Source organism: Thermoactinomyces daqus, assembly GCF_000763315.1.
Taxonomy (GTDB): domain Bacteria; phylum Bacillota; class Bacilli; order Thermoactinomycetales; family Thermoactinomycetaceae; genus Thermoactinomyces_A; species Thermoactinomyces_A daqus.
In genome coordinates this window covers 1-57,671 of sequence record NZ_JPST01000022.1, presented here as the reverse complement: position 1 = coordinate 57,671, position 57,671 = coordinate 1, and the positions used below count along the sequence as shown (strand labels likewise).

The window sequence follows — 57,671 nt, the reverse complement described above, 5'->3', positions numbered from 1 at the left end:
TCCAACGAATCATTGCCGATCACTTCCACGCGATCCAATTTGCCCTCATAAAATTTGTTTTTCTTGGGCCATTCGTTTACCGCGATCGGGGTGATTCCCAGCTTCAGCAGATTCCCGGTGTAGGATGCGGCCAACACGGCTATTCTCTTCGGATGGGCAGGCACTTTTACATCTCCCGTATCCGAATGGTAAATTTTCATATCTGAATCGGCTTGGTTCGTCTGGCCTGCTCCACCGGAACACGCCGTCAACAACCCCAACAGAATAACAAGCAAACTGAATAAAATATGTTTTTTATAAATCCACATCCTGCTCATCCCTCACAAAAGATAATAAAAATCATTCTCAACAGCATATAAAAAATGATGCATGATTCCACAAACTGCCCGTGAGCTGCCAACACAACCCAGGGCTGAAAATCCGGAAGACGCGGGGAGGTCAGAAAGGACACACGCCCCGGCCAACAAATCCATTTTGAAAAATCCTCAGATCATCATTTCTTCCTTTGAATGAAACCTCTTGATCAAATCATAAGTAAGGCACATCGGCTTTTTAGTTCTCGGGTCCAGTCCGATCTCAACATCAATGTTAAAGACACTCCTGATAACCTCCGAAGTCATCACCTCTTGCGCAGTCCCTTCCTTTATGATCCGACCCTTTTTCATGGCCACGAGATGATCAGCGAAACGGGCTGCCTGATTCAGATCATGGATCACCATCACAATGGTGCGTTTTTCTTTTTCATTCAAATATTTCAGCAACTCCAGGATCTCCAGCTGATGTGACAAATCAAGATAGGTTGTTGGTTCATCAAGGAGTATAATCTCCGTTTCCTGAGCCAACGCCACAGCGATCCAAACTCTTTGCCTCTGCCCTCCCGAAAGGGCATCGACTTGCCTGTCCCTGAAGTCGGCAATACCCGTGACCTGAAGTGCCCAATCAATTACCTCCCGGTCTGTATCCTTCAGCCTCCCCATCCCCTTTTGATACGGAAACCTGCCATAGGAAACCAATTCCGCAACCGTAATTCCCTCCGGTGCAACAAGGGTCTGAGGCAAGATGGCCATTTTTTGCGCAATCTTCTTTGTCGATTGCTTCATCATTTCTTTTCCATCCAGAAATACAGCACCCGACCGCGGAGAAAGGATTCGGGCCATCGCCTTCAGCAGGGTTGATTTCCCGCAACCATTCGGTCCGATGATCGCGGTAATTTTCTGATCAGGGATGTTCAGGTTTAACGTTTTGACGATCTCAACATCGCCATAGGCTATGCTTAAATTCTCGGTATAAAGCCTGGACATCGGTTAGCCTCCCGTTTCTCTTTCCCGAACAATCGAAGAGACAGCGGCCCACTCTGTGTTCATATCCGGGCCATTTCCTTCGTCAGCACTGAATTGATAGCGATTCTCAATTTCATCTGTATTTTATTTAAAACAGGGGGTTATGTCAATTACTGAGAAAAAGTTATTCACATTCCCACTGCACCTGTACGGTATTGCAAGCTCGGGAAAAAGAAATGCAAGGCTGATCCGAGTCCCCTTAAAAAGCACCAAATATCGAGCAACGCCTCTACATCCTCTGTTTTTTCCCGAATTATCCAGCTTTTTCAAACAGGAGATCCTTCATCTGTTCAAACACCATTTGAGCATCCGGTCCGGAAATGAGCAAGGTCACCTGACTGTTGACCAAACCGGTGGCCAATATGCACATGCCGAGCAAACTTCTTCCGTTGATCGTGGTATGCTGTGATTGGATTAAAATGACACTGTCAAATTGATCAATCTTCTGCACAAATTGAATCATTTTTTCCAACGGAATGCGGGATGGAATTTTGCACTGGAAGCGAAGTTCTTTCATGTAAGTCATCCCCTTTAAAAAGATTCGCAAAATGAAAAAGGAGACGCGTAAAAACCGTCAGCAACAAGGCGGGCAAGTTGATCCCATCGCTGCCCATGGCCCTTCGAGCCCCCCTTCCAAGTATTTCATACTTCCACCTGCATCCGCCACAATTACGCGACATTTTATGACAAGATTTCTCCCGACTCCCTCAAATTTTACGTAAGATAATCTGACAACCATTTAGAAAAATGTCAAAAAAGCTGCTAAAATCATGACATAAAGGGGGCGGATACCGTGTCATTAAAAGACCGAAAAGTGATCAATATCGGAACCGTCAGTGAATTAACCGGGTTATCCATCCGGCAAATCCGTTACTATGAGGAACGACAGCTGATTTTTCCGGAGAGAACCAAAGGCGGCACACGTAAATACTCCTTTTCCGACGTCGAAAAATTAATGGATATCGCAAATAAAATGGAAGACGGCTGGCAATCTCATGAGATCAGAAAAATGGAAGAAAAAAAGTTAAAAGATCCCAAACTCCGGCACAAAATGATCGAGGGACAGCTAAATGCCGCCTTTGGCATGAAAAACTACAATTACTCCAAGTGAAGGCCTGCTTCATAGGCCCGAACATTCCCGCAGCGGCAGGGATGCCTCAAGCAATCCCTTCGTCCGCTTTCCGTTTGAATAGAAAATCCCCCAGGGCCATCTGCGCCTGGGGGCTCCTTTTTCTTTGATTCAGAACAGTTTCATGATCTGGCTGAGGATGAGACCGACCACGCCGAAATCGGCATCGCCAAATGTGGTTCCCTGAAAGCCGAGTTCCCCGAGAGCCGGAAGCAGCAGGGCAGGCAAGAAGCTGATAATGAGACCATTGGCAAAGGCGCCGAAAATCGCCCCGCGGCGTCCGCCCGTCGCATTGCCGAACACACCGGCAGTCGCTCCGGTAAAGAAATGGGGCACCAACCCCGGCACGATCACTTTCAGTCCAACCAGCGGCAAGAGGAACATGCTGATCAGTCCGGCCACAAAGCTGGATAAAAATCCGATGATCACCGCATTGGGCGCAAACGGGAACACCGTCGGACAATCAAGGGCAGGCTTGGCATCCGGCACCAGTTTGTCGGCAATCCCCTTGAACGCCGGGACAATCTCCGCGATGAGCATCCGCACCCCGGCCAGAACCACATAAACACCAGCGGCAAACGTAATCGCCTGAATAATGGAATAGACGAGATAATTTTGTCCTCCGGAAAGCTCTTTTTGAATATAAGCAGGCCCGGCAAAGAGGGCGACAATCAGAAACAAAACCGTCATCGTCAAGGATACGGCAACAGAGGTATCCCGCAAAAAGCTGAGCTGTTTGGGCACTTTGATCGATTCGGTGGACTTCTCTTTGTTACCCGTCAGTTGCCCCACCAGACCGGCGACAAAATAGCCAAAAGAACCGAAATGGCCGATTGCAAAATCATCCGTGCCCGTAATTTTCCGCACATAAGGATGAAGGATCGCCGGGGAAACCACCATCAAAATCCCCAGGATCACGGACCCGACGGTGACCAGTAAAGCTCCGTGCAAGCCCCCGGTGGATAAAATGACGGCAAGCAAGCAGGCCATGAACAAGGTGTGATGCCCGGTCAGGAATACGAATTTCAAGCGCGTAAAACGGGCGAGAATGAGGTTGACCACCATCCCGAACACCATGATCAAAGCGGTGGAGGTGCCGAATGTGCTTTGCGCCACAGCCACAATCGCCTCGTTGTTGGGAATCACGCCCGAGATGGAAAATCCGCGGTTCAGCATCTTTCCAAAAACATCGAGGGAGCCGATAATCACATTGGCACCGGCACCGATCAGAATAAACCCGAGAACGGTCTTCAGCGTTCCCGAAATGATTTGCGCCAGCCCTTTCTTCTGCAGGAGCAGGCCGATCAGAGCAAAAATCCCTACCAGAATTGAAGGGGTTCCCAGGATATCAACGATCACTTGCAAAAACTTCATTTTCATCCCCAACTTCCTTTATTTGGATCGGACAGCTCTACTCATAGGTGCGAGGCGAGCTTCTCTTTGATCTCCTCGAGATTCATCACATTTTCCAACGCCACAATCGTGCGCGTGCCGTCGTCCAACTGGGAGATGATGTCCTGCGCCCCAAGATAGATATCCGCCTTTTCGGTGCGGGCGGTCGCCAAATCGGTGTGCTCCACCTCCGCCTCCTTACCCAGTTCACCCAACGCCTTCTTCACGTTTAATTCCATAATAAAGCTGCTGCCAAGTCCATTACCGCATACGACCAAGATTCTCATCTTTGCATATCCCCTTTTGAGTAATGATTGATCATATTCATCACTTCTTCCGTCGTCTCCGCCTGAATGAGGCGTTCAATTTCCTCTTCTTTTGCCAGCAGCTCCGACAGCTGGGCCAGTGCCAGCAAATGCGATTCATTGTCGGCAGCGGCCAGCACAAAGATCAAATGAACGGCTTTATTTTGCGGAAAAAGAACCGCTTCTCTCAACCGCAAAAAACTCATCGACAACTGGTTTACCCCATGTTCGGGACGAGCGTGCGGAATCGCCACTTTGGGCGCAAGCACCACATACGGCCCCAACTGGTTAATCGACTCAATCATGGCTGTCACATAACGCTCTTCAATCGAACCGCTGTCGATGAGAGGCTTAGCCGCCAGGCGGATCGCCTCTTTCCAATCAGCTGCCCGCGTGCGCAACTGAATGGTCTGTTCTGTGATTAACTCGTTCAACATCGGTTTCTTACTCTCCTTTTTAAATGGAGGAGTGAAATGGTTTGGCGCAAAAAGCGAGGCCAACGCTTTGGACAAACCGGCCCGGTCATGGATATCGGCATACTGCTCTATCACATCCATAACCTTAACCAATTGCTCCCGGTTTGCAGGAAAGCCATAAATTTCTCTCGATACTTCGCTACGCAACCGGGCCTTCTCTTCCCAGCTCAAAATCGGTTTCACAATAAACAACTTGCAATCAGTTCGCAAATAGACGGTGGAAAAAACGATGTCACACTTGATTCGTCCGGAAAAAAACTGCCTTACAGTCAGGACATCGAGAAACAGAATATCCGGAAAGAGTTCACGCAGCACATGCGTCAGCAAATTGGAAATAGCAATACCGTTGGGACACACCACCACCGCTTTGGGCCTGCTGGTCAGTTCAAGCCCCTGTCGCCTCAGCCATCCGCCAAAATGCATGGTAAAATAAGCCATTTCTCCTTCGGGAACGGGCTTGCCCACCCGGTTTTGAAAAGGAATCACGCATTTTTTCACCAAATAGTGCAATGCTTCGTTTTCGCGCAAAATCACATCAAGCAGGGGATTTTGCATTTCGAGATCGTATTTGATCCGGTAATAAGCCGAATACAGATGCATCGCGATCAGCGAAGCCAGGTGATCTTTCTCGGCCAGACTGATACATGCGATACGTTCAAATTCCCCGACCATGGCTGCGGCGATCTCTTGCATCGGTTTTTCCTTTTGGGAAAAAACATTGGTCACGAGCAATTGGAGGGCGATATAGGCTTGTTCGGTTCGGAAGGCTTCTTCCGACAGCCCGTCCGGTGCCAATTCACCGAGAAGATGCCGGCTCACCCGGTATTCTTCAGTCCGGGCAATTTCCTCCCATTCCGCCTCATCCCAGCAGATCAGGCATTTCCGTTCCAGCCGCTTCCCCAAAAACTGAAGCACATAGGTGAGTTGCAGCAAATGCTCATCCGTATAGCGAACTTGCAGATCGCGTTCCACTCTCTCCAAACAGGATCGCACACCGGAATACGGAACTTCCCGGTCTTGCTCCAACACTTTTGTCAGCAAAACTTCTCCATTTTTTTGCTCCAATGCATGTAAAACCAGCCATCGCATCAGTTTGCGCTGCTGCCACTCCGGTCCGGTCAGAAGGTAGCCCTCCATCCTTGAATAGATCAGATCGACACCCGCCTGAGCGGCGATCCGTTTTGCTTCTTTGATATCGGACAAAGCCGTGTTGCGGCTCACTTGCAGAAAACTGCTGGCATGAATCAGCGACCAAGTTTCCTTGGTGGTGAGAAGCGACAACAGGATCAACCGGGCTCTCTCCCTGCTTGACCAAACATACTCTTCTCTCTGAACCGGTGAAAGCATGCTTTGCACTTTTTCCTTCAACACCGGTGGAAACACGAATCCCTCCCGGCGTCGGTATTCGATTTCCGGCAGCTTTTCACAGGTCAGCCAGGCATTGATCTTGTCCAGAGCATAAGCGAGTTGTCTGCGCGACAGACGAAGATTCTGTTGCAATTGATTCCATGAACTGTCCGGTCTCGTCACGATCTCCTGAAGCAGTTTCAGGCAGCGTTCATCCAGTAGCATGACCCATCCCCTTCTTTCCTTTAGTATAAACAGAGAATTTTCGTTTTTGTAACCGTTTCCATCACAAATATTGTAAATCGCTTTGTACAAATGTGGGATGATCGACAAAAAAAGACACCGCAGACTGAAGCAAGCGGTGTCTTTTCTTTACCCTTTGAGCGATCCGGCCAACAAACCGCGGATAAAGTATTTGCCGAGAAAAATATAAACGAGCAGCGTCGGGAGCGCGGCCATCAGCGCCCCGGCCATCTGGATATTCCACTGGACGATCTGGCTTCCGGAAAGATTTTGCAACGCCACCATGATCGGCTGCTGTGAAGTGTTGGTGATGGTGATCGCAAACAGGAATTCGTTCCAAATCTGCGTAAATTGCCAGATGCCGACAACCACGAATCCGGAAATGGACAACGGGAGAATGATCCGCCGGTAAATGCCCCAAATGCCGTTTCCGTCAAGTTGGGCCGCTTCGACCACCTCCCTTGGGATATTGGCATAGAAATTGCGAAAAATAAGCGTCGTGATGGGGATGCCGTATACGACATGGACAAGGATCAATCCCGGAATGGTATTGTAAAGCTGGATTTTCTGCAAAAATTGGATCAAGGGGATCAAAATGCTTTGATAAGGAATAAACATTCCGAACAAGATGAGCGCAAACAGCGTGTTGGAACCGGTAAACTGCCATTTGGACAGGATATATCCGTTGAGCGATCCGAGCAGTGCCGACAAGATCGTGGCCGGAATGACCAGGTAAAGCGTGTTGAGCAAATGGGGCTCCAATTTTTCAAACGCGATCCCGTAACTGGTCAGGTCGATTCTCGAGGGCAGTTCCCACATCTGAGCCAGCGTCGCTTCACTGACCGGCTTGAGACTGGTCGTCACCATCACATAGACAGGCAGCAGAAAAAAGACTGAGAGCAAAATGAGAATACCGTTGCTGAAAAATGGGGCGATGCGGTTTCGGATCACAAGCTCTCCTCCTTCCGAAAGGTAAGAACCAGATAGGGAATAATCAGAAGGGAAACGAGAACCAGCATGATTACGGCGATCGCCGCTCCTTGCGCATAATGACTTCCTTTGAATGTCGTCTCCACCATATATAGCCCGGGCATGTCAGTGACAAAGGCGGCACCAGGTCCCGTCATGGCATAAACCAGATCGAAAATTTTCAGGGATATGTGCCCCAGAATAATGATGGCACTGAAAGTGATTGGTTTTAAAGCCGGTAACAGGATATAGCGGAAAACCTGCCATTCCGTTGCTCCGTCCACTCGCGCAGCCTCTTTCAGTTCATCAGAAATCGAGCGCAATCCAGATAAAAACATCGCCATGGTAAACCCGGACAATTGCCAGGCCGCCGCAATAATGACTGCGATCAGCGCCAGGGGCAGACCGACGTGAAGCTGGCCGAGATGCAGATCGGGGATCACTTTTGTCTGCACGTACCAAAGCGGCGGATCATCGACGCCCAACTGTTTCAAAATCAGGTTGATGCCGGTGCTGGGGTTGAAAATCCATTGCCATACAACCCCTGTCACGATAAAAGACAAGGCCATCGGAAACAGAAAGATATTGCGAAACAGGGTTTCCCCTTTTCGCTTGCGATCAAGCAATACCGCCAAAAACAGGCCCAGGCAAATGCAGACGGCCATAAACAGAAGGGTAAACACAACCGTATTCCGCAGATCAGACTGAAAGCGAAAATCGGCAAACAGAAAGCGGTAATTGGCTAAGCCGGCAAAACTGAGATCCTTGAGGAACGTATTCCATTTCGTAAGGGAAATATAACCGGTCCACGCGATAAATCCATAGACAAAGACAAAAATCGCGATCAGCGAAGGGAGCACAAACAAAAAGGAAATCCATTTCTCCCTGTGCCGCCCTTTCTTCACTGTCGAAACCGTTTGTGCTTCGGCCAAAGCGATCGCCTCCTTTGAAAAAGATCAGGCGGCAGAACCAACTGCCACCTGAAACGATCTTGTTATTTTGTCGCCAGATTTGCCGTTGCATCTTGTTTCATCATCTGGATCGCCTGATCGACATTCCCTTGGGTGACAAATGTATTGATGATTTGGTTAAACTGCGTCACAAAGCCTTCCGGAGCGGCCGAACCGTGGGCGAGACTCGGAACCAGAGTGGACGAGCGAAAATCCTGCATTGTTTGTTTTCCGTAGACATCATACTTGCCCGGGTCCGCATCCAGCCGGGCGGGAATCGATCCTTTCAGCGGATTAAAGGCATCCTGCCCTTCAACCGAACCCAGCACGGCCAAAAATTTCCTTGTCGCCTCGGGATGTTTGATCCCTTTGGGCAATCCAAACGTGTCCGTTATAACGACGAACGTTTTATCCGTACCCGGGAACGGAGCCCAGGCGAAATCCTGGTTTGGCTTCAATTTCAGGTCATTCGTCAGGTAGCCTTTGGCCCAATCCCCCATCACATTCATCGCTGCTTCGCCTTTGCCCACCAATTGCGTGGCATCCTGCCAGTTTCTGGCCGCATGATCCTGATTGGTATACGAAAGCATCTTTTTAAAGGTAACGAGGGAATCTTTTACACGCGGGTCATCAAAAGATACCTGCCCTTTCCACAACTTGTCGTAATCGTCAGGCCCCAGTTTCCCCAGCAGAATATTTTCAAAAAGCTGCGTTGCTGTCCACGGTTCCTTATCCCCGAGAGAAAGCGGAGTCACTCCCTTGGATTTCAGCGTATCCGCCACCTTGAAGAACTCATCAAACGTCGCCGGCGGTTTCAGACCGTATTGGTCAAAGATCTTCTTGTTGTACCAGAGGACATTTCCCCGGTGAATATCGACCGGAACCGAATAAATCTTTCCGTCTTTGCTCACCAGATCAATCAACGCCTTGGGGAATTTGTCCTTCCAACCTTGCTCTGCATAAAAATCGTTAAGCGGTTCCATTTTGTCCGCTGCCACCCAGCTGTCGTTCAGCTCAGCACCGCCGTGAACCTGGAAAGTATCTGGCGGGTCGTTTCCCTGCATCCGCGTCGCCAGCACGGTTTTGGCATTGGTTCCCGCCCCGCCGGCGACCGCGGCATTAATGACCTCAATTTCGGGATTCTTCTTTTTGAAAAGGGCGATCAGTGCCTTCAAACCGTCTTCTTCACCGGCTCCTGTCCACCAACTGAAGATTTCCACCTGATTTTTATTGGCGGCATTGGATCCCGAAGAAGCCGAATCGGAACTGCATCCCGTCATGAGAACGAGCAACATGCCTGCCATCAGACAAGAGAACAAGGCGCGACCATTTAATTTCAAGCCCAAGCCCCCCTCTGGATCCAGAGTTGTATTAACATACTGAAACTAAATAAAATTAAGAAACCATCTGCTATTTGTAGTATAGCAATGAAAAGACCGTTTGAATAGACTAATATTTCAGATTAAAATATTTTGTCCTGTTCTTCATTTTTAATGTGTAACCGGATGAAATCATTTTTCCCGGTCTCCCCCCCATATCGGGTCGTGCGTTCTCCGATCGCAACTCATCAATACTCTTATGTGTTATTCACAAAAAATCAATCATTTATTAACTAAATATTGACATAAAGTTAAATAAAGTTATATAATTAATTTGTTAGTTAGTGCTCACTAACATCCAGGCTTTGTCAAGGAGGATGTTACAAACACCGATGACGACGACGGAAGAGAAAATCCTGACAGCGGCCATTGAGCTGATGGCGGAAAAAGACTATCAAGCGGTCACCACCAAAGAAATTGCCAAGGCAGCAAATGTCAGTGAAATGACATTGTTCCGTCATTTCGGCTCCAAAATGAACCTCTTGGAGGCGGCCGTTGAGCGCTTTTCCATTATCGTGCCCCTTTGGCAAACGGTGGAGAAACAGATCTCCTGGAATCTCGAAGCCGATCTTCTTCTGATCGCACAACTGTACCAGTCACTCATCAGGCAAAACAAAAAGGCATTTACCGTCTTGTACAAAGAAAGCAAACATTTTCCCCATCTCAAGGAAAAAGTGATGTATAAAAACCCCGTTAGCCTGAAAAATCATCTCGTTGAATATTTCCGGGAAATGCAAGCGCGCGGACAAATGATCGACGTCAACCCGGAAGTGCCCGCGGTCGGGTTTCTCTATATGAATTTGAACGCTGTTTTGGGAATCAATGATCTACTCAGCCAACTGGATGAAAGTGAGTTCATCTTGCAGGCCGTGCGCATTTTCGCCCGTGGCCTGAAAGCTTAGGGACCTGAACGTAAACCACAGAGAGAAAAAAGGGGAGATGTGTTGATGTTCACCATCCCGTTTGAAACTGCACTCCAATATGAGGGCGCAACAGGGGCAAAAGCGAAAAACCTGTCCATCCTGGCAAACCACCAGTTGCCGGTTCCCGATGGTTTCGTGGTCACTGCAGAGGCACTTTCGCGTACGCTCGCCGCCAACCGAATCAGCCTGGATGATGCGCAGGGTCTGTCAGAGAAGCTGACGACAGCCGTGATTCCCGATGAAGTAAAAGAGGAGATCAAAGCCCGGTTTGAGCATTTGCGGAAATCGTTTGCCGCAGTGGCCGTGCGTTCCTCTTCCGCGGCAGAGGATCTGGAAGATGCCTCATTTGCCGGACAGTACGAAACCTTTCTCAATGTAACGGCATTTGAAGACCTACTGAACAAATTGCGGCATTGCTGGGCATCCATGTTTTCAGAACAGGTTCTTTCCTATCTGAAGAAAATGAACATCTCCCTCTCCGATCTGGCGATGGGCGTCGTGGTACAGGGTCTGGTGTATTCTGATGTCTCCGGTGTCATCTTCACAGCCAATCCCATCAGCAAGAATCCGCATGAAGTGGTGATCAACGCCAGCTACGGTCTGGGTGAGGCGATCGTGTCCGGAATGGCGACCCCCGATCAGTTCGTGATCGATAAAAAAAGCGGCAACCTGAAAAAAGAGCCGGGGTTGAAAGAAGTGAAAATTCTCGCCGGCCCCTCAGGAACCCGGACGGTGGAGACAACGGAAACGGAACGGCAGCAGTTTTGCCTGACCGATGCCCAAGTACGGTCACTGGCTGACATCGCCCGGAGGGTGGAAGAAATTTATCAGCACCCGGTCGATTTGGAATTTGGCATCGAACAGGGCAAGATTTACCTGCTCCAGGCCCGGCCGATCACCACGGCCATCTCCGATTTCCAATGGTCGATTCTGCTGAACGAAGAGGACAAAAAAGATCAGTTCTGGTTTTATGATGAAACCCACTTTGATGGCCCAAAAAGCCCGCTTTTCACTTCTTTCATGGTTCCCGCCTTTGTCCACGGATTTCATGCCGGCTTTAGCAAGTTTAAGTTTCCGGTCGGCAAAAGCCGCATCAAATCGCATCTGAGTCACATCTACATGTCGATTGAACCGTTCCGCGGCAACATAAAAGAACGTTTGGCTCAACATCAGGAAATCGTCCGTCCGTTGCTCCCCAATGTCAAACAGTATCTGGCTGACCGGGTCAATCAGGTACTGATGCCGATTTACCGTCAATTGGATCAGGACAGCCACAGAGAGCTGGAACTGGATGAAGCACGGGAAAAAGTGGCCGATCTGTTCCGCTTTTACCAAAAAGCCTGGGAAGTGCACTTTGAAGTGGTCGCACCACCCTCAGCTGTAAACAGGATGTTGGAGAACCTTTATCAACAATTGACCGGGAAAAAGGATCCCATTTTCCTTCAAGAATTACTGGTTGGTGTCATGAACAAATCGCTGGAAACCGACCGGGAGCTTTGGAAACTGGCAGAGCAGGCAAAACAGGATCCAGAAGTGTTGGTAGCTTTGCAGGAAGAGACAGCAGACCGGGTTACGGAACGACTCGCCAGAAGCGATGCCGGCCAACGCTTTTTGCGCGAACTGCAACGGATGCTGGAAACATACGGATACCGCAAAGACAATACCCATGAATTCCTGGGGAAAACCTGGATTGAAGACCTGTCACTCCCACTGAGCCGTATTCAAACCTATTTGCAAAACGGATATCATTTTGCAGATGAGCATGCCCGGATCGTGAAGTCACGCACTCAAAAATACGAAGCATTTCTCGACTCTTTGCCGGAGAGCGAGCTGAAAAGCCGGTTTATGGAGGTCTACCAATGGGCGCTGGACGCGGCGACGATCCGCGATGACCACCACTTTTACATCGATGCCATGCTCTCCGCCAAATCACGCCTGTTCCTGCTGAACGTGGGCAATACCCTCACCAGGCACGGAGTGATAAACGAAAAAGAAGATATTTTCTTCCTCTACTATGATGAATTGCTGAAATTAATGGAAAAACCGCAGGATTCTTCCGGATTGATTGCAGAGCGCAAAGCGGAATTTGCAAGGAACCAAAATCGGATCATTCCGACCCATTTCGGCAAACCTTCGCCTGAATTGTTGTCCAATCCGCAAATTGCCCAAGTCCATGGTTTGCGCAATGTGGAAGAAAAAGATGAAGACCGGGAACTCAAAGGGTTTGCCGCATCTCCGGGCACTTTTACCGGCAAGGTGAGGGTGATCCGCAGTGAAGCAGAGTTTGGCAGACTGAAAAAAGGGGAAATCCTTGTCTGCAAAACGACAACGCCGACATGGACCATCCTCTTTACGGTGGCGGCGGCTGTTGTCACCGATGCAGGGGGCATCCTCTCCCATTCGGGAATCATTGCCCGTGAATACAACCTGCCTGCTGTCGTCGGTACCCGGAACGCGACCTCAAAGCTGAAAGACGGCGATACGGTCACCGTTGACGGAAGCAGCGGGACGGTGACGATCCATGACTAAGGGCAAGGAACTCCTTTTAATTGTATCGTTGTTGGTGGGGACGATTTTGGTCCCCATCAATTCCACCATGATCGCCGTCGGTTTGTCGGCCATCTCCGCCTTTTTTCATGAGAGTTTAACCTCCATCTCCTGGGTGGTCACCATTTACCTGATCGTTATGGCCGTGACCCAGCCGATCGCCGGGAAGCTGGGTGATCTCTACGGTAACCGCCGCATCTACATGTGGGGACTCGCCCTGTTGTTCTTCGGTTCCATCGCCTGTGCCTTTTCGTTCAACCTGCCCTGGCTGATCGCTTTCCGATCGATTCAGGCAATCGGTGGCGCACTGGCCACTCCAAATGCCAGCGCCATCATTCGCCATGCCGTATCCAAAGAGCGCATGGCCAAAGTGTTCGGGCTGTTTGGAATGGGCATGGGGCTGGGGGCGGCGATCGGACCGTTGCTGGGTTCCACCCTGATCAGCTTGTGGGGGTGGAAGTCGATTTTCTGGGTCAATGTGCCTTTTCTCATCTTCGCCATCGCCACCACATGGTTCGTTCTGCCGAAAAGCGAGGTGCGCAAAAAAGCAGAACTCGACTGGCCCGGTTCCCTTTATCTGGCCGTCAGTTTTGCCATGTTGATTTTGCTGACTCATCCGCAAACGGTTCCGGGCTATATCGTGCTGGGGGTTCTGTTCGCCATCTTCGCCGCTTTATTCGTATATCGGGAGCTGCATGCCCCCTATCCTTTGATTCAGTTTTCACTGTTTAAAGACAGCACGTTCACCAGTGCCAATCTTTCCATTTTGCTCAGCAATTTTGTGATGTACGCCACTTTATTGGCCATGCCCCTCATTCTGGAATCCCACTACCACCTCTCAACCCAGAAGGTGGGACTGGTCATGTTTGTTTTCTCCATTTCCATGTCTGCCGCGGGATGGATCGGCGGACAGCTGACAGCCCGGTGGGGGAACCGCAAGATGATCGCACTGACCTTTGCAATCTCCGTGTTTGCCAGCGCGCTTTATTGGTTCCTTCATCTATCAACGTCAATCCCTTATCTCCTCTTCGCCTTGATCGCGGGGGGATTGGCCGGCGGACTCGGCAACTCCGCCATGCAGACGGCATCTCTGCAATCGGTGAGCAAAGAATTGTCGGGGACGGCCTCAGGCATTTTTTCCACGTTCCGTTATTTTGGCAGTATGATATCATCGACTCTGGTCAGTCTGTTGGTGGGCCAAGCATCATTGTTCGTCATTTTGCTGGCAGTATCGGCAGCAGGGATTTTCATTTCCAGAGGCATCAAGTTGGAATGGGAATCCAAACCGGCAACCCGGCTGGAGGCAAAATAACGGGAATTTCCCTGAATTACACTTAAGAAAGGGTGAAGCAGGTTGCCTGACTTTCGTCAATCATCAACAAGGCAGAAAACGCTGCTTCGCCCCACCACACGCGATAATTGAAAAAAACAAACTTTCACGGAAAGGAGCAAAAGATGGAAGCTGTAGCCAAACAATTGGAACCTGCAAAAAAAGAGCATAAAAAACTGCCCTTTGCCAACATGGTAAAGCGGATTATCTTGATTTTGGCAGGCGCTGCTCTTGTCTCTGTCGGATTGGAAATTTTTCTGGTGCCCAACCACGTCATTGACGGCGGGATTACCGGCATCTCGATTATTCTGTCACACCTCACCGGACTTAATTTGGGTGTTTTGCTCTTCACTCTCAATCTTCCGTTTTTCTTTCTCGGCTATAAACAAATCGGAAAAACGTTTGCCATTTCCACGTTAATCGGTGTCGTCGCAATGTCAGTCGGAACCAACCTGCTTCATCCCGTTCCCGGACTGACCAAAGATCCGTTGCTGGCCGCGGTATTCGGAGGAATCATCCTCGGAGCCGGTGTGGGCATGGTGATCCGCTATGGCGGCTCTTTGGACGGGACGGAAATTCTGGCTATTTTATTCAACAAGCGAATTCCACTGTCTGTCGGCCAAACAGTGATGTTCTTCAACCTGTTCATTCTCGGGAGCGCCGGATTCGTCTTCGGGTGGGACCGGGCGATGTACTCCTTGATGGCTTATTTTATCGCCTTCAAAACGATTGACATTACCATTGAAGGCTTTAATGAAACCAAATCGGTCTGGATTATCAGCGACTATCCGGAAGAGCTGGGAAAAGTGATTTTATACCGGCTGGGGAGGGGGGTCACTTATTTGAGCGGCGAGGGAGCCTATACAGGCGATGCGAAAAAAGTGATCTTCTGTGTGATCTCCCGTCTGGAAGAGGCGAAACTGAAATCGATTGTGGAAGAAATTGATCCCCAGGCATTCCTGGCGATCGGCAATATCCACGACATCCAGGGCGGTCGCTTCAAGAAACGGGATATTCACTGAGGTTACCGCCATCGCCTCTTCTTCCCGGGGGCTCTGCATCCATTTGCATGCCGGACATTCTCTGATCTCCAAGGAGTTGATTTCCCATGAAACGATCCGCTTATCTCGAACGGATCGGGATCAAAGCCGTAAAACATCCTGACCGGGCATTCCTGTCGCTTCTTCAGGAGAATCATCTGCTACACGTTCCCTTTGAAAACCTGGACATCCCGCTGAACCGACCCATTCGCATATCTTTGCCCGCTTTTTACAAAAAGATCGTGGAACAACGTCGCGGCGGTTTTTGCTATGAACTGAACGGCTTGTTTGACTGGCTGCTGCGGGAGTGCGGATTTGTCACCTCACGGATCTCTGCGCGCGTGCGGAATCCGGACGGTTCTTATGGCCGGGAATTCGATCATTTGACTCTGCTGGTTCATCTGGATCAGCCCTATTTAGTCGATGTCGGCTTCGGGAACAGCTGCCGGCTTCCGCTCCCGCTCACTGGTGAGGAAGTGGAAGACATCAGCGGCCGGTACCGCATCATTCCCGACCAAATCCGGGATCACTATCTCCTGCAAAGACAGGAGAATGGCGATTGGTCCACACAGTTCCGGTTTACGACCCAGTCGTATGAGCTGGACGCATTCACCGAGATGTGCGAATACCATCAAACTTCGCCCTCTTCCAATTTCACACAGAGAGCGATGTGCACCATTGCCACCAGGGACGGACGAATCACCCTCACTTCCAACTTTTTGACGATCACCCGGAACGGACAGCAACAAAAGTTTCCCATCTCGTCCCGGCAACAGTTTGATGAAGAGCTCCTGCGTTATTTCGGCATCCGGGTATGAGTCTCATATCTGACCACATACCCGGATCATGATCGATTTCCTTCCCGGCGCAACTCTTCCCTGACTTCCATCAAAATCTGCCCGAGCATATTTTTGCCGCTTCCGTCTGCTCCGCAACCCCAATAATAATCAACGGGTGAATTTTCCACAATCTCCCGGTTGCCGGTGGAGAGCAAAATCGCCCGAATGTCATGATGGCTTTTAAACTTTTGCAACACCGCTTTTCGCATCACTTCATCTTTCACCAATTCCCAATCTTGGCGCAGGGGCAGACGGCGATCCCGGCCCATGGTCGCAGCGTCCTTCGGGCTTTTTATCAGGCGAATCTTCTCTTCATAGGGGGTTCCCGCAAACTTTTGCGCTTGAAAATAATGTTCACTGGTGGGCCACCATTTTCCGTCCAGCATGAAACCATGCGCCGAAAAATTGGAGAAACAACCATATGGTTCATTCACTCTATAAAAATAAATGGTCACCGAGGTTCACCTTCCTGCCCGTAAATATTCCCAATCAATAAAAATCTAGAATTATATCATAACATAATTTTTTAAATAGATATACACTTCCATCTCCTCTTTCCCATCGCCTGTCAACCAAAAAACACCCCCTTCAATCAGTTTTCCAGGGCGTGTCCGGTGAATGACGATCCGTCCGAATTCATCGGCTCTGCTGTCCAAATATGACTTATCCTCCTCCGGTTCAACTACGCTCAAAAAGGGACGGACTTCTCCCCTGGGGTGTTATCTCAAACCTTATGAATCACGCAATCATAAATTATGGTAAAACCACTCGAAAGGGGAGAGAAAATGGCTACTTTTTATGAAGCACTGATACACAAAAACAGACTTGCCCCCATGATCATGAAACGGCCCGAAGTAATAGGAATCGGAGTAGGATACGCCAATCCGAAGGTTCCCTCCCAAGGTGCTTGTCTCAATCTATATACCTGCAAAAACTTATCCGCCTCCATTCACTCTTCGTTGCAATCAGCAATAATGAAAGCGATCAGAAAAAATTCCGCCGTGCCTGTGCGAATCATTCAAAGAGGACGCTGCACCACACATCATCCACGATTTCGCAAATCATCCGCCCTCCCGAGTTGGCAAAGCCGCCTTCGTCCCGTGCCCGGGGGAGCCAGTATTGGCAATGCCAATGGGACAGGGACAGCCGGAGTGATAGTATCCGCGTTTTCCAAATACCCCCAACTGTATATTTTGAGTAATAATCATGTTCTCACTCACTACAATACCAATCAGTTCAGTGAAACGATTCAGCCGGGACCTTCCGATGGCGGGAAGCTCAGAAGGGATCGGATCGGACGAGCATTTTTATATGTTCCTTTCAATCGAAACGGGGTAAATTATATCGATGCTGCCCTCTCCATTCCGGATCGCAATGATCTCCTGGACCCCAGATACCTTTCGGGAGAATCAGGTCAGCGAATGGCATTGCCGGGCCATCTGATCAGTTATAAAGTGGGGGAACGCTTTAAAAAAACAGGGAGAACGTCGGGGATGGTCAGGGGAATCGTTGAGTCGATCCATACCGATATCAAAGTGCTCTACTATCTGCCTGAGGAAACCACATTTTATTACCGCAACCAAACGATTGTTACCGGGAGCAAACCCAGCGCTCTTCCGGGTGATTCCGGTTCTGTCTGGCTGCGGGATCGGGACAACTTTGCTGCCGCGGTCCTTTTGGCCGGAACGGACGATGGAATCATGTCCGTCAATTACCCAATTCACTGGGCTGTCCAGGCTTTAAAAATCAGAATCGCCCGTCCTTCAGGCCTGGGGAAAGCAACAAGCCCCCCTCCCAATCATAACTTTGCCTACGTTCAACCTCTCAACCCCGTGGAATTGGAGCAGATTCGTGTGCTGAAAGTAAAAGATCGGGGCATTCCATCGTCTCTACCAATCCGGAGAGCCTAAAAAAATAGAATTGGTTTTTGGCACAAACTATCATCCTCTTTTCTTCATATCATAGAGAGTAAATTTCAAAAGGAGTGATGAGATGTTGAAAAAATTATCCGCAGAAAGCAAAGCTGTTCCGAAGAGAAAATTGAGAGCGGCACAAGGGACGGTTGCGAATCCGACGGGTGTCTACACCTCTGATGACGGCGGCCGTTATTATGTCCGGCAAATCGGGAACACCATTTGGTGGGCTGGACTGGGGAACGGAGGAACTGGAGATAACTTTACGAATGTCTTTCGCGGAACCCGAACCGGAAACGTCGTCAGCGGAACCTGGGTCGATGTTCCGCGGGGAACAAACACCGGGTCTGGTACCTTAAGTTTCCAAATCAGCTTGGATCCGACTACACAGAGAGTCACCTTTACCAGAAGATCTGCAACGGGCGGATTCGGCGCAACCTTCTGGCAATTTGACATTCCGCAGGGATTAAGACGACCGGCAAGAAGAAGAGTCAAAAGAAAAAGATAAACGGCTTTCTCAGAAAGATGCCCGTGTACTGCGGGCATCTTTTCCGTTTTCAAGCAAGACTTCCACACCAGGAAATCAGCAGAGTTATTCATTTATTCGTTCATATTTGTGCCAAAAAACAGAAATGGTCGTTTGGTACAAACCATCATTCTCTTTTTTCATACGATAAATTGACTTTGAAAAAAGGGAGTGATTCCATGTCCACAAGCAGTTTGATTGCCGGAAACAAACTGATTCCCAAGAAAAAAGTGAGAGCAGCACAAGGGACCATCTCCAATCCGACGGGTGTGTACGATTGTGATGATGGCGGCCGTTATTATGTCCGGCAAATCGGGAACACCATTTGGTGGACTGGACTGGGAAATGCCGGAGATGGGGATAACTTTACGAATGTGTTTCGCGGAATCCGAAGCGGCAACGTCGTAAGAGGAACCTGGGTCGATGTCCCACGGGGGGTGACCAGAGGGTCCGGCAACTTAAGTTTCCAAATCAGTGTGGATCCCACCACGCAGAGAGTCACCTTTACCAGAAGATCGGCAACGGGCGGATTCGGCGGCACTTTTTGGCAGTTTGACATTCCGCGGGGATTGCGAAAACCGGCGAGAAAAGGGGTCAAGAAGAAAAAATAACCGGCAGAAAAAAGCAAGACCCGTCATCAAACGGGTCTGCTTCTTTGCTAACTCCTAAAACAGGAATATGTCGGGTGCTGATACTTCTCTTCCGCTCCAGGAACCCCCGGCCAAAAGTTACCGCAGAAAGCACCCATCCCCTTCTGTTTCGGTTCCTGCCGGCTTTTTCAAAGCGCTCCCCGATTTGCCGGCAGCTTTCCCATCTGATCAGCGGGCATTTTTTATGCCGACGGATTCAGCTGATCACATACAGGTCTGAGGAAGACGGCCTGCAATCTTCTTCAATTCTCCCAAGGATGTTTTCGTTTGTGATCCAATTGTGCATCTGGCTTCGCTCCGAGATATTGCCGGGGAATGGCATCTTCTTTTCCGTCCTTTCCGGTCACCCAGTTGGATTTTGGGTTTTCCGGCTTCAGATCCTGATTGCTCTGTTTCCACCAGTCCTCCATTTTCACCCCTCCAACTGCGATGTATGCTTTAAAAATAATTTCTTTTTCCAGTCCATTGTTTCCTTCCGCAAAGGTCACCGCAGAAAAACACTCATCCCTTTCATTCACTCCGCGACCTGCTCATCCCAGACCGGCCCGGAATCGGCCGCTTCGCCCAAGTCCGATTCTTCCGCAACAGCTTCGGTTTTGGAGTTTTCCAGGAAAATCTTCATGCTCTTCAAATTGACGTAAAGGGTATCATCCACTTGAATGTCCAATTCCCGGTACCGTTCGTCACTTACTTCCACCTCAAACAATTCACCGGTATCGGTTCTTTTCAAATTTAAGCGCACAATCGGCCCGACCGGGTTGATATGACGGACAATGGCCGAAATGCTGGTCTTTTCCGATTGCTCGCGGCTGATGCCGATTTCATGGGGTCTGACATAACCCACAGCGGGAACTTCATCCGCATGTGAAATTCCCGGCACGTCCAACTCATGCTCACCCAATTTGATTTTCCCTTGATGAATCCGGCCATGAAACAGATTGACTCTGCCGAGGAATGTGTAGACAAAGGCATTGGCCGGCGAACGGTAAACTTCTTCCGGTGTTCCGACCTGTTCGATCCGTCCCCGATTCATGATAACCACCTGGTCGGCCATCTCCAGCGCTTCCTCCTGGTCGTGGGTGACGAAGACAGTGGTGATCTGCAACTTCTCATGCAATTGTCTCAGCCAACGACGAAGATCTTGTCTCACTTTGGCGTCCAACGCTCCGAACGGTTCATCCAACAGCAGCACTTTGGGTTCAACAGCCAATGCCCGGGCAAGGGCCACCCGTTGCCTCTGTCCGCCGGAAAGTTGGGCCGGATAACGTTTGGCCAATCCCTCCAACTGCACCAGGCGCAGCAATTCCGTCACCCGTTCGTATATCTCTTGTTTGGATGGTCTCTTTTTCCGAGGGCGCACTTTCAATCCGAAAGCGATGTTTTCAAAAATATTCATATGCTGAAAGAGCGCATAGTGCTGAAAGACAAAGCCCACTTTCCGCTCCTGCACCCTGCGGTTGGTATAATCTTCACCGTGAAAGAAAATCTGACCCTGATCCGCCCTCTCCATGCCGGCAATCAACCGGAGCAGTGTGGTTTTGCCTGATCCGGATGGCCCGAGCAGTGCCATCAGTTGACCTGTCGGGATTTTCAGGCTGACATTTTGAACCGCCTGAAAGGAACCGAATGCTTTAGAAACATTGCGCACCTCAATTCCCATTTCACTGTTCCTCCTCTGCTGCTTCTAACAGGCGTTTCGTCTTCCATTCGCTTAAACTCTTGATGATGAGGGTAATGATCGCCAATACCGCCAATATGGAGGCTACTGCAAAAGCTGCAACAAAATTGTATTCGTTATAAAGAATTTCTACATGAAGAGGGATGGTGTTGGTCATTCCCCGGATATGCCCGGAGACGACAGAAACCGCACCAAACTCGCCCATCGCCCGGGCATTGCACAAAATCACCCCATATAACAGCCCCCATTTTATATTGGGCAAAGTAACGCGCAAAAAGGTTTGCAAACCGCCTGCCCCGAGGGATAAAGCCGTCTCTTCCTCCTGTTTTCCCTGCGCCAGCATGACCGGGATCAATTCTCTGACCACAAAAGGAAACGTTACAAATACAGTCGCCAACACCATGCCGGGAACTGCAAAAATAATTTTGATATCATGCGCTTCCAGCCACGGTCCCAATATCCCCTGCGCACCAAACAGCAACACAAAGATTAATCCTGATATGACGGGGGATACGGCAAAGGGCAGATCAATGAGCGTGATGAGCAGGTTTTTTCCCCTGAACTCAAATTTGGTAATCGCCCAGGCAGTGGCTATTCCAAAAATCGTATTGAGAGAAACGGAAATCGCCGCGACGAGCAAGGTTAAACGGATCGCCGAGAGCGCATCCGCATCCTCAACGGATTCAATGTAAACCAAAATTCCTTTTTTCAGGGCTTCTGAAAAAACGGCAAACAGTGGTACGATGAGAAAAAGGAAAAGAAAAATAAGAGCGGCAAAAATAAGCAAAAAGCGAACCAACGCCGCAGGCTGAACCGGTTTCGGCATATTCCTCCCTCCTTATCCGATGAAATAACGCCGGCCACTAACCCATTGCAAACAATTGATTATAAAAAGCAAGATAAAGGAAGCAATCAAGACCACTGAAGCAATCGCAGTAGCTCCTGCATAGTCATACTGCTCCAGCTTGGTCACGATGAGCAGAGGGGTCACCTCTGTCACCATTGGCATATTGCCGGAAATAAAAATTACGGAACCGTATTCTCCCAAAGCCCGGGCAAAAGCGAGGGCAAAGCCGGTCAGGAGTGCGGGCAACAACGGAGGAAACAACACCCTGACAAAGGTTTGCAGCCGACTGGCCCCGAGCGAAAAAGCAGCCTCCTCCAACTGATGATCCAAGTCCTGTAAAACGGGCTGGATCGTTCGCACCACAAACGGAAAGCCGATAAAAGTTAAAGCAACTATGACACCAAGCGGAGTAAAAGCCACTTTGATCCCCAAGGGAGCCAAAAACTTGCCGATCCATCCGTTGTCGGAATAGACCGAAGTCAGAGCGATCCCGGCAACAGCTGTAGGCAGCGCAAACGGCAGATCGACAATCCCGTCCACCAGCCGTTTTCCGATAAAATCATAACGAACCAAAACCCAGGCGATCAGCGTCCCGAATACGGCATTGATGACGGAAGCGACAAAGGATGCGCCAAAGGTGAGCCGGTAAGAAGCGATGACTCGCGGATCGGTCACCACATCCCAATACTCTTTCCAAGATAAACTGGCCGTCTTGTAAAAGATCAGCGAGAGCGGAATCAGTACGATCAAACTCAGGTAAACCAGGGTATAGCCCATAGTCAGGCCAAATCCGGGAATGATGCTCTTTTTTGCCAACCTTTTCGCCATGAAACCTCCCCCTTCACTTTCTCAGCAAACCGGTCATTTTTTCTGATAGATCTGATCAAAGATGCCTCCGTCGGCAAAGTGGGTTTTCTGCGCTTTTTCCCAACCGCCGAATACCTCATCGATGGTGAACAAATCGATTTTCGGAAACTGGCTTGCGTATTTTGCCGCAACTTTCGGCGAACGCGGACGATAAAAATGTTTGGCGGCGATCTCCTGCCCCTCATCCGAATACAAATAGTCCAGATAAGCTTGTGCCACCTTGCGCGTTCCGTGCCGGTCCACGACTTTGTCGACAACCGCTACCGGCGGTTCCGCCAAAATGCTTTGCGAGGGATACACAATTTCAAATTTGTCTTTGCCAAACTCTTTCTGCGACAGCAGTGCTTCGTTTTCCCAAGCCAACAGCACATCACCGATTCCCCGCTCCACAAACGTCGTCGTCGCCCCACGCGCACCCGAATCCAGGACAGGGACATTCCGATATAATCTGGTCACAAAATCTCTTGCTTTCGCCTGATCTCCCTTATTCTTTTTCAGTGCATAACCCCATGCGGCCAAATAGTTCCACCTTGCTCCGCCCGAAGTTTTGGGATTGGGGGTAATGACGGATATCCCCGGTTTGACCAAGTCATCCCAATCCTTGATTCCTTTCGGATTTCCCTTTCTCACCAGAAAGACAATCGCCGAAGTGTAGGGCGAGCTGTTCTCCGGCAGCCTCTTTTGCCAGTCTTGGCTGATCAGGCCCTTCTTGGCGATCGCATCGATATCATAAGAGAGGGCCAAAGTGACCACATCTGCATCCAATCCGTCCTGAACTGACCGCGATTGTTGCCCCGAACCGCCATGCGACTGTTTGATCGTCACCGTTTCCCCCGTCTTTTTCTTCCAATACGCGGCAAATTGCCGGTTGAAGTCCTGATAAAATTCACGGGTCGGATCATATGAAACATTCAAAAGCTCCACTTCGTTCTTCCCGGATCCGGAGGATGGGCCGCATCCCGAAATCCCTGCCACCAAACTGAGCGAAACCAGTAACATCAATAACCTTTTCATCCGTTTTTCTCCTCTCCATTCAAAAAATAAAAAAGCTCCAATAAACCTGCCTGTGCATGGCAAGATTACTGGAGCCTTCGGTTGTCCGATCGGCGCAATATTTGATTATGAAAATGATTCTTGAGTGTCAGCCTCTTATTTTTTCTGTGCGGTCAATCTGAACAATCCTGGAATCGTGAACGGTTATCAATACAGATCCGTATTTCAGCCCTTCCAATGCCCGAATAATGCGCTCAATCCACTGTTCGTCAATCCCGTATGGATGATCAGACAAGAAGATCCCCTCCATCCATAAAGGAAACCCATCCGCCTTGGAGAATAGAAACAGTCAGATTGGGCTGCATCCTTCGATCTTTATAATCTCAAGTATGTTAGTCGAGATTATGGCGACAGGATCCCATTTAATTCAATCAACAAATATAGAATATTTTATATAATATTATTCCCCAAAATCATACTTGTCAATCATAAAATGCGACCTTGATAACCGGCTTTCCTTCCTATTCGTTCTGCGGCAACAAAGTGCCGAATTCATCATCGTAGAGTCCGCTTTTGCGAAGCCAGATATAATCCAGTTCACCTTTGTCGTTGAAGAAAAAGTCCGCTTTTTTGTCATTCAGTTTGTAGGAGACAAACTTCCCGTCAAGAATGTCAAAGGAGCTTTTGTCACGATCCGGTTTTCCAAACACCCGCTCAATGTTCTCTTTGGTGATCGGAAGAGGTTGTTCCGTTTCTCTGACGCTGATCGATGTCAACCGGTCCTTGAAAAATTTGAGCTGTATTTCCCTGTCTTTAAACCGAAAGCCCAGCCCTTTCTCCTGGTCACTCACTATACGGGAAGACACATTGTTTTCATAATCACCACAGGTGCCCGCTGCCACTTGTTGCAGGGAAGTGCCCAACGGCCCGCAATCGTAGTTGCCCAGGTCCCCCCGGCTGATCCACTGCTTCAGCTGTTTCGCCGCCGACAATCCACCCTCGGGGCTGATCCGTTTGTCGCTGCCCACCGGATGGGCGGCTGTTACAAACTGGGTGCGCGGTCTGCCGTCATAAGGGAAGTTGCTGGTGGTTTCTAATGTGAACCTGTCCAATTTATTGGTTTTCGAGCTGTACGAGAAGGTTACGTGATAAGAGTTCAAATTATATTGATAATACGTCTCAAGATCCGACATATCCGATTTTCCTTCATTGGTTTCGGAGGGGGGCCCGAAAACGCGTTTGACCTCGCTGATCAGCAACGACTCGTTTTTCCGCGCCTGGATCATGATGCTTTTCAACTTTTCATTTTGAAAATCAAGCCCAATCAACTTGCTGTTTCCATCGAGATAGAACAGGCTCGAATTGGAACCGTCAATCTCATAAACATCCGTCCGCTTAACCGGTTTTCCGCAACGGTTTATCACTTCCTGAATCGCAGTCCCGATCGGGCCGCATCGGTAGTCCGGCAGATTGCCGCTGGCGGCCAGCCTTTTGATCGTTTCGGTATAGGTCTCTTTCTTCTTCCCGGCAAACAAATGACGCACCCAAGCATTGGTTTCATCCTCGTAAGCACTGAGCAGAATGGTCATGATGAGCGGGATGAGGATGACGCTGAAAATAAAGGACATCATTTTATACATCTTTCGTTTTGAACGTACGCTGAGGAAAGGCTTGGGTTTGCTTCCCGACAAATCTCCGGCAATGTGCGGTTCTTCCTGGTTTGTCATTTTGGCTTCAACTTTTTCACGATTCCCATCCATTCTTTGTCTGTGCACTCCTTATTTTTTTGAATTCTCTACTTATGAGAACAAGCTCATTTTACCAAATGAGAAAAAGAAGTGAACACAGAACAATCCAACATTCCGGGCAGGGCCATTACCCGTTCGCGCGCTTTTTGATCCGTTCCCACCAGTCCCGGTTGTCCAGATACCATTGAATGGTTTGCCTGAGGCCATCTTCGAGAGTATACTTTGGCTTCCAGCCCAATTCTCTTTGGATCTTGGCCGAATGGATCGCATAGCGCCGGTCATGGCCCAACCGGTCTTCGACAAATCGGATCAATTCCTCTGATTTCCCGAGAACCTTCAAAATCAGTTTTACAATTTCAAGATTGGTTCTCTCATTATTTCCGCCGATGTTATAAACTTCTCCGTCCTTGCCCCGATGGATCACCCTGTCAAGGGCCGCACAATGGTCTTCCACATGCAGCCAGTCGCGCACATGGAGGCCGTCCCCGTAAACGGGCAATTCCTGATCCTCGAGGGCATGGGTAATCATCAGCGGAATCAATTTCTCCGGAAACTGGTAGGGGCCGTAATTATTGGAACAACGGTTGATGTTTACCGGCAAATCAACGTTTCATGATAAGCGCGAACCAACAGATCCGCACTTGCTTTGCTGGCCGAGTACGGACTGTTGGGAGCCAGCCCTGTCTCTTCGGTAAAAACGCCGGTTTCGCCGAGTGAGCCATACACTTCATCAGTAGATACTTGCAGGAATTTTTTTACTTTATGTTTTCTTGCCGCCTCCAAAAGGACGTGCGTCCCGACGATATTGGTTTTAACAAAAATATCCGGATTTTTGATACTGCGATCCACATGCGACTCCGCCGCGCAGTTGACAATCACCTCCACCCCGTTCCCCACAAGCGACTCCACCAGATTTCTGTCGCCAATGTCCCCTTTGACAAAGCGATAGTTGGCATGTGTCTCCACGTCTTGCAAATTCTCCCGATTCCCGGCGTAAGTCAACAGATCGAGATTGATGATCTCATATTCCGGATACCGGTTCGCCATATAGCGGATAAAGTTGCTCCCAATAAAGCCGGCTCCCCCGGTCACCAGCAATTTCATGTTGCTTCCTCCTGTCCGTTGTGGATTTTCTTGCGCCCGATCACCGAGAGCAGATACTGCCCATATTCGTTTTTCTGCATCGGTTCTGCCAATCTCCGCAAATCTTTGTCGCGAATATAGCCCATGTGGTAAGCGATCTCCTCCAGACATGCCACCTTCAGACCCTGACGTTTCTCGATCGTCTCGATAAATTGGGAAGCTTGCAAAAGGGTTTCATGCGTTCCCGTATCCAGCCAGGCAAACCCTCGCCCCATCAATTCCACGTGCAGGGCTCCCATATCCAGGTAGACTTTGTTCACATCGGTTATCTCCAACTCTCCCCGGGCGGATGGTTTTATCTGTTTGGCAATCTCCACCACATCATTATCGTAAAAATAAAAACCGGTGATAGCATAATTAGATTTCGGATTAGCAGGCTTTTCTTCAATTGAAATCACCCTGTTCGCTTCATCAAATTCTACCACACCGAAGCGCTGCGGGTCTCTGACGTTGTAGCCAAAAATGGTGGCCCCCTTCTTCCTCGCCGCCACTCTTCGCAGAATGGGCGTCAGACCATGACCGTAGAAAATGTTATCCCCCAGGATAAGCGCCACCCGGTCACGGCCGATAAATTCTTCCCCGATGAGAAAAGCCTGGGCGATCCCATCAGGTGAAGGTTGAATCGCATACGACAAGCGGATGCCGAGATCGGCTCCATCCCCCAATAATTGTTGAATCAGCGGAGTATCCTGCGGGGTGGAGATGATCAGGATATCCCTGATCCCGGCCAACATCAGGACGGACAATGGATAGTAGATCATCGGTTTATCGTAGACGGGCAACAGTTGCTTGCAAATCACCTTGGTCAACGGATAGAGACGGGTTCCAGTGCCGCCCGCCAGAACAATCCCTTTCATGCACATCCTCCTCTCTCAAGGCTCCGGGGCAGGCCCCGCATTCAAAAATAGACTCCCAAGTTTCCTGAAGAAACCAGGGAGTCTGCTTCGGCGGATAAGAGGCTGCATGATGCCAAGACCGGCTGTGCTTCCCGCTTGATCAATCTTTCTTCCCCACCGCCATATACAGCTGGCGAATAACCGAATGATGTTCATCCCGGATCATTTTTCTCCAACCGAGGGAAATTTGCCCCAGCACTTTACTGGATAAAAAGCCGTCCTGAACCAGCTTATACGGGATCCCGATCCCCTCCGATCTGAAAAACATCTCATCCCCCAGAAGCGCGCTGTGGGCACTGATGATTTCAAATTCCACATCGGTAAAACCGCCTTCTTTCAGGATGCGCGGGAGTTCTCTCCCGATTTTCGGATTGCCTCCCTCAGCCGCACGCGCCTTGCAATAAGCATCGTAAAGCTCGCGCAAACCGGAAACCGGCGGATAGGTCATGATGTGCATTTCAAAATCATTGTCGATGACGATCACTTTCCCTCCCGGCTTTACGATTCGGTAAATTTCCCGAACGGCCTCGAGAGGGTCAGGCAAATGCTCCAGCACCAATCTGGCAATGGCAAAATCAAACGAATCATCCTCCAGCCCGGTATCCGTGATCGAGCCTTCAATCACCTGCCACCTGTCCAACTTTTGTTTTGCCAAATAATTACCGGCATACTCGACCAGGAGCGGATCGATCTCCACGGCCGTCACCTCGGCTCCCGGAATATGTACCAACAGTTTTTCCACAAGAAAACCGGGGCCCGATCCCAACTCCACAATTGAACCGGCTTGATCCAGACCGAACTCCTGGTAATGTTTCCATTCACTTTGCCAAAACAAGTCGACCTGCGCCTTTAAGCGATTGATCTCAGCCTCCACATTATTGGCAATCGTTTTGATATGATAGGAACCGGATGGATTCAATGATTTCACTTCCTCACTCTGGGGATTCACGGCTGAAGCAACCGGGCATACAACATTTCCAAAGCCTTTTGATGACCGGTGAACGGGGAGAGCAGGCTGAAAACATGAAGATCCCGTTTTGTCCGGAAGTGAGCATTTGCCAGGTTGGCCAAGGTACCTGAAGGTCCCAAATCAATAAAAGTCACTCCATGGGCGACCGCTTCATTTAAAGCCTCGCCAAACCGGATCGGTTGTCTTAAAACATCCCAAAAATAATTCGCTGTCAAATGAGGCATCCGCCTTCCGGTCACTGAAGAATAGAACGGAATGCGCGGAGGCCGGAACGTAACTTGCCACAAACGCTCCCGCACCGCTTCTCCCGCGGCATCAATATGCGCAGAATGAAACGGGACGGTCACGGGAAGACGCAGGTGCGTGATATCCTTCATTCGCAGATATCTCTCAACCACATCCAGCCCCTCTTCATTTCCCGCCAGCACAAAATGGGACTGATGATTCACCGCAGCCAACTGCGCATGATGGTGAATGACAGGTACCTCATCATAGAGTGCCGGCGAAGTCAGAACTGCGATCATCCCCCCGGGCGGAGAGAGCGCCTTGAGCAGACGGGCTTGATCGAACAGACAGCGCAAACCGTCTTCCGCATCCAGCGCGCCGGCGACCACGGCGGCAGCATATTCCCCCATGCTGGAACCGATCACCGCCTGAGGCCGGATCCCTTTCGACATCAGCATGTGGGCCGTCGCCACCTCAACCATGAAAATGGCCGGATGGGTATAGAACAAATCAACAAACTCATCGCTTTTGGAGCGACGTTCATCATAGAGATACCGGATCAGGGAGTTGCCCGAAAGCTCTTGAAAAACGGCATCCAACCGGTTCATCTGTTCCCGGAATTCAGGTTCGTGGTCATAAAACGCTTTTCCCATATGAAAGTATTGCGAACCCTGACCGGAAAACATAAAAACCATTTTATCCCTCATGATTTCATCCCTGAAGATTCCATGACCGTCATCTTCCACCCTTTTTTCCATGAACCAAAAAGATAGTAGAACAGACTGCAGGCAGCCAGCGCGACAAAACTGGCCAGGATGGCCAACCATACACCGTTCACCTTAAAACCAGCTTGTGTAAGGAATGCTGCGGCCGGCACCCTGACCACAACGAGGGAAGCGAGAGAAAAAAGAGTAATGATCCCGCTTTTCCCCACCCCGGTGATAATGCCGTTGCACACGTATAAAACGCTGAAGAGCAAATAACCGAGACTGACGATTCGGAAATATCCGATTCCGATGCTCACAATGTTCGGATCATTGATAAACAGCTCCATGATGAAATGAGGAGCGAAAAAACAGAGCAGAGAAATGAGCAGAACGACGGGAAGGTTGACGATCAGTCCCCGGCGGAAGAGATTTGGGATCTCCGAAAACCTGCCCGCTTGCAATGTTTTTCCGGTGAGCACCGAAATCGCAATCATCACTGCGATCGAAGGCATGGCGGCGATGGAGTCGATCCTGCTGGTCACATAAAAAACCGCAATTGCATCGCTGCCAAAGGGATTGACAAAAAACAGGATACAGGCATAGCCCAAAGCCAGCATCAACTGCTGCATAAAGACCGGCATCCCCGCAGGCAAGAAGGCGGCCATTAATTTACCGTTGAATTGCCAACCGGTCGGCCTGGTAAGGAGACCTTTTACGCGGCGCCGGATGTACCACAAGCTGACGATGATGGCGATGACGGAAACGATCAGCGCAGCAATGGCAACCCCGTTTAATCCCCATTTCGGAAACGGACCGGTTCCTTCGATAAACAAGGGAACCAGAACCAGATTTCCCACGATGGAAATCGCCACGAACAGCATCCGGGCAACAACATTTCCGACACCCCTGAGCATGGAAACGGTGAGGAAGGACAGGTACATAACGGCAAAACCGAGCATCATGATCCGCAGATAGCCGCCCGCCAGCCCGATGACAGCTTCAGGGGTTCCAAACAAGGCAAGCAGCGATCGGGAAGAAAAATATCCCCCTGCGGTCATGATGACGACCAGACAAACACCGAAAGACCAGGACAGGTTCACATAGGTCTGCATCTTTTCCTTATTTTTGGCTTGAAAATGCTGCAAAATCGGGGTTGTGGCGACTCTGGCCGCTCCGCCGGCGATGGCTGCGAAAGCCAGGATGATCGGAAAACAGGCTCCGATGGCCGCTACTGCCAACCCTCCCAGTAGATGGCCCACCCAGATGACGTGGATGATGCTGTCAGCCATCATCAGCGCGCTCTCAATAAAAACCGGCAGGGCAATTTGCATGATCAGCCTCTTGCTCACAATATCACTCCGCTTTCATCTGAGAAGTTAAGATTCGCTGCTGCCCGCTATACCGGTCGGTTCGGACTGAACGGCAGTCGTCCCTATTTTCATTTGATTTTGAATTTGTTTCAGATTCGCAACCACGCATCCGAAGGTAATTGCTGCCGCACAGAAGTCGGAAATCGGCCCGGAAATCAGCACTCCTTCAACCCCCAAAAACCTCGGCAGAATGAGCAGGGCCGGAACCAGAATGAAAACTTGCCGGGTTAAGCTTAACAGGATCGCCTGTTTGGCCTTGCCGAGAGACTGAAAATATCCCGAAGCGACGATGGACAGGCCGATCAGCGGGGTAAAGAGGAGGTACGTGACCAGCGCATGGCTGCCGAAAGAAATCAATTGCCGGCTTTCGCTGTTGAAAATGGCAACGATGTACTCCGGCAGGAAATAAACGAAGAGCGAGGCGACACTGGCAATTACCGTGGAAATAATCAACGCCGTTTTCAATGTGCTCTTCACGCGCTCAAAATTTTTGGCACCATAGTTATAGCCGATAATCGGCTGGATCCCGAGGCTGATCCCCCATACGGGCAGCATAATGAATGTTTGCACGGCATTGACGACGTTCATGCCTGCGATCGCCGTATTTCCGCCGTAACGGAGCAACACATTGTTAATGATGACAAACAACACGCTGCTCGCCAATTGGGTGATGAAGGAGCCGACACCCACGGCCAGAATTTTCCCGACCAGCCTGCCATCAAGCTGCATATTTTTGGCGCGGATTTTCAAGAGGCTCTTGCTCAGAAAAAAATGCGATAAAACCCACAGCGCCGAAACCAGCTGAGAGATGGCCGTGGCCAGCGCTGCACCTTGCATCCCCCAGCCAAAGCCGAAAATGAAAAGAGGAGCCAATATCACGTTCAGCACCGACCCGATCAACAGCGTAAACATCGCTTTCTTGGGGTTTCCTTCCGCTCTGATAAAGTTGTTCATGCCCGAGCCGACAATCATGAAGATGCTGGCCAACAAAATGATCCAAATATAATCGGCCGCCGGCTTCAGCACTTCCGGGCTCGCGCCAAATGCTTTCAAAATCGGATTCAGAAAGATCAGACAGGGAACGGTAAAAAGAATCGAGACAATGATAAGCAAGGTTAAAGCGTTCCCCATCACTTTCTCAGCTTCAGCGGTGTTCTTCTCTCCCAGGCGAATGGAAGTGAGTGCGGTCGCTCCGGTTCCGATCAGGGTGGAAAAAGCCATGATGGTCATCATGATGGGAAAGGAAACGGCAATCCCGGCAATCCCCAGGTCACCGATCCCGTTTCCGATAAACACCCGGTCAATAATGTTGTAGAAGGCGCCGACAAACAAGCCGACAATCATGGGCAAGGAGTAGCTGATCAGTAATTTTATGGTATTTTCTTCACTCAACGCGTTGGTTTTGTTCATGCGCATTTCCTCCAAAACTCAATGATTTCTGCTTAAAACCGGTCTAAAAGGGCCGGCATCTCAATAAAACCGGATTTCCTCATAATCGATATCACTGATCAGGTTGCCAATGGCATTGATTCGGTCATCACTCAATTTTTGCATAAACTCAACGTAATGCATTTTCCATTCGCTCTCGTCGTCTTTTCCGGCAGCCACGATCGATTGAAAATCGAGAAAATCGGCGCGCAGCTCCTCATAAAATACGATTTTTGCGAAAATCGCCAGTTCCATGTCGCCAAAAGTGGCAAAGAGCGCTTCATATTCATCTCCATACAAACAACCGGAATCAAGCAGATCCAAATAGTCATGCAGGGAAGAAAAATAATCCCTGATCAGTTGCACTTTTTCTTCTTTTGTTTCGAGCCGCATCATTTCGTCCAGCAATCGGCGCAAGCGGACGTCGCTCATTCGATCCGCTTCGTTCAGCAAGAGCACAATCGATTTCGTCTTTACTTCTTTTTCCCTGATGATGACGGTTTCCAAGCTGTCATGGTTTGCAGCGTTGATCACTCGCTGAATCAAATTGTTCCGGCACTGGTTCATATAGTCTGTGAGCGGAGGATCGGTTTTCATCTCGTGCTGCAGCCGCTCCATCGCCTGATGAATGGCGGCGGCGATCTGTGAGGCATTCAGCCGGCTGAACATCCGTTGCAACCGGTTGTACTGATTGGCGGAAATTCTGATTTGACCGGCATCCCCCCCTGATAAAATCGAAAAGATGGCATTATTCAATACCAACTCAAAGATGTTGAACAATTCAATCCGGTAATCAAACCTGCACACTTTTCCATAGTCGGTCAGCAGATCCAGCAAGTCCCTCCGGTCGAATCTGCGGCAAAATCGCGTCTCCATTTGCAGGCGTTCCAGATACTGCCGGATATAAAAGACGCCCTGAAGGCGCATGTCATCGACCGCCAAAGGATAATCGATGCTGGCCATGGTATTGTGGGCATCAAAAACAATGCCGTACTTTTTCATAAAGATCGGCAACGATTCATCGATCGTCATATTGTAGGCATCGACGGGCACATCCAATTTGTTTTTCTTTACTTCCTGATAGAGCTGCTTCGTTTCTTCAAATAACCGGCGCAACAATTCCAATCCTTGTTCGTAGATGTTGCGGATATTGCCTGTTTTCAGCTCGGTGACTGCCTGATCCGGGTTGATGAATTGAAGGGTATAGGCATCAACAGCGTAGAGGAGGGAGGCCATGATACTTTCTGCCGTTTCAGAGGTCACGGAAGAACTTTCACCCTGCGTATAGCGCCGGATCAAATCCTGCAGAATGCCCATCAATCCGGCCTGGATGCGATATACCTCCTGACCGGTGAGCAATCCGGCACGAAGTCCTTCATTCAAAAGGGATATCGTATATTGATTCCGCCGGAGATTCGCTTTTTTTATCTTGCTGCGCGAAACAAGACCGGATCTCTCTTTGTCGTTTTCAAACTCCAAACCTAATCCTCCCCCTCAAATAAAGACTCACGCAGCGATTCGCTTCGGAAATTCTCGGCAAACTCCTCCAGTCTGCTTTTTAAAAGTTCCACCGAACCCGCACACTCACCGTCAAACATCTCCTTCATCATGCTGATCAGTTTGAAATCGCCGATTTTGTCTTCCGTTTCATTTCGCAAATAATAGAAGATCTCGTGCAGTTCCGTAAGTGTTGCCGCGTAATTGTCTTCATGGATATACGGTGATTCGGAAAATATCTCGATCAATTCCTTCGTCACTTCAATGCCCAGTTCCACCCGGCCGTAATCGCGCAACACCTTGTTTCTGGCGACCATCATGTTTTTTACTTCATCGGGAGTCAAGATCAAACCAAATTCTTTTGTCTTCTCATTGAGTTCCAGAATTTCGGTCATATACTTTTCCTGAACCGAGATATTGATTGCGTTGAATATACGGGATAAATACATGAGCTTCCCTTCCTCTCTGAAAGCACGACTTCCCGCCTTTTGCCCCCTTTCATCGGAAACAAATTTGCTCAAAAAGCATCATGTCTTGCAGATACAACCCGGGATCAAACTCAGGCAAAATCGGGAGGGAAACGGAAACTGCTGACCGACCATTCGAAACCCCGGGAATCAAGGGGGGACACCGCGGCCCAACCCTCAGCACAATTTCACAAAAACGGTTGACTTTTCTTTTTGTTTATGTTATATTAGGGTTGGTATAATTTATTATTTATTTTGATATCCCATTTTACCTTATTCCCCTCTTTCATGTCAAATGTTTTTCGGTCGTTCAATTATCTGATTATTTCAACATATATTTTTGTTTTGCCCGTCCCCTGACATCCTTGGCGCCAGACCGGTTGTCAGGGGTTTCGTATGGAAAAGCCGAGTGATTGCAGCCTACAATACCGATGTTTCCCGGTTCGCGATCCCGGACAACTTCATTGTAAGACACTATGTGCCGCAACGGGAAATTCTGAAATATACGGATGTGGCTGTCACGCACGGGGGATTGAACACAACGAGCGATCTGGTCTATCAGCAAATCCCCTTTGTCGTGCCGTATAAGCAATGTTCAGATCGCCATAATGGGTGATCATCCCGGTCAGCTGCGGCATCTCCACTCCATAGTTTTCTTTCAGCCGGTTGACCATTTTCCTGTACTCGCCGAGAGCCGGGTGATCCTGCATCACTTCCATGCCGACCGTGTTTTCGTTTTGCGGAGCCAATTCCTCCGGTCTGGCAAAAACGGCATGGGAGCAGATCACCGGTACCTTCAAAATTTGTGAAATGATATTGCCGACCGGATACATCGAATCGTAGATCATGTAATCGATGGTTTCCTCTTTGATTTCCTCCAGAATATGCTGAACCACTTTTTCCGTGGATAATAACATGCGCAGAGCGATGTCAAACAACTGTTTGTTCTTGTCGATCCGGGGATTGCCTTTCGGAAGTTTGGCCCCATCCCCCAAGCTTTTGAATATCGCGCCGGTCCTGGCGATTTTTTCCCGAAAATCATCGGTGCAAAAGTAAATCACCTTTTCTCCACGGTTGCTTAACTCCGCGACCAGGCCCAATGTCGGATTGACATGGCCATGTGAAGGGCCGTTTAAAAAAAGAACGGTTGACATGGTTTCTTCTCCCTCTCTTTCCCAATTCTGTCCGGCTTGAACGGGCAATCTCTTTATCCCCGGGAATTGAGCAGCCGGTTCAATTCCGTCCGAAGATACTGGATCCCCTGTCTGGCCGCCTCTTTGCAGTTGTGTTCCCCTTCATATTCAAAAGCCAGATAGCCGTCATAGCCTTGCTCCAGCATTTTCCGAAACAGCGACCGGTAATCGATGATCCCCTGGCCATGTACGGCCGGCTTCAAATATCGGCCGTCCGCACATCGGGTCCCGCTTTCGTCCGCAGTAACCTGCCAGTCCTTGAGATGAGCATTGACCATCACTTTTCCCAACCTCTCACAGGCTTCAAGCGGGTCATCCCCGGCCACCAGCATGTTTCCACAGTCCAGTGTCAGTTTGAGTCCGGGCACTTGCCGGAGAATCGTTTCGATCTCAGCCAGACTGCAAAAAGGCACTCTGAGGTCGGGGTAGTTCTCGATGGTGACGGTGATTTGCTTCGATTGGGCATAAGCGGTAATCTCCTGCAACGCCTGGATTATTTTCGGGAGCACGCTCAGCTTTTCCGCCTCACTTTGAATCTGATCGGCAAACGCGGGAACGAGCATGACCATGGGTGCGGAGAGCTCCTCCGCCTGATCGACAATCCGCTTGCCCAATGCGATGTTTTCCGCATAGACATCCTCTTTGCCGGCAGCCAGATCAACGAAGGCATCGATACAGGAAATTTTCATCCCGTATTTGTCCAGCAGACCGGTAATCTCCCCCGCCGGCCGGCTGAAATCAAACATCAGCAACTCAATCGCCTCAAACCCCTCATCGGCGGCAAACCTGACCACATCCTCCAGCTTCATTTCCCCTGTTCTCATGAGGGGCACCAGCGAATAGGTCATCAGGCTGAATTTCATCTTCTTCCATCCTTTCATCGCTTTTAGCGGTCTGTCCGAACAGCGTCCGTCCCCGCATACAACGCTTCGCAAACTTTGCCGATATCCGCCTGGGCCGCGGGTTCAAACAGCATGGTCATATGGCTGGAGGAAGAGGCGTCCAACAGCTTGAACCGGGGAAACAGCTGCTCCCAACCGCTCCAGTAACATTCATGGTCGATGGCAATTTGATCAGAGGCGGTTGTCAGATAGGGCTGGAGTTCACCGAAAAACAGGCCGCTCTGATTGCGAAAATAGAAGCAGCTCACCCCGGAAGGGTCCGGCAGGGGCAACAGCGGGTATTGATCCAGCTGAAACGCCTCCTGTACGCGGAGATTCTGCTGAAACAACCTCAACAATTCCTCTTCTGTCTTGGCCAGAGACAATCCGCGCTCTCTTCCCAACCGGATCAGTTGCCGCAAAAATTCCTCTTCGTCTCCTGGAAATCCGGCTTCTTCCTGATGAATGAGCTTTTCCCTGACGGATGGCCAATCCCGGCGCGTCCGGTTGAGCAGAGTCATATTGACTGCCTGCAACGCTCTCGTCCGGTTGCTTAAACGGACTTTTTCCCAAGCGGAACGGTCCAGGGTATCCAGCATGACAATGCTGTGAACCTCCTGCCCGGCTTCCTGCAGTTGACGCGCCACTTCATAGGCGAGCACGCCCCCCAGCGAATAGCCGCCCAAATCATAGGGACCTTCGGGCTGCCGGGAGCGAATGATGGAAAGGTAGTAGGAAGCCATCGCCTCAATTCCTCTGATCGGCGCATCCTCCGTCATATGCCCACGCGCCTGAATCCCGTAAAAGGGCCGCCCGCTCTTCTGCGCAATCGTCTGATACCCCTCCAGGCCTCCCCCCTCTCCGTGCAGCCAAAAAACGGGGCGCCCGGAAAAACGCGCATTCAGATGCCTGATTTCCGGAAAGGAAGGCGGGCCGGAGAGAGGCTCAAAAGCCGGCAACATTTTTTCCAAAACCTCCGGTTTCCCAACCAGGGTTTTCTCCTGAAGCTCCCACTCCCTTTCCACCACCTCGGACAAACGCGCTTTCAGCGGAGCAGCCATATGTTTTTTCAACAGGATCAGGGTTTCCCTCGGTTTCTCCGCCAACTCCCTGGCCAGCTCCAAGGCATAAGGGAGAACCTCTCGCTGCGGCAAAATCGGAATGCCCACTCCTCTCGCCGCCAATTCCGACCCCCTGAAGTTTTTGCCGGTAAACAAAATCTCCTGCGCCAACGGGTTTCCCAATTTTTCAGGCAAGATCAAAGTCGCCCCGTCCCCGGGGGTAAATCCGTACTTCATGTGATTGCAGGCATATGTGCTTTCCCGGCTCATGATGACAAAGTCGCAAAACAGCCCCAGACACCATCCCCCGCCAAGCCCGTGTCCCTGCATCGCCGCGATGACAGGGATTTCACACTCCAGAGCCAGGCTGTAAAGATGGAGATCGGTCATTTTGGCCTTTCCCTCATACAGAGCCAACAGGCCTTCCCGGCTGCCCCCGCAGGCAAAATAGCGGTCATAGCCGGTCAGGATGACCACCTTGAAGTCGGGCCGGGAGCGAATCGCGGCAAAGGCTTCCATCAGCCCCGTGATCAACTCCGTGGAAAAGGTATTTTTATGGATTCGGTCCTGCATCGTCACTTGCACAATCCCCGGTGCAATCTCACCCCAGTCCACTGCCGGCAGCCGGGTTTGCAGCTCATTTCCCTTGCCGCCAGGACCATCACTTTCCGCAGCGGAATCCTCTCTGCTCCGCTGCCTTTTATCCAAAAATTCCGCCAGTTTGACATAGGCGGTTTCCGGGCTGATTTCACCGGCTTGCAGCGCGCGAAACAGTTCCTTTGTATTCATACCGGCCATTCACCCCCGTCATTTCCCGAACAGCGCATTGATTCGCTCTCTCACCTCTGGCTGGTGAAACGTCTTTTCATGCATCATCACTTCCCGCTCCACAATCGACGGCAGTTCTTCGCGAATCGGGGCAACCAGATGGTCTTTGAGCAGGATGAGGGAATACCTCGGCTTTTCGGCAATCTGACGCGCCAATTCCAGGGCATGGCCAAGAACCTCCGCTCTGGGCAGAACGGGGAAAGGAATCCCCCGTTTTTCCAATTCCGCCCCCCGGTACGTTCCGGAGTTGATCAACAGCTCTTCAGTCAGGCTGATTCCCAGTTTCCTCGGCAAAATGCAAGTTGCGCCCATCCCGGGGGTAAACCCGTATTTCATAAAATTGGTCGTATAGACGCTTTCCCTGCTCAAAATCACAAAGTCGGCAAACAAGCCCATGATAAAGCCACCGCCGATGCCGTGCCCTTGCATCGCTGCAATGACAGGGATTTTGCAGTCCAGCGCCAGGCTGTAAACATTCTTGTCGGTAAATTTCTCCCTGCCTTCATGGATCGCCAGCAGCCCCTCCCGGGTTCCGCCCGAAGCGAAGTAACTGTCATATCCGGTTAAAACCACAACTTTGTAGACATTGCTCGCCTCAATGACGGCGAAGGCTTCAAGCAAACCGTCAATTAACTCCTTTGAGAACGTATTTTTATGAACCCGGTCCTCCATGGTCAAAAGCACGATCTCCGGCTCGATTTCCTGAAAGTGAACAACCGATTCCATCGCCCGCTCGCTCCTTTCTTTAGCAAAATGGGTTCATTCCTCCCAGGGAAACTTTCCCGTTTCGATGTACCAATAGATTCCGGTCAGATTTTGCGGGTCTGAGAACATTTCCAAATTGGCCTTGACGGCGATCGGCTTTGCCTGCGCCAGGGGCTCGCTAATCCTCTGCATGTAGCGCTTGTACTTCACTACCGCACTTTTTGATAAAGGTTTCAGCCGCAGCAAATGCTTGCGGAGCAAAGAGCGGCTGTCATCGTCACAAGCGTCGACCAGTCCCCAGGATGCGGCTTGTTCGGCCGAGATCGCCTTGGTCATGACCGTCATGTAATTGGCTTTGGCCGTGCCGGTGCGGCGAATGAGAAACGGAAGCACCGCCGCGGGAAACACGCCGAACAACAGCTCCGACAGGCTGAATTGCGCCGTCCGTTCAGCCAGGACAATATCGCTGGCGGCGACAAATCCGATCCCTCCCGCATTCACTTTTCCCCTCACGTGTGAAATGGTCAGGAGAGGGCCGGTTGCCAGGCGCATCCACAGATCATATAAGCGCCCGGGATTGCGTTCACTCTGTCTGCCGTTTGCCATCCGGTCATGCATCTCCTGAAAGTCGGCCCCAAAACAAAAAACGTCCGGCAGCCCTTCCATGACCAGGATTTTGGCTGATTCCTCATACCGGTCAAGCACGTGATGGCATTCCTCCGCCATGCGGTCATTGATCGTGTTGTTCGCCTCCGGACGATAAAACTGCAAAAAACAAATCTGCTGCTGCTCCCTCACCTTCACCGTTTGATACTCCATCATAACCACCGATACTCCCGATGAAATTCACGAATCTCCTCCAAAACCAAACGGTTTTTTCCACGAGTCGCGTCCAATGCCCCCGGGATGAAGTCAAGATCGAGCTTCACGTTGCGCGTTCCGAATTTCACTGCATGGCTGCCGAGCAATAATTGTTCATATTCCTCCATCGACAAACGGTAGCGATTATTCAGCTGCTCTTCCACTTGAAAGCGGCGCAGCCTTTCCTGCCCCTGAGGTGTCACGACCCCGCTGTAAAATTCCGAGCAGCAGCCCGAGCCGTAGGAGAAACAGCCGATGCGTTTCGGCGTATCAAAGTTCCCTTGGTCGATCGTGCTCAGCAAAGATAAAAGAACGCTGCCCCCCATGATATTCCCGACGCGCTGGCAGTACCTCAGCCCCGGCAACACCCTCCGCTCAAAATCAGCCTCAATCTCCTGCGGCTTGGCCTTCACCAGTTTCCGCATCATGGTGCGGTGCGCTCCTTTGACCATCCCGCCGAACGGCGTGTGAAAGCAGAGATATTGGAACGTTTGCCGGTAGTCGACATCGGCGACGCGTTTTTGGTATTCCAAAAAGGTTTGTTCGCAGCAATCGAGGTAAGACAGCAAAGACAGGTCGGCATTTCCGGCTTCACTGTCCGGGATCGGTCGGCAGGTATCCATCACCTCATAGCCGTAATAGCCGTTCGCCCCGACATCCACCTGAAACAGGTAAGGGGTTTCGCTAATCAACAGGGCAACTGCTCCCGCTCCGCCGCTGGGCTCCGCATAAGACCAGTCCTGGGTCAGCGCCTCGCCCCCTTCCGCAACCAAAAAACGCGAGATGTCACTGGCGATTACCAGCGCTTTAGCACCGGGAGAGGTTTGGGACAAGATGAAATTGACGGCCATTTGCAAACCGGCAGTCCCGGAGTAACAGGCTTGTTTCAATTCAAACAGGCGGCAGTTTCGGCTCAGCCCCAAATAGTGGTGAATGTAAGTACTGATCGATTTGCCAAAGTCGATCCCCGACTCGGAGCAGGTGATCAGAAGTTCGATCCGCTCTTTTTCCTCTTCGGATAAAGCGTCGACAATCGGCTTGGCCGCATTTACTCCACAGGTCACCGGGTCTTCAAAGGGAAGTGCTACGGCTTTTTCTTTCATCAATAAATTTTCAAAGCGGGTTTCATCCAATGCCCGATGCTGAGCCAGTTCCATGACGTCCAGGTAAGCGGTTCCGCCAAAAATATTCATTGCCTCAATTCCGACAGCAACCATGTGCTGATCCCCTCCCGAAGATTACATTTCTTTTTTCAAACAAATCGCGGTATTGATGCCACCGAAGCCGATGCTCAAACTCAAGGCATGGGTGATATCGGCCGGAAGCGCCTCGCCCCGCACCCAGGGGAATGATTCGTCAATCGGTTCTTGCAGATTGCGGGTGGGATGAAGCCGTGATTCCTTCATCTGCAAGAGGGTGGCGATGATTTCCACGATCCCCGCTGCGCTGAGGCCGTGGCCGGTGACCGATTTGGTCGCATTGATGCGGGCATGCGCAAGACCGCATTCAGCCAATGCCCGTAGCTTCGTCTCATCCCCGATGCGTGAACCGGTTCCATGCGGATTGATGTAATCGATCTCTTCCGGAGCGAGTCCGGCCTGCCCCAATGCTTTGCGAATGACGCGGACCTCGCCTTCAAAGGAAGGATTGGGATTGCGATTTCCATCCATCCCCCACGCCCATCCCGAAATGCGGGCATACGGTTTGACTCCGCGTCTTCGAGCCGTTTCCGCCCGTTCGATCACCACGGCTCCGCAGTTTTCCCCGTAAATAAAGCCGTCCCGGTTCTTGTCAAAAGGGCGGCAGGCCAAATCAGGCCGGTTCGCATAGCGGTCAGAACCCATCGCCCCCAAAGAGCGAAAGGCCTGACACTCCATATGGGAAAGATCGGTCAAGACCCCGAGGGCGATGCAAATATCGACCTGACCCGAGAGTACCGCCTGGCAGGCCTGGATTACCGCCAATTGCCCGCTCGCCGATGCACCGCCGACGGTACAAGCGAATCCCCGGATGCCAAACTGTTCCGTGCAAAGCGCACAAATATCGCTGTCCATAAAGGAAAGCGCGTAAGCCGGAGAGATAAAATGCGGCTTGTCACGGTAAGCTTCAAAGGTTTGAAGCAATTCCCGCTGCTGAAAGTTGGACCCGCCCGCAATCAGTCCGATCCGGGCGGAATCGGCCTCATCCAACTTCGCCTCCCGCCATGCTTCCTCAAGGGTGATCAAGGCCACATGGGCGGAATAGGATGCCGTTCGCAGCAGTTTTTTGGAAAGGCGATCCGGATAGGAAAGTTCCGCGATCTCCGCGCCGATAAAGGAAGTCCCCTTCTGCCGGCCCGGCCGTTTCATGATTCCGAAGGCATGCTCCCCCCGCATCAGGGCAGATGTAAAGGCGGCTTTACCCTGACCGCTGGCGGAAGTGATGCCTGCCCCGGTGATTTGCAAATCAGACGGGCTGTAGCTCATTTTGTGATGCCTCCCCGGTGCAATAGTTGCTCGGCCTCTTCAATGTCGATATCGCCTGCCTGAACCCGGCGTATGAATTCCTCCAGGTTTAACCCGGCCGGCTCCTGCTTCGCTTCTTTTCCCGCATCAGACAGTTTCTCTTTCAGATATGCGGCAAACCGGCGCAGGTTCGAATATTCATAGATGTTGTTGGCGGTAAGCGAGATCCCGTAGCGCTTGTTCACCGCCTGGATCCACTCCACACCAATGATGGAGTCCAGTCCCAGATCAATCAGCTCCGCATCTATATCCACCTCTTCTCTGTCCATGGAAAGTGATTCCGCCAAACTGGAGACCAAAAATTCCAGTACGTCTTCCCCGGAGACAGATGAGAGGGAAACAGCCGGATGGGTTTCCTCCGTTTTTGCGGCAGGCTGCAATTCGGGCGGAAGCGGAACCAGGGAAGCTGCGGAAAGCCCGGCCGGCTCCTGTCCGTTCATCTCCTGTGCCAAAAAGACGGCAAAGCGGCGGAGATCAGGATATTCATAGATGATGTTGGCAGTAAGCTCCACCCCATACCGTCTGTTCACGGACTGAATCCATTCCACTCCGACAATCGAGTCCATCCCCAGCTCAATAAACGGCGTTTCCGCATCCAGCTCGGCCCGGTCCATGACCAGGACATCCGCCAGCATTGCTGCCAGTTCTTCCTCAATGCTCTCTCCGGCTGCCTCCGCTCCTGCGGCCAAAGAATCTGTTTTTTCTGCAGTTAAAGGCGACAGGACAATCCGCCCCGGTTTCGGTTTGGGCTGATGGTTTCCGATCACGGCAGGCATGTCCGGCAACGTGCGCTTCCCGGGAACGGAAACCTTTGGTGGTTGAGGCGCCTCCGGGTGAACAACGGGATCGCGCAAAACCATCGGAGTCAAAACCGGCGGTGTCCCCTGCTCGGTGCTGCTCGTCCCATGCTCTTTTCCGGGTACCCAGTAAGTGTTTCTGGCAAAAGGGTAAGTCGGCAGATGCAGGCGGTGCGAATCTGTTCCGGCAAACAACAGCTCCCATTCCGGCTCATAGCCCTGACAGTAAAACTCGGCCAAGGCCAAAAGGGTTTCCTGGTACTGCACAGGATCTTCACGCAAACCGACGCTTTGTTTGAGCAGATCACGCACATACGTTTGAATCGCTTTTTGGCCGGTAAACCGGTTCGGTACCTGACCGTGAACGATATGCGGCATTTTCTCTTGACCGGCCGCTTGTTTCAATGCATAAATGGCATCCTCTCTGCCCTGTACGACCACGGCACAGCGATGGCGGAAATGCTGGCGTCCGTTCAAAAGAGTGTAACTGAGAGGCAATAAATCTTCTTCCCTCCACTCTTCCTTCTCCAGAAAAGCGATCATGTCGCTGATCTTCGCTTCCAGCGCCTCCCGGGTCTTGGCGGACAGAGCGAGCAAGTAATAAGGAAGACGGTGCCGGGCCGCACTCCTTTCTTCCGGATAGCTCTCCAGCACCAGATGGACATTGGTTCCACTCATCCCGAAGGCGCTCACGGCCCCCAGTCTCCGCTTCCCTTCCTTGTCCTTCCACGGCCGGTTCGTTTTATTTACATAAAACGGGCTGCCCTTCCAGCGAATGTATTCATTTTCCTGCTCACAATGGAGGCTGCCCGGGATGGTCTCATGGCGCATCGCCTGCACCAGGCTGATCAGACTGACCAGACCGGAGGCGGCAAAGGTGTGGCCGAAATGGGTTTTGGTCGAGGTCAGGGCGCAGAAGTTTTCCTTGTCGGTATAGCTTTGAAAAGCATCGCGAAGCGCGTTGACCTCCACCGGGTCACCCAGGCGCGTTCCCGTTCCGTGGGCCACGATATACTCCAGATCTTCTGGGTTAATCCCGTACTGGTCATACACCTCTTTGTACAGTTGTGTCTGCGCCACCCCGCTGGGCGCGGTAATGCCGTTGGTCTTGCCGTCATAGTTGATGCCGCTGCCCCGGATCACCGCATGGATCGGGTCCTTGTCCGCGATCGCCCGGGAAAGGGGCTTCAGCACGACCACGGCCACGGCTTCACCGGGAACCATGCCGTTGGCTCTTTGGTCAAAGGCATAACACCGCCCATCCGGCGAGAGCATTCCCGCCTGCCCGATCGCTTCGAGCGTCTGCGGGACGAGGATCAGGTTGACTCCGGCGGCAATGGCTGTATCGCAGTCGCCGCTGCGCAGGCTCTGGCAGGCGAGATGGACAGCCACCAGTCCGGAGGAACAGGCGGTATTGACGGCCAGGTTGGGGCCGTTCAGATTGAGTACATAAGAGAGCCGGGCCGCGAGAATCGCGTCATGGTTGGACGTGATCGGGGCATCAAAACCGGTCAGATACTTGTAATCGCCGTTTTCCACCCCGACAAACATGCCGATCTTCCGGTTCTTGATCTGCACCGGCCCATAGCCGGCATCTTCCAATGCGTTCCACGCTTCCTGAAGCAACAGCCGCTGACGCGGGTCCATGCTCCGGGCTTCGCGCGGCGAAATTTCAAAGAACAGGGGATCGAATTCATCGACACCGGGAATGGCCCCGAATTTCCATCGTTCCGCCCCGCTCCCCGGCCAGCGCTCCGCCCCGGCGGCGCGCACCTGATCCTCTCCGTTCAGCAGATGCTGCCACATTTCTTCAATATTGCGCGCTCCCGGGAACCGGCCGCTCATCCCGATCACGGCGATCGGTTCGGGAACTGCGGAAGGCCGCGCTTTCTCCTGCACCGGCTGCTTCCTTCGCGATGGCTCCGGTTCGGCCGCCGGCCGGACGGGCATGTCCACCGCCGGCTTCCTTTCCGGGGCAGGCGGCGCTTCCCGGTAAAACGCCTCCAGCGCTTCCTTGTGTTCGGACAGGTAATAATCGGCCAATTTGCCCAGGGTGGGATAGCCGAAGAAGACCGCCGGGGTCAGCTCAATGCCGTAATGCCGGGTCAACTGTTCGGCAAACGCCGCCAGTGTGATCGAATCAAAACCGAAATCGGCCAGGTTGCTGGTGAGATCCAGTTTCTCGCGGGGGATTTTCAGCAGCTGGCCGGAGAGCTCCCGCAAATCCCATTCCAGGCATTGCCGCACGCTGAGCCCCTTCATCTCCGGCCTGCGCCCTTTTCCGGCCGGCAGCCCGGCTGCCGGTTCCGGCTGCTGCGGCTCCGGCTCCCTGTACAGCCCCAGGAAACGATGCACCCGGTCAGGCTGACCGGCCAGAACCAACAGTTGTGTCTGTTCCTGCTCCAGCACGCGCTCAAGCAAGTCCAGGCCCTCTTCCGTTTCCAGCGCGCGCTGGCCGCTCGATTTCAGGTAGAGGTGGGTCTGCTCATCGTCTCCCAAGCCCATGCCGCCTTCCTTCCACAGCGGCCAGTGAACCACCAGCGTTTTGCCGCTGCGCAGGCCCTGCCTTTGCTGCCGGTTGCGCTCCCGGGCATAAGCCGTCAGGAAGCGGTTGGCGACGGCGTAGTCCCCGGCGCCCATGTCGCCGAGAATCGCCGCGGCGGAGGAAAAACAGAGAAGAAAGTCGAGCGGTTCCCCGGACAGCACCTCATCCAGCACTTGGGTTCCCTTCACTTTCGGGGCCAGCACCCGGGCAAAATCGGCCTCCGATTCGGTGAAGAGCGGCTCTTTGCTCTGCAAACCGGCCGCATGGATGACGCCGTTCACCCCGCCAAACCGCGCTTTGGCTTCCCGAAGCACTTCGCGCATCGCCACGGCATCGCAGACGTCCGCCTGCCGGTACAGCACCCGGCTGCCCGTTCCTTCCAGCAACGTCAGCTCCGCTTGCAACCGGGCATCCAGCGGCGAACGGCCGGTCAAAATCAGGTTGACCGGCCCGGAACGGGCCAGGCGGGCAGCCAGGATCCGGCCCAATCCGCCGCCTCCGCCGGTGATCAGGTAGGTTCCGTTCGCTTGGATGCGCCATCTTTCCTCTCCCAAAGAAACAGGACGGATCCGGCAGGTGTACCGCTGCTCTCCCTCATACAGGACACTCTGCGGTGAAGGGGTGTGCAACTCCGCCCACAGGAGCGACAGCCAGGCTTCCATGTCCACCGCCGGACCGGGACCGGCTTCCCGCAGAATCCCCGCGACGCGGGTCTGCGGCAGGATGAGGCCGAGGGAACGTTCCCAACCGATCCAGGATTCCAGACAGCAGCGTTCAAGGCTCGTTCTCCATGCCCCGGCCCATAACAGCCGGGACGGTTTCCGCCCGGCTTCTCCGACAGCCTGCAACAGGCGGAACAGAACGGCCGAATCCTCAATACAGCCCGCATCTTCCAACGGCCACAGGTAGAGCAGTGCAAAATCCCCGCCGCAATCGGAAGCGAGGCTGTCCAAGACCTGACGGAAAGCCGCTCCGTCGTCGCGGTTCAGGCGGTACTGTCCCCGGCTCTGCTTGCCGGAGGAACGGCCCTGGGCCACGAAGATCACTTCCGTCCCCGGCTGGCGTGCTTGCACGGCCGCATGCACGGCCTCTTGATAATCCGGGTTCGACAGAAAACAGACCAGTGCCGCCGGGGTGGACACCCGGCCTTCCGGCAGATCCTCCGCCTGCCACTCTTCGGCAAAGGTCATCAGTTCATAGCCTTCTTCCTCCGGTTCTGCATTTCCGGCAGGTTCTGTTTCTGCCGCCACCATCGTCTCCGCCGGGACAGGGGCAGCGGTTTTCGCTTCAGGAACCCAGTAACGTTCCCGGGCAAACGGATAGGTGGGCAGAGGAACACGGCTGTATTGCCCGTCCGCAAACAGCCCTTCATAATCCAGTTCATATCCCTGAACGTAAAGCTCGGCCACAGTGGCCAAATTCTCCAGATAGTCAGCATCCCCGTCCAAATCCTGACAGGCGCGGATGCAGTGGTTGCCGAACTTCTTCAGTGCCGGCAGCTCCCTGTGCTTCCCATCCGTTTCCATCGAGAATACGGTGGAACCGGATTTCCGGTTCAGCCATTGCTCCAATTGTTCAACAGCATCGTCCAAATCACGCACCACACAGGCCAGGCGATGTTTAAAATGCTGTCGGCCGACCAACAGGGTATAGCACATATTTCCGCAATCCGTCTTGTCTTCTTCCTTGCAATGGTCGATGAGTTGGCCCGCCTGTTTCCGCAACTCCTCCTCGGAACGTGCCGACAGAACGAGCAGATAACCGGGCTTGTCCGGGTGCTGCCTTCTGACCTCCGGCGCTTCCTCAATTACCATATGGGCGTTGGTTCCGCTCACGCCAAAGGAGCTGATGGCCGCCCGACGCTTGACTCCGGGCTCAACTTTCCAGTCTCTCAGCTGCGTATTGACAAAAAACGGGCTGTCTTTAAATGAAATATTGGCATTGCCTTTCCTGAAATGAAGAGAAGGCGGGATTTGCTTATGCTTCAGGGCAAGCAGGATTTTGATGAGACCGGCGATCCCCGCTGCCATTTGCGCATGCCCGATATTGGTCTTGATGGAACCGATCGCGCAATATTCCTTTTTGTCCGTATAGGATCGAAACGCTTGCGTCAACGCCTGAAATTCGATCGGGTCGCCCAGTTTGGTTCCGGTTCCATGTGCCTCCACCATCTGAATCTCTTCCGGGTTGATGCCAAACTGGTCATAGACAAAGCGCTCCAGACGTTCCTGAGAACGCTGGCTGGGAGCGGTGATCCCGTTGGTCGTGCCGTCCTGATTGATCGCCGAACCGCGGATCACTCCGTAAATGTAATCCCCGTCCGCAAGGGCGTCCTCCAAGCGTTTCAGAACCACCACGCCAACACCTTCGCCGGGGACAAATCCGTTGGCCCGTTCATCAAACGTATAGCACTGCCCAGTGGGAGACAACATCCCCGCCCGATGCTCCGTCCTGTATAAATCCGGCGTGCATTGAATCGACACGCCTCCGGCCAGCGCCATCTCCGTTTCCCCGGTCCACAGTCCCTGGCAGGCCAGATACACGGCCACCAGTGAACTGGAACAAGCCGTATCCACCGCAATTGCCGGTCCCTGAAGGTTCAAATAATAGGCAATGCGGGCGGGAATGACCGAGCTCAAATTGCCCCAAAACGCCTGAGGAGGAGAATCGTCATTCAGCAACTGCTGATAACCCCCCCCACTGCAACCCACATAAACCCCGCAGCGGCAACCCTGAATTTTCGCACCGGCATAACCTGCATCCTCCAGAGCATTCCAGCACTCTTCCAGGAAAAGGCGCTGTTGCGGGTCCATCGAAGCAGCTTCCATTCCGGAAATGTTGAAAAAGAGCGGATCAAACTGGTCGATATCTTCGATAAAACCGCCGTATTCCCAAACTTCCGGCTCTCCCTTATTCTCCTGACGCCACCGGGACGCCCTTTCAATGAGATTCGTCCCCTCAGACAAATGCTTCCACAAATCACGCACATTTTTGGATTTGGCAAATCTCCCGCTGACGCCGATGATGGCGATCGGGACTTTCCCGCTTATGACTCCCGTTTCCCCAGCACGCCGTTCCTCTAGCTTCGGCAGCTCTCTCACGGCCCCGGAATCATCCCCCGGATCATATTCGCGGCAAACGCGCTCCGGCTCGCTCCGGCCCAATGCATCCGCAATCACATCTTTGAAATTGGCCAGCAGATATCGGGTGAGCAGGTTGACTGAACTGTAATCAAACAGAATGGTCGTCGCCAATTCCAGGAAATATTCCTGATTAATCGCTTGGACCAGTTTAATGCCGGTAATGGAATCGACGCCGTAATCGCGAAATGCCGAATCAAAATCGATCTCTTCAGGATCCACAGACAATGCCCCGGCTAAATGATCGACGATCAATGACTGAACCGCCGCTTCCAGCTTTTGATCATTTACGGCCCATCCATGTGCGGTAACATCCGCTTCACCGGATGCATCTCCCTTCTCCGGCAGTGAAACCGGCTTCGCTTGCCGCCGTGCCTCTTGCCGGACCTTCCCGTCGCTTTCGGCAATGATGATCTGCTGCCCCCAGGGATGGGCCTTCTGCGCCGGAAAATGCACATTTTCAAATCCTTCCCGCTCCAATACATGCTTCCAAATCGCCGGGGGAACCGCAGGCCCTCCGGGAAGGCGCAACGTTTCATCCTCATACAGCCACCAGCCCTGCAACAGACCGAAGGTTAAATGGAGAAACAGGGAATGGCTGCTGATCTCGTTTAAAACCAATAAACCGTCCTTCTTGAGAACAGCCTTGACCCGGCGCAAAGTGCGGGCAATATCCCTCGTCGCATGCAGGACATTGGTCGCGATGGCCACATCATAGACTCCGGTCTCAATTCCCTGTCCGGCAGCCGGAGCTTCTGCGTCATAAGTGGCATAAGTCAGGTAAGGGTACTGCCTGCCAAATGCTTTTTCCGCATACAATAAAAAAGCTTTGGAAATGTCGGTATAGCAATATTCCTGAATATGCTCCCGGTAAGGCTTCAGCTTCTGCAAAACGCTGATACTTGTTCCACCGGTCCCCGCCCCGATTTCAATGATGCGGATGCGCGCAGCAGGATTCTGATTTACCCGGTCGCGGATGGCATCCTCCACTTTTTGCGCAACAATCTCATTGAAATAATCGGCAACCGCATTGTTGCGATAGATTCCTTCGACCAAATCCATCGAGGAATCGGGAAAGAGGATATCGGTCGCCGGTACCTTGCCCGTAAGAATTTGCGGCAGGTTCCGAAGCGTTCGCTCGACCAAAACCGCCTGTGCCTTCGTATCGGGGGATGACAACCACCGTTCTTTTTGACGTTCCCACTCATTCCATCCATCGCGAGTGACCCGATCGGGGTTGACCACATACCCGTCATCCCCATCTGCTTTCAGATAATGATGCCGCGTCAAAAAGACCAGACTTTGCTCAAGCCATTTGCCGTATAAATTTGCCACCCTGGCTTTCAATCGGGACAAATCGAGACGGTTTCCCTCAAACAGTCCCAGTGACTCCAGTTGCATAAACAGCAGCTTGCAAAGCAGCCCGTCCATTTCACTCATTTGCAGACCGTGTTTGGCCTCGGGAACGTGCGGAATCCCGGAATGCCAAAAACGTTTCCGGTGAAACGGATAGGCCGGCAGCGGCACGGGACGGCTCTTCTTGTCGGAAAACAGTCCGGACCAATCCAGGTCATAACCCTGCACATATAAACGGGAGAGAGCCGTCAGGTGCTCCTGATATTGCTCCGGGGGCAGATCCGGATTTTCTGCCAGTTCCCTGATCAGCCGCTCTCCGCGGGCGATTTGTTTCGGTTCCGGCTGAAATGAAGGCTTTTTCCGCTGCCATACATAATCCTGCGCTGTTCCGATCCGTTTGATTTCATCCAATTTTTGCTTCAGTTCGGCCAAATCTGCGGCAATCACAGCGCACCGAACCGAAAAATGGCTTCGGCCAAAAAATAATGATTTCGCCACATCCTCCGTCGCGTAGTCATCCCCTTTCCGCTCAAGCCAGCTGACCATATCGGCCATTTTTTGCTCCAGGGCTTCTTTGCTCTTGGCCGAAAACGGAAACAGATAATAAGGCCGTCCGGGCGATGGCCCCTCCGTCTCCCCGTTCACGTCCCGTGCCGGGGGTTCCTCAATAATCAGGTGGGCGTTTGTCCCGTTGGATCCGAGAGCACTGAGCCCTGCCCTCAGAGGAACATCCCCGCTCCGTTTCCATTCCTGCCGCTTTGTGCTGATCCAAAACGGGGTTTCTTCTCCACTCCTTTTCTCTCTTTTCCCCGCGTAGAGGGTGGGCGGGATTTCCCCGTGTTTCATGGACAGTAATATCTTGAACAAGCCGGCCATGCCAGCGGCCAGGGCGGTGTGACCAATGTTGGGTTTATGCGATCCGATCACACAAAACCAGGATTTATCCGTAAACATGCGAAATGCTTCAGTCAATGCCTTCAACTCGATAAGGTCCCCGAGCTTCGTCCCGGTTCCGTGCACTTCGATGTAACCGATCGTTTCCGGATCGATCCCCGACTTTGTATATGCATCGATGATCAATTCCTTTTGTGAAGCAGCACTGGGCGAGGTCACTCCGTTGGTCCGGCCGGCCTGATTCACGGCAGACCCCTTGATCACGCCGTAGATCGGATCACCGTCCCGGACTGCCGCATCGAGCCGCTTCAAAACGGCTGCACCCACTCCTTCGCCCAAAACCATGCCGTTTGCTTCGGGATCAAACGTTTTGCACTGACCATCGGGAGACAACAAACCAGCCTGTGAAGAAAGGACAAAAAATTCCGGTGTGCTTGCCACAAAAACCCCGCCGGCCAAAGCCATTTCCGACTCACCCTTGCGAATGCTCTCACAAGCCAGATGGATGGCTACCAGAGAAGAGGAACAGGCAGTATCCACCGTAAGACTGGGGCCCTTGAAATTGAAAAAGTAAGAAATGCGCGAAGCGAGCATCGACATTTCATTGCCCCAAAATGTTTGTGCATCGACCCCTCTGTCCCACAGCCCTGCTCTGTAGTCCGACGGCCGTCCGCCGACAAAAACCCCGACTTTTTTTCCTGATAATTTTTCGACGGGATAATGGGCATCTTCAAAAGCCTTATATGCTTCTTCCAGGAATAATCGATGCTGCGGATCCATTCGTTCCGCTTCCGCAGGCGAAATATCAAAAAAGGCGGCATCGAACCGGTCGATCTGTTTCAGAAGCCCGCCCCATTTACTCACAGATCGATTTTTGCGGGCGGGATCGGGATGGTAATAATCCTTCTCCGTCCAACCGGGCCGGCGGATTTCCTCTATGCAGCAATCACCCGCCCTCAGGTGGGCCCAAAATTCCTCCAGGTTTTCCGAACCGGCGAATTTCCCGGAAATACCGATAATGGCAATATCGGATGAGGTCTCTTCGTCGATGGTTGCCATTTCGGGGCCTGATCCCACTTCTTCCGTCATGTAACGGTCGGCAATATGCTCGGCCAATTCCGGAATTCCTCTGTAATCGAAAACCACTTCAACCCCTAAATCAATTCCCAGGCTGCGATTCACCGCTTCCACAAAATCGACTGCCATGATGGAGTTCATGCCCATCTCCATAAAACTTTTATCCAAATCAACCGGTTCCGCCTGTTCACCGGCCACTTGCAAAAATTCCTGAACCAACCTCTCTTTAATCTGTGCAATTGTCCCCAGCCTGCGCTCCATCTTTCCTCACTCCTTGTTTCTGTTTAAAAAAGCAAGGATTTGTTCGGCAACCTCTCTCCAATCCGCTTCCAGCATCAGATCATGGCCCATATCCGAAAAAATCACCGGTTCCGACTGATAAAAACGTCCAAGGGACAAAGTCGTCTTTTTGGAAATCATTTGATCCCGGTCTGACCCGATGATCAACAGGGGGACCTTGGCGACCGTCTTCCTGGGCACCACCCGCATCAGACATTCTCTGCTCGCCTTGAACGATTCAGGTTGCAACTTCCGGTTGAGCGCCTTTTTCTCCTGCTCCGTCGCCTTGTCAGACAGAAACAAATCGACCGGAAAAACATCGGTTTTGCCCCTGTTGAACAATGAGAGTCGGCGAAATTCCCCGGTGCGGGTAAACAGCAGACGCAAAAAATCCCAAAGCATCCCGCCCGGCGGAACAGAAGCCAGCAAGACTGCCGCCTCGATCTGCTCCGGATATTGGTGCAACAGTTTTTGCACCACTGCCCCTCCCATGGAATGACCGATGAGAACCGGTTTCTGTTTTAAGGAAAGCATGACGCGATACACATCATCCTTGTAATCGTCAAGAGAAAAAGAATCGAGGCTTTCACGGCCCTCGCTCCGGCCGTGCCCCCGCAGACTGAGCGCATACGACGGAAAACCCCGGGAACGAAAAAAAGGAAGGAAATGCTCCTTCCAGCACCAGGCTCCGTGATTGGCCCCGTGCACGAACAACAGCGGGACGGTTTTCGCACCCTGCCCGGGGATTTCACAAATCACTTCCAGCTTCATAAATAACTCCTTTTCCTTCATCTTTTGCCCGGGTTTTTCAGGCAAAAAAAACAGGACGGGATCAATGCCCGGGCAAACTTCGCACACTGACGAAATCCGCTATGGAATGCTAGCGAAAATCAAACAGGCCTTTCTGGTTTTTTCTCATTCGGAAACTGATAACATGTTTGCGATTCAATTGCAGATAAATGTTATGCTCGCGGAGATGTTTCATCGTCTGTCCCGGCGGCTGGCCGAAGGAATGTCCGGGATAAATGCGGACGTGATCGGATATCGCCGCCTTGAGCTTCTGAATGCTGACATACAGATCCTCCGCAGAACCGCCCGGCAAATGGCAGGCGCCACATCCTTCCGCAAAAAGGGTATCACCGGTAAACAGGCTGTCTTCAAGCCAAAAACACATGCTGCCGGCCGTGTGTCCGGGCGTAAGCAGACAGTGCAACTCCATCTGCCGCAAAGAAAGCCGGTCACCGTCTTCCAGTGCGTGCAGTTGCGGGCAACGAAAGCCGGAAACTTCGATCTCCGCCCTGGACATGAACACATCCGGTTGGGCCCGCTCCAGCAAGGGGGGAACCAGATTGACATGATCATGGTGAGAATGAGTCAACAGGATCGCCCGGAGATCCGCTTTTGTCCTTTCAAGCTGCTCCGTGATCTTATTTAATTCCCATGCCGGATCAATCACGATCGCCTGCCTGCTCTCAGGCTCGACGATCAGATAACTGTTATTGATGAAAAAACTGTAACTCATTCTCAACGGATACAGTTCATAAATCATCCATTCAGTTTTTCAAAGAGAATATCAGCCAAACCGCCAATGTTCCGGGCTTCTGACAATTCAACGAGCGGGATCTGCAAAGAGAGCGATTCCAACGTCAGCATAATGATCTCAGCGCGGTCCACGGAGTTGGCACCCAAATCCGCCAAACGGTCATCCGGCCGAAAGGCATGATGCTCCAGTTCCGGAACCACCTCGCGCGCGTGTTGTGTGATGATTGCGAAAATATCCTCTCTTTTCATCTTTCTTCCCCCTTGGGCAAAAGGTCAATTAAAGATCGCAGATTTCATGACATTGCAAAGATATTGGAGGAAATTTTTATGTACCGGGCTCTTGCCGGCCTTTGGATCAGCAGGCAAAAACCCCTCGTTTTCCAAAACCCCTCCATCCAATCCGGTATTTGTCCAACACACATCCGGGTAAATGCTTCAGATCAGCGCCTCCTGCACGGCAGAAGCGGAAAAAAGCCTACCGAATCGTTCGGTTAAAACCCGGGCGGTTTCGTCCAGCAGACGGATGCCGATTTCATCCACATGCCGGTTTCGCCAATTTTCCAGCGGTGTGCCTTTGACCCACTGATTAAACGATCCCAGCGCAGGACCGCAATGGATTTGGTAATCGACTCTGGATTCTTCACTGCCGTTGAGAGCGAGCTGATTGCTGTAGTGAAAATACCATTTGAAAATCATGGCCATCTTTTGCTTGGGGTTCATCTCTGCCTTTTGCAATTCCCCGGGAGAATAATGACCTTTTACAATTTCATAAACTTCCTCAAAAGTGCGCTTGAAATATTTTTCCTCAATTTGCTTGCGCACCTGGGCATCGATCTCATCCCACGAGTCATGGTGCCGGTACAAATCAAACAATTTATTGGCGCGTGCGGGAAAAAACACCCCTTTTTTCAAAACCTGAATCTTGGCGCCCAATTCAAACAAATCCCCGGCCGGAGCATATTCCGTATCCTGCACATTCATTTTCTCCAACAGATCTTTCACTGCATGGCTTGTCTTCGCTTCCACCGTACATTGATTGATCGAACCTGTCAGGATATAGTCCGCCCCCATCGTAAACGCGGCAGCCGCAGCTTCAGGCGAACCGATCCCTCCGGCTGCTCCTACGCGAATCTCCTTGGCATACCCATACTTGGCCACAAGGCGGTCCCGCAATTTCAAAATGGCCGGCAGCAGAGCATAAGCCGCGCCGCCATCAGTATGCCCGCCGGAATCGGCTTCAACGGTCAAATCATCGGCCATCGGCACTTGTTTCAGCATATCCGCTTCCTGCCGGGTGATTTTTCCTTCGCTGAGCAACTTGTCAACGATGCGTTCCGGGGCCGGACTTAAAAACGCTTCCGCCACTTCCGGGCGCGAAACTTTGGCAATGATTTTATTTTGGCACTTCACGGAGCCATCAACGGCCCTCGTAACACCCTTGGCGCGATAGAGAACAAGTGCGGGCGTGATGCTGAGAAAGGCGGAAGCTTCGATCACAGGCACATTGTGCCTTAAAAACAATTGGACGATCGCTTCTTCCTTTGCCGGGTCGGCCAGCTGGTGAACGAGATTGAATCCGTAGGCCTCTCCCTTGTTCAGTTCTCTCTGGATCGCCAGAATCGCCTCTTCGATTTCATTCAGCTGCAATCCCCCGCTGCCGAAGAATCCCATCATTCCCGCCTTGCCCACTCTCACGACCAATTCCTTCGAGGCGATCCCCCGATACATGCCGCCGGTGAGATAAGCGTATTTCAGGTTGTAATCCCGCTTAAACGAAGCGCTTCCCAAAGATGAGGCCGTGATGCGGAACGAAGCCGGTTCATCTGCCGCTGCCGCGCTTTTTGCGGGGACTGGCAAAAGCTCCCCGGCAACCGTTTGCTCTTTTTCCTCCACTTTCAAAGGCTCCGCTTCTCTTTGAATGCGCCGAATCAAGCCTTTGAGCACATTGCCCGGCCCCACTTCCTCAAAGTCCGTTTCTCCTGCTCCCATCAAATATTGAATGCTTTCCGTCCATCTGACAGGATGGTCAATTTGCTCGATCAGCTTTTGCTTTATGTCCGCACCATAGGGCCTTGCACTCACATTGGAAATGACGGGAATGGCCGGTGCAAACAGCGTAAAGCCCTTTAAAAAGGAGGCAAACTCCGCTTTGATCTCCTTCATATACCGCGAATGAAAAGCGCCACTCGTTTTTAAGGGGACAAACATCCGCACCTTTTCCATTTGCCCGAAAATCGCCTGCGCCCGTTTAAGCTCCTCGGTCGGGCCGGAAATGACAATCTGGGTCGGTGAATTGAGATTGGCAATATCCAGGCGGTCCAAGCCGTTCCCCGACAAAACTTCCGCAATCTCCGCCTCTTTCAGGCCGATAACCGCCGCCATGCCGCCTCCCGTACAACGGCCCATCAACTCCCCTCTTTTTTTCACCAATGTCAAACCGGTCTCAAAATCAAATACACCCGCGGCAAACAGCGCATTGTATTCCCCCAGACTGTGTCCGGCCACATAATCGGGTTTCCCGCCGGTCTCCTTCATCTTTTTCAAATAATGAAGGGCATTGACTGTAAACAACGCCGGCTGCGTAAACTCGGTAAAGCCCAATTTTCCTTCCGAATCTTCCAGACACAATTCTTTAATGGAGTATCCCAGAATCTCATCCGCCACCTTCGTCAATTCGGGGAATTCATCAAATAATGTTCCTCCCATTCCTTTGCTCTGGGCTCCCTGTCCGGGAAATACATAAACGGTCATTCCATTTTCCTCCCCTTTGCTTGATCCAGAGGCAACGAGCACCGGATTTCTTTTCAAACTCCTATGTAATTCCGCATTCCATCCTCCCCCGACACTCTAGTGCTTTACACTCTCCCTCCCTTTAACAAACCGGAAAGATCGTCCAGCAGATCCCTGACCATTCCGGTCTCCCATACGGCTCTCTTCGGATAAGCGATGGAACAAATATAAGGCTCAAAAATGAAAGAAGCCGCGCAATACTGCGGAAAATGGACAAAATGGCTGACAATCACACGATCGTTGATTTCTGTTTTTTCTATTAAAAAAATTCCAACAGAAGAGGTCAGCCCCGTCTTCAACACTTTCGACATACTTTCTTTCACAGTCCAGAAAAGAGTGAGGGCCGTTTCATAAGCAAACGGAATCGATTTGGCGAGGTCCTGTTCCCTGACAGTCAATTGCCTTTCCAGTACATCTTTTTTCTCAGGGCAAATTCTCTCTATATCAATCCCCATCGGCACTGCTTCCGGAAAAGCAATCGCCGCTCCGAGATCGTCACAATGGGTGATGCTCACTTGAACCTTCGACGAACCCGGATAAACGGCGACTGGCTGATGAAAAATTCCATGTTCAATTAAAACCCGTTCCGGCTTTTCTTCTCCAATCAGGAACGAAACCGCTCTTTTTCCTGCATATCTCCCGGCGAGATAGCTTTTGATTCTCCGTTCAAACTGAAGGGTGTCAAAATATTCCCTTTCTTTTGCTTGGAGGAATTTCACCGTCTGCATATATGCCATCATCCGACGGGAATAACACAGGCACAGACCGGCCATATAATTTCTATCCATTCCTTTTAAAATTAACTCCGCCGTCCATGTTTCCGGCAAATCACTTGCCATCATGGTTTCAGACTCCCCGCCGGCCTTTTTTCCCCTTTGTCTGCGATCATCATCCCTCCGCTCCTCTCCCATCACCTGTCGGATTTTAATTCGTCAAGCCATAAAAGTGCCTGAAGACACACTTCTCCCCGTTCGTCTGTATGCATACACACTACCATAACCGTTTCGTATGTTCCCCAAGATCCTCCAACGTGCCGAAACAACGATTGAATTCTCTCAGGTGCATAAGGAGCATTCCTGTAATG

General features: G+C 51.5%; 46 protein-coding genes and 3 pseudogenes (1 of these 49 running past the window's edge). 9 read left to right on the top strand and 40 right to left on the bottom strand.

Features of this window, described 5'->3' with window-relative positions; translation table 11 throughout:
• The 3 genes from JG50_RS0111370 to JG50_RS0111360 form a co-directional block, all read right to left on the bottom strand.
• On the bottom strand, positions 1-308 hold the beginning of the coding sequence (locus tag JG50_RS0111370; RefSeq protein WP_033101236.1) for an iron-hydroxamate ABC transporter substrate-binding protein. The gene continues 622 nt to the left of window position 1, outside the view; 308 of the gene's 930 nt are visible here — the first part of the coding sequence; the start codon lies at positions 306-308; its stop codon lies off the left edge, out of view.
• 177 nt (positions 309-485) lie between these two features.
• Positions 486-1,301: an ABC transporter ATP-binding protein gene (locus tag JG50_RS0111365; protein WP_033101235.1), complete on the bottom strand. Its 816-nt coding sequence runs from the start codon at positions 1,299-1,301 to the stop codon at positions 486-488.
• A 292-nt stretch (positions 1,302-1,593) separates the two neighbouring features.
• On the bottom strand, positions 1,594-1,857 hold the full coding sequence (locus JG50_RS0111360) for an HPr family phosphocarrier protein (RefSeq protein ID WP_033101234.1): 264 nt from the start codon (positions 1,855-1,857) through the stop codon (positions 1,594-1,596).
• 276 nt (positions 1,858-2,133) lie between these two features.
• On the opposite strand from JG50_RS0111360, the gene JG50_RS0111355 reads away from it, so the two are divergent.
• Positions 2,134-2,451: a MerR family transcriptional regulator gene (locus tag JG50_RS0111355; RefSeq protein ID WP_033101233.1), complete on the top strand. Its 318-nt coding sequence runs from the start codon at positions 2,134-2,136 to the stop codon at positions 2,449-2,451.
• 129 nt (positions 2,452-2,580) lie between these two features.
• Here the strand turns inward: JG50_RS0111355 and JG50_RS0111350 are convergent, their stop codons facing one another.
• From JG50_RS0111350 to JG50_RS0111325, 6 genes are all read right to left on the bottom strand, one after another.
• Entirely contained in the window at positions 2,581-3,843 is a 1,263-nt protein-coding gene (locus JG50_RS0111350; RefSeq protein ID WP_033101269.1) for a PTS ascorbate transporter subunit IIC, read from the bottom strand.
• Between the two features lie 41 nt (positions 3,844-3,884).
• Positions 3,885-4,148: a PTS sugar transporter subunit IIB gene (locus JG50_RS0111345; RefSeq protein ID WP_033101232.1), complete on the bottom strand. Its 264-nt coding sequence runs from the start codon at positions 4,146-4,148 to the stop codon at positions 3,885-3,887.
• Positions 4,145-6,214 carry a BglG family transcription antiterminator gene (locus JG50_RS0111340; protein ID WP_033101231.1) on the bottom strand — a complete coding sequence of 690 codons (2,070 nt, stop codon included), beginning with the start codon at positions 6,212-6,214 and terminating at the stop codon, positions 4,145-4,147. The genes JG50_RS0111345 and JG50_RS0111340 overlap by 4 nt, the downstream gene beginning before the upstream one ends.
• Before the next feature lie 147 nt (positions 6,215-6,361).
• Positions 6,362-7,183 (bottom strand): carbohydrate ABC transporter permease, encoded by an 822-nt coding sequence (locus tag JG50_RS0111335; protein ID WP_052154241.1) that lies wholly within the window; start codon positions 7,181-7,183, stop codon positions 6,362-6,364.
• Complete coding sequence (locus tag JG50_RS0111330; protein WP_220185014.1) at positions 7,180-8,133, bottom strand: carbohydrate ABC transporter permease; 954 nt, start codon at positions 8,131-8,133, stop codon at positions 7,180-7,182. Before JG50_RS0111330 ends, JG50_RS0111335 begins: the two co-directional genes overlap by 4 nt.
• 62 nt (positions 8,134-8,195) lie before the next feature.
• A complete protein-coding gene (locus tag JG50_RS0111325; RefSeq protein WP_232331023.1) occupies positions 8,196-9,431 on the bottom strand; it encodes an ABC transporter substrate-binding protein in 1,236 nt (411 codons plus the stop codon).
• Between the two features lie 416 nt (positions 9,432-9,847).
• On the opposite strand from JG50_RS0111325, the gene JG50_RS0111320 reads away from it, so the two are divergent.
• From JG50_RS0111320 to JG50_RS0111300, 5 genes are all read left to right on the top strand, one after another.
• On the top strand, positions 9,848-10,432 hold the full coding sequence (locus JG50_RS0111320) for a TetR/AcrR family transcriptional regulator (RefSeq protein WP_033101229.1): 585 nt from the start codon (positions 9,848-9,850) through the stop codon (positions 10,430-10,432).
• A gap of 45 nt (positions 10,433-10,477) precedes the next feature.
• Positions 10,478-12,982 carry a PEP/pyruvate-binding domain-containing protein gene (locus JG50_RS0111315; protein ID WP_033101228.1) on the top strand — a complete coding sequence of 835 codons (2,505 nt, stop codon included), beginning with the start codon at positions 10,478-10,480 and terminating at the stop codon, positions 12,980-12,982.
• Positions 12,975-14,312: an MFS transporter gene (locus JG50_RS0111310; RefSeq protein WP_033101227.1), complete on the top strand. Its 1,338-nt coding sequence runs from the start codon at positions 12,975-12,977 to the stop codon at positions 14,310-14,312. The genes JG50_RS0111315 and JG50_RS0111310 overlap by 8 nt, the downstream gene beginning before the upstream one ends.
• 143 nt (positions 14,313-14,455) lie before the next feature.
• A complete protein-coding gene (locus JG50_RS0111305) occupies positions 14,456-15,352 on the top strand; it encodes a YitT family protein (RefSeq protein ID WP_033101226.1) in 897 nt (298 codons plus the stop codon).
• Between the two features lie 86 nt (positions 15,353-15,438).
• A complete protein-coding gene (locus JG50_RS0111300) occupies positions 15,439-16,188 on the top strand; it encodes an arylamine N-acetyltransferase family protein (RefSeq protein WP_033101225.1) in 750 nt (249 codons plus the stop codon).
• A 26-nt stretch (positions 16,189-16,214) separates the two neighbouring features.
• Here the strand turns inward: JG50_RS0111300 and JG50_RS0111295 are convergent, their stop codons facing one another.
• Positions 16,215-16,664: an NADAR family protein gene (locus JG50_RS0111295; protein WP_033101224.1), complete on the bottom strand. Its 450-nt coding sequence runs from the start codon at positions 16,662-16,664 to the stop codon at positions 16,215-16,217.
• A 51-nt stretch (positions 16,665-16,715) separates the two neighbouring features.
• Positions 16,716-16,901, bottom strand: a complete 186-nt coding sequence (locus tag JG50_RS19725; RefSeq protein ID WP_152568559.1) for a hypothetical protein — start codon at positions 16,899-16,901, stop codon at positions 16,716-16,718.
• A 93-nt stretch (positions 16,902-16,994) separates the two neighbouring features.
• On the opposite strand from JG50_RS19725, the gene JG50_RS0111290 reads away from it, so the two are divergent.
• From JG50_RS0111290 to JG50_RS18875, 3 genes are all read left to right on the top strand, one after another.
• Positions 16,995-18,119: a hypothetical protein gene (locus tag JG50_RS0111290; protein ID WP_052154239.1), complete on the top strand. Its 1,125-nt coding sequence runs from the start codon at positions 16,995-16,997 to the stop codon at positions 18,117-18,119.
• Positions 18,120-18,204: 85 nt separating this feature from the next.
• The gene (locus JG50_RS18880) at positions 18,205-18,630 is read left to right on the top strand and encodes a hypothetical protein (RefSeq protein WP_152568558.1); all 426 of its coding nucleotides are present in this window, start codon (positions 18,205-18,207) and stop codon (positions 18,628-18,630) included.
• 197 nt (positions 18,631-18,827) lie between these two features.
• Entirely contained in the window at positions 18,828-19,259 is a 432-nt protein-coding gene (locus tag JG50_RS18875) for a hypothetical protein (protein ID WP_152568557.1), read from the top strand.
• A 281-nt stretch (positions 19,260-19,540) separates the two neighbouring features.
• Here the strand turns inward: JG50_RS18875 and JG50_RS0111275 are convergent, their stop codons facing one another.
• From JG50_RS0111275 to JG50_RS0111140, 29 genes and pseudogenes are all read right to left on the bottom strand, one after another.
• Positions 19,541-19,816: a hypothetical protein gene (locus tag JG50_RS0111275; protein WP_033101223.1), complete on the bottom strand. Its 276-nt coding sequence runs from the start codon at positions 19,814-19,816 to the stop codon at positions 19,541-19,543.
• A complete protein-coding gene (locus JG50_RS0111270; RefSeq protein WP_081943880.1) occupies positions 19,813-20,958 on the bottom strand; it encodes a sulfate/molybdate ABC transporter ATP-binding protein in 1,146 nt (381 codons plus the stop codon). The genes JG50_RS0111275 and JG50_RS0111270 overlap by 4 nt, the downstream gene beginning before the upstream one ends.
• A 1-nt stretch (position 20,959) precedes the next feature.
• Entirely contained in the window at positions 20,960-21,802 is an 843-nt protein-coding gene (gene cysW / locus JG50_RS0111265; protein WP_033101222.1) for a sulfate ABC transporter permease subunit CysW, read from the bottom strand.
• A 12-nt stretch (positions 21,803-21,814) separates the two neighbouring features.
• The gene (cysT, locus tag JG50_RS0111260) at positions 21,815-22,651 is read right to left on the bottom strand and encodes a sulfate ABC transporter permease subunit CysT (RefSeq protein WP_033101221.1); all 837 of its coding nucleotides are present in this window, start codon (positions 22,649-22,651) and stop codon (positions 21,815-21,817) included.
• Between the two features lie 33 nt (positions 22,652-22,684).
• Positions 22,685-23,704 (bottom strand): sulfate ABC transporter substrate-binding protein, encoded by a 1,020-nt coding sequence (locus JG50_RS0111255; RefSeq protein ID WP_033101220.1) that lies wholly within the window; start codon positions 23,702-23,704, stop codon positions 22,685-22,687.
• Between the two features lie 127 nt (positions 23,705-23,831).
• A complete protein-coding gene (locus JG50_RS19380; RefSeq protein ID WP_370589277.1) occupies positions 23,832-23,978 on the bottom strand; it encodes a YezD family protein in 147 nt (48 codons plus the stop codon).
• Positions 23,979-24,204: 226 nt separating this feature from the next.
• Entirely contained in the window at positions 24,205-25,443 is a 1,239-nt protein-coding gene (locus JG50_RS0111250) for a DUF4309 domain-containing protein (protein WP_033101219.1), read from the bottom strand.
• Positions 25,444-25,558: 115 nt separating this feature from the next.
• Positions 25,559-26,535 (bottom strand): annotated as a pseudogene (gene rfbB / locus JG50_RS18265) (dTDP-glucose 4,6-dehydratase).
• The gene (rfbA, locus tag JG50_RS0111240) at positions 26,532-27,431 is read right to left on the bottom strand and encodes a glucose-1-phosphate thymidylyltransferase RfbA (protein WP_033101218.1); all 900 of its coding nucleotides are present in this window, start codon (positions 27,429-27,431) and stop codon (positions 26,532-26,534) included. Before rfbA ends, rfbB begins: the two are co-directional and overlap by 4 nt.
• A gap of 139 nt (positions 27,432-27,570) precedes the next feature.
• Positions 27,571-28,398, bottom strand: coding sequence for a methyltransferase domain-containing protein (locus JG50_RS0111235; RefSeq protein ID WP_235281664.1), 828 nt, complete (start codon positions 28,396-28,398; stop codon positions 27,571-27,573).
• A gap of 17 nt (positions 28,399-28,415) precedes the next feature.
• Positions 28,416-29,360: an acyltransferase domain-containing protein gene (locus JG50_RS0111230; protein ID WP_160173858.1), complete on the bottom strand. Its 945-nt coding sequence runs from the start codon at positions 29,358-29,360 to the stop codon at positions 28,416-28,418.
• 8 nt (positions 29,361-29,368) lie between these two features.
• Positions 29,369-30,721 carry an MATE family efflux transporter gene (locus JG50_RS0111225; protein WP_152568556.1) on the bottom strand — a complete coding sequence of 451 codons (1,353 nt, stop codon included), beginning with the start codon at positions 30,719-30,721 and terminating at the stop codon, positions 29,369-29,371.
• Positions 30,722-30,748: 27 nt separating this feature from the next.
• Positions 30,749-32,152 (bottom strand): MATE family efflux transporter, encoded by a 1,404-nt coding sequence (locus JG50_RS0111220; protein ID WP_081943878.1) that lies wholly within the window; start codon positions 32,150-32,152, stop codon positions 30,749-30,751.
• A 60-nt stretch (positions 32,153-32,212) separates the two neighbouring features.
• On the bottom strand, positions 32,213-33,649 hold the full coding sequence (locus JG50_RS0111215) for a DUF6179 domain-containing protein (RefSeq protein WP_033101215.1): 1,437 nt from the start codon (positions 33,647-33,649) through the stop codon (positions 32,213-32,215).
• A gap of 2 nt (positions 33,650-33,651) precedes the next feature.
• Positions 33,652-34,116 carry a DUF6323 family protein gene (locus JG50_RS0111210; protein ID WP_033101214.1) on the bottom strand — a complete coding sequence of 155 codons (465 nt, stop codon included), beginning with the start codon at positions 34,114-34,116 and terminating at the stop codon, positions 33,652-33,654.
• 536 nt (positions 34,117-34,652) lie between these two features.
• On the bottom strand, positions 34,653-35,288 hold the full coding sequence (locus JG50_RS0111205) for a glycosyltransferase (protein ID WP_081943886.1): 636 nt from the start codon (positions 35,286-35,288) through the stop codon (positions 34,653-34,655).
• Between the two features lie 53 nt (positions 35,289-35,341).
• Positions 35,342-36,190: a sugar phosphate isomerase/epimerase family protein gene (locus tag JG50_RS0111200; RefSeq protein ID WP_033101213.1), complete on the bottom strand. Its 849-nt coding sequence runs from the start codon at positions 36,188-36,190 to the stop codon at positions 35,342-35,344.
• Between the two features lie 23 nt (positions 36,191-36,213).
• Positions 36,214-37,080: pseudogene (locus JG50_RS21005) on the bottom strand (thioesterase domain-containing protein); the annotation flags it as partial.
• A gap of 87 nt (positions 37,081-37,167) precedes the next feature.
• A pseudogene (locus tag JG50_RS21000) lies at positions 37,168-37,893 on the bottom strand (polyketide synthase); the annotation flags it as partial.
• 183 nt (positions 37,894-38,076) lie between these two features.
• Positions 38,077-38,823: a polyketide synthase gene (locus JG50_RS0111190; RefSeq protein ID WP_033101212.1), complete on the bottom strand. Its 747-nt coding sequence runs from the start codon at positions 38,821-38,823 to the stop codon at positions 38,077-38,079.
• Between the two features lie 33 nt (positions 38,824-38,856).
• Positions 38,857-39,621, bottom strand: a complete 765-nt coding sequence (locus JG50_RS0111185; protein WP_033101258.1) for an enoyl-CoA hydratase/isomerase — start codon at positions 39,619-39,621, stop codon at positions 38,857-38,859.
• The gene (locus JG50_RS0111180) at positions 39,621-40,880 is read right to left on the bottom strand and encodes a hydroxymethylglutaryl-CoA synthase family protein (protein WP_033101211.1); all 1,260 of its coding nucleotides are present in this window, start codon (positions 40,878-40,880) and stop codon (positions 39,621-39,623) included. Before JG50_RS0111180 ends, JG50_RS0111185 begins: the two co-directional genes overlap by 1 nt.
• A gap of 21 nt (positions 40,881-40,901) precedes the next feature.
• On the bottom strand, positions 40,902-42,128 hold the full coding sequence (locus JG50_RS0111175) for a beta-ketoacyl synthase N-terminal-like domain-containing protein (protein ID WP_033101210.1): 1,227 nt from the start codon (positions 42,126-42,128) through the stop codon (positions 40,902-40,904).
• Positions 42,125-52,237 (bottom strand): SDR family NAD(P)-dependent oxidoreductase, encoded by a 10,113-nt coding sequence (locus JG50_RS18870; RefSeq protein ID WP_052154234.1) that lies wholly within the window; start codon positions 52,235-52,237, stop codon positions 42,125-42,127. The genes JG50_RS0111175 and JG50_RS18870 overlap by 4 nt, the downstream gene beginning before the upstream one ends.
• A gap of 6 nt (positions 52,238-52,243) precedes the next feature.
• On the bottom strand, positions 52,244-53,026 hold the full coding sequence (locus tag JG50_RS0111160; RefSeq protein WP_033101255.1) for an alpha/beta hydrolase: 783 nt from the start codon (positions 53,024-53,026) through the stop codon (positions 52,244-52,246).
• A 109-nt stretch (positions 53,027-53,135) separates the two neighbouring features.
• Positions 53,136-53,777, bottom strand: a complete 642-nt coding sequence (locus tag JG50_RS0111155) for an MBL fold metallo-hydrolase (RefSeq protein ID WP_374057984.1) — start codon at positions 53,775-53,777, stop codon at positions 53,136-53,138.
• Positions 53,778-53,800: 23 nt separating this feature from the next.
• Positions 53,801-54,046, bottom strand: a complete 246-nt coding sequence (locus JG50_RS0111150; RefSeq protein ID WP_033101208.1) for an acyl carrier protein — start codon at positions 54,044-54,046, stop codon at positions 53,801-53,803.
• A 186-nt stretch (positions 54,047-54,232) separates the two neighbouring features.
• On the bottom strand, positions 54,233-56,548 hold the full coding sequence (gene fabD, locus JG50_RS0111145) for an ACP S-malonyltransferase (RefSeq protein WP_033101254.1): 2,316 nt from the start codon (positions 56,546-56,548) through the stop codon (positions 54,233-54,235).
• A gap of 104 nt (positions 56,549-56,652) precedes the next feature.
• Entirely contained in the window at positions 56,653-57,429 is a 777-nt protein-coding gene (locus JG50_RS0111140) for a 4'-phosphopantetheinyl transferase family protein (RefSeq protein ID WP_160173856.1), read from the bottom strand.
• Positions 57,430-57,671 lie beyond the last annotated feature (242 nt).

Bases quoted from the DNA above. Each gene is read 5' to 3' on its own strand.
- JG50_RS0111325 (WP_232331023.1), bottom strand. From the start codon at position 9,431: ATGACGGGATGCAGTTCCGATTCGGCTTCTTCGGGATCCAATGCCGCC.
- JG50_RS0111190 (WP_033101212.1), bottom strand. From the start codon at position 38,823: ATGGAATCGGTTGTTCACTTTCAGGAAATCGAGCCGGAGATCGTGCTT.
- JG50_RS0111340 (WP_033101231.1), bottom strand. From the start codon at position 6,214: ATGCTACTGGATGAACGCTGCCTGAAACTGCTTCAGGAGATCGTGACG.
- JG50_RS0111185 (WP_033101258.1), bottom strand. From the start codon at position 39,621: ATGGAGTATCAAACGGTGAAGGTGAGGGAGCAGCAGCAGATTTGTTTT.
- JG50_RS0111230 (WP_160173858.1), bottom strand. From the start codon at position 29,360: ATGGTTTTTATGTTTTCCGGTCAGGGTTCGCAATACTTTCATATGGGA.
- JG50_RS0111220 (WP_081943878.1), bottom strand. From the start codon at position 32,152: ATGAACAAAACCAACGCGTTGAGTGAAGAAAATACCATAAAATTACTG.
- cysT (WP_033101221.1), bottom strand. From the start codon at position 22,651: ATGGCGAAAAGGTTGGCAAAAAAGAGCATCATTCCCGGATTTGGCCTG.
- JG50_RS0111350 (WP_033101269.1), bottom strand. From the start codon at position 3,843: ATGAAGTTTTTGCAAGTGATCGTTGATATCCTGGGAACCCCTTCAATT.
- JG50_RS0111150 (WP_033101208.1), bottom strand. From the start codon at position 54,046: ATGAAAAGAGAGGATATTTTCGCAATCATCACACAACACGCGCGCGAG.
- JG50_RS0111250 (WP_033101219.1), bottom strand. From the start codon at position 25,443: ATGGATGGGAATCGTGAAAAAGTTGAAGCCAAAATGACAAACCAGGAA.
- JG50_RS0111360 (WP_033101234.1), bottom strand. From the start codon at position 1,857: ATGAAAGAACTTCGCTTCCAGTGCAAAATTCCATCCCGCATTCCGTTG.
- JG50_RS0111365 (WP_033101235.1), bottom strand. From the start codon at position 1,301: ATGTCCAGGCTTTATACCGAGAATTTAAGCATAGCCTATGGCGATGTT.
- JG50_RS0111205 (WP_081943886.1), bottom strand. From the start codon at position 35,288: ATGTCAACCGTTCTTTTTTTAAACGGCCCTTCACATGGCCATGTCAAT.
- JG50_RS0111160 (WP_033101255.1), bottom strand. From the start codon at position 53,026: ATGAAGCTGGAAGTGATTTGTGAAATCCCCGGGCAGGGTGCGAAAACC.
- JG50_RS0111175 (WP_033101210.1), bottom strand. From the start codon at position 42,128: ATGAGCTACAGCCCGTCTGATTTGCAAATCACCGGGGCAGGCATCACT.
- JG50_RS0111155 (WP_374057984.1), bottom strand. From the start codon at position 53,777: ATGAGTTACAGTTTTTTCATCAATAACAGTTATCTGATCGTCGAGCCT.
- JG50_RS0111345 (WP_033101232.1), bottom strand. From the start codon at position 4,148: ATGAGAATCTTGGTCGTATGCGGTAATGGACTTGGCAGCAGCTTTATT.
- JG50_RS0111290 (WP_052154239.1), top strand. From the start codon at position 16,995: ATGGCTACTTTTTATGAAGCACTGATACACAAAAACAGACTTGCCCCC.
- rfbA (WP_033101218.1), bottom strand. From the start codon at position 27,431: ATGAAAGGGATTGTTCTGGCGGGCGGCACTGGAACCCGTCTCTATCCG.
- JG50_RS0111140 (WP_160173856.1), bottom strand. From the start codon at position 57,429: ATGATGGCAAGTGATTTGCCGGAAACATGGACGGCGGAGTTAATTTTA.
- JG50_RS18875 (WP_152568557.1), top strand. From the start codon at position 18,828: ATGTCCACAAGCAGTTTGATTGCCGGAAACAAACTGATTCCCAAGAAA.
- JG50_RS0111255 (WP_033101220.1), bottom strand. From the start codon at position 23,704: ATGAAAAGGTTATTGATGTTACTGGTTTCGCTCAGTTTGGTGGCAGGG.
- JG50_RS0111180 (WP_033101211.1), bottom strand. From the start codon at position 40,880: ATGGTTGCTGTCGGAATTGAGGCAATGAATATTTTTGGCGGAACCGCT.
- fabD (WP_033101254.1), bottom strand. From the start codon at position 56,548: ATGACCGTTTATGTATTTCCCGGACAGGGAGCCCAGAGCAAAGGAATG.
- cysW (WP_033101222.1), bottom strand. From the start codon at position 21,802: ATGCCGAAACCGGTTCAGCCTGCGGCGTTGGTTCGCTTTTTGCTTATT.
- JG50_RS0111270 (WP_081943880.1), bottom strand. From the start codon at position 20,958: ATGGGAATTGAGGTGCGCAATGTTTCTAAAGCATTCGGTTCCTTTCAG.
- JG50_RS0111320 (WP_033101229.1), top strand. From the start codon at position 9,848: ATGTTACAAACACCGATGACGACGACGGAAGAGAAAATCCTGACAGCG.
- JG50_RS18870 (WP_052154234.1), bottom strand. From the start codon at position 52,237: ATGGAGCGCAGGCTGGGGACAATTGCACAGATTAAAGAGAGGTTGGTT.
- JG50_RS0111210 (WP_033101214.1), bottom strand. From the start codon at position 34,116: ATGTATTTATCCCGTATATTCAACGCAATCAATATCTCGGTTCAGGAA.
- JG50_RS0111200 (WP_033101213.1), bottom strand. From the start codon at position 36,190: ATGAAATTCAGCCTGATGACCTATTCGCTGGTGCCCCTCATGAGAACA.
- JG50_RS0111310 (WP_033101227.1), top strand. From the start codon at position 12,975: ATGACTAAGGGCAAGGAACTCCTTTTAATTGTATCGTTGTTGGTGGGG.
- JG50_RS0111305 (WP_033101226.1), top strand. From the start codon at position 14,456: ATGGAAGCTGTAGCCAAACAATTGGAACCTGCAAAAAAAGAGCATAAA.
- JG50_RS0111315 (WP_033101228.1), top strand. From the start codon at position 10,478: ATGTTCACCATCCCGTTTGAAACTGCACTCCAATATGAGGGCGCAACA.
- JG50_RS0111300 (WP_033101225.1), top strand. From the start codon at position 15,439: ATGAAACGATCCGCTTATCTCGAACGGATCGGGATCAAAGCCGTAAAA.